Consider the following 49,906-nt stretch of genomic DNA (forward strand, 5'->3'; position numbering starts at 1 on the left):
GGGGGGGGGGGGGGGGGGGGGGGGGGGAGGGGGGGGGGGGGGGGGGGGGGGGGGGGGGGGGGGGGGGGGGGGGTGGGGGGCGCGCCGAGGCCGGGGTGGCCGGCGGCGGGGTCAGGGCCGAAGGCGCTGGCCGCGTCGGGGGTCGCGCCGGGATCGGCCACGGCGCAGCGGGGCCCCGGGAGGACGACGAGGGCGGGGGCGAGCGCTGCGGTGGCGGGGGGGAGAGTCACCCGGGGAGGTTACGCGGCGGGCGGGTCGAACGGAAGGGGAACCGGGGACCGGTAGCGACTCAAAGGCGAAGTTCGATTGGTCCGCTGGTCGGCGCCCTGCCTGGCACGACCAGAGGCGAACGTCTGGCGCGTTGGAGACGAGGCGATCTGCGCGCGATGCAGAATGTGCTTTAGCTGTGGCCGCATCGCTTGACTGCTACCTCTTCCGCTCCCCCAATCGAGCGGTCAGGCGGGGAGGGTCTATTGCCACGAAAGTGGGCTCGCGGGCGTACGGTGCGACTGGGCGCGGTGGTGCTCGGGGGGGTTGCTGCGGCGCTGGCCTCGACGGCGCATGCGGAGCTCACGACGGTCGACGAGCTCATTGTCACGGGCACGCGCCTCCCGCCGTCCGGCGCGACCGCCGGCGGGCCCGCAATCTCGGTCGACAGGGCCGACCTGGAGAGGACCGGCTCTGGAACGCTTGAAACCCACCTCAACACCTTGCCGCAGGTGTCTCCGACCTTTGGCGCCGCCGCCAACAACCCCAATGCCGACGGCGCGGCCTTTATCGACCTCCGCGGCCTAGGTGAATCCCGCAACCTCGTGCTGATCGATGGTCGTCGGGTGATCGGAGCCAATGCGGCCGGGGCCGTCGACCTGAACGCGATCCCTGCCGGCCTGGTGGACCGCGTCGAGCTAACCACGGGCGGCGCGTCGGCAGTCTACGGGGCCGACGCCGTGGCCGGTGTCGTCAACCTGATCCTGCGGCGCGGGCTGGATGGCGTGGAGTTGTCGGGCCGCACCGGGGTGACCGAGCGCGGCGACGGCCGCCAGCACCAGATCGACCTGGGGCTGGGGCGTTCGTTCGGGCCGCTGCGGCTCATGGCCGGCGGAAGCTGGCTCCGGCGCGATGAGGTCGGCAAGGGTGAGCGGGCGTTCTCTTCGCAGGCCGCGGGTCCGAGCGGCTTCTTCCCGACGGGCGCGTATGTCGTCGCCGGGCCCAATCAGCCGAGTCAGGCGGCCATCAACGCCGTGTTCGGCCGGTACGGCGTGGCGCCTGGCGCGGTCCCGCGCAACGGCGGCTTCGGCGGCTTCGGGTTCAACGACGACGGCACCCTGTTCTCGTCAGGCGTGCGCAATTCACCGATCGACGTCCAGAATTTCCGGGGCTCGCGCGACGATCAGACGCGCCTGTTCCCGGATGTCTATGCTTTCAACTTCGAGCCCTTCAACAAACTGATCCTTCCCCTCGAGCGCCGCACTGCCGCGCTTATCGGGGAGGCGGAAGTCAGTGAGCGGGTCGAGCTCTACGGACAGGCGCTCTTCGCCCACTACACGGCTCAGACGTCGCTGGCCCCGACGCCAGCGCCCACCGACACCAACCCGCTCTTCCCCCAGCTGGTGGTACCCTTGTTCGTGATCCCGGTGACTCATCCGCTGATCCCGAGCGACCTGGCCCAGCTGCTGGCCTCGCGCACCGGCGACACCCCACCGATCCCGGGCGCCGGCGCAACCGAGAGCTTCCTCTATCGCTTGAGGACCGCGGACTTCGGCGCGCGAACCCTCGATTACAAGGTCCAGACGCGGCACGTGGTGGGTGGCGTTCGCGCCGACCTGCCGGGCGACTGGCGGGCCGACGGCTACGTCTCGCTTGGCCGCTACGCCCGACGAGAGACCCAGGGCGGGCTGTTGGCCGTAGTGCGCCTGCAGCAGCTCCTCAGCTCGCCCACGGCCGGCCGCGACCTGTGCGATGGAGGGTTCAACCCGTTCGGGGTCGAACTGGGAGCGGCCTGCCTGGACTTCGTGCGGACCCAGGGCGTGAACCGCACCCGCATCATCCAGCAGAACGTCGTGGTCTCCGCATCGGGTCCGGTCTTCACCCTGCCCGCGGGCCAGGTCACCCTGGCGTTGGGCGCCGAGCAGCGGGAGACCCGTTTCCGGCTGACCCCGGACCCGGGCATCCGCGCTGCCGAGGTGGCCGGCTTCAACCCCGTTCTGCCGCTGTCAGGTCGATTGACATTCCGCGACGTCTTCGCCGAAGCCGCGCTGCCGCTCTGGCGGGGCGCGGAGGACAATCCGTTTGCCGATGCTGTGGTCGGTGCGCGGATCAGCGACGACGCCGACGGAGGGGTGGCCCGCTCCTACAAGGCCGAACTGAGTCTGCGGCCCGCGGCCGGCCTCAGACTGCGCGGCACATATCAGCGTGCGGTGCGCGCCCCGAACGTGGATGAGCGATATGCTCCTGTCGTGAACGGCTTCGCAACGGCGTCCGACCCCTGCTCGGCCGACAGTGCGCAGCGCACCACCCAGGTGCTGGCCCTCTGCCAAGCCCAGGCCGTCGCGCTGGGCCTGCCGGCCAGCTTCGCCACCGCGTTCCGACAATTCGGGCTGGACGTCGGCGCGGTGACAGGCGGCAACCCCAACCTGGACTCGGAGTTCGCTGACACGTTCACGCTGGGTTTCGTTTGGCGCCCGAAGCTGGTGGGCGGTTGGTTGCGGGATGTTCAGGTGACGGCCGACGGGTATGACATCAACCTGAGCGGCGCGATCGGATCCGGCGACCCGCAGGTGGCGCTCAACGCCTGTTACAACATCGGCGGCGGCAACCCCGGCTATGACCCGCAGCACCCAGCCTGTCGCGACCTGTCGCGCACGGCGGTGGACTTCAGCCTCTTCGGCCTGGACGCCCGGCAGGTGAACCAGGCCCGGATCCGCACCTCCGGGATCGACGTCACAGGCGGCGCCACCTTCGACCTGGCGGAGTGGTGGGCGCAGCCGGTCCTCGGACAGCTCGAGGCGCGGCTCCTGCTGAGCTGGCTGGGGCGGTTCGAGGAACAGGCCTCCGCCGCACGGCCCGCCTTGAAGACGCAGGGCACGGCCTCGGATTCTTCCACCGGCTACCAGAGCCTGCCGCGCTGGAAGGGTCGCGCCGACCTAGTCTGGCGTTCGGGAGACTTCGAGGCGGCCGTCGCGACCCGTTACACCAGCCGCATGTCCCATCGCGTGACCCGACTCGACCCAACGGCGGCGGTCACCGGACCGGGCGCTGCGGCCTACGTCGATCTGTCCCTGCGCTGGCGTCTCGACGCTCAGGCCGATCTGCGCGCCGGCGTGGTCAACGCCTTCGACCGTGGCCCCGAGCTGTACTTTCCGGCGGTGGATGCGAACACCGAGCCGTCGACCTTTGACGTGCTGGGCCGTCGCTTCTGGGTCAGCCTGACGGTGCGGCATTGAGAGGCGCGGCGGAACGGGTTGCGCCCTCCCGGACCGATCAACCGGGAGGGCGCGGCCCGCACCGTTGTGGGGCAACGGGACGGACGAGCTGTGAACGCTTTCGGCGTCTGCGGTCAGCGCGCCGCAGCCATCACGCGCACCGCGGAGTCGGCCAGCTGGCGGCCGTTGTAGATCTGGGCCAGCTGGGGCTGCACCCCAGTCCATGTTTCGGCGAGGCAGGTCCGATAGGCTTTGAAATTGCTGAGCTCCGACGGCATCGGACGGCGCGGGCACACGCGGTCGATCGCCTGACGGATGCGCTGCTCAAGGACCGCGCGGCCACCGGCGCGGCTGAGGTCCAGGTCGCCATAGCCGACCCGCACGGTCGGCGTGTCTTCGGTGATCGCCTGGGCCTGGGCGAGCGGGGCCGTGCAGAGCAGCGCGGCGACCGAGGCGAATGCGGCAAACGTCTTCATGATGTCTTCTCCATTTGCGTCTCGGCGCGGTCGTGTCCGCGTCGATGTCCCGATGGAGCAGCAAAGACCGCCGCGGCGCCGGACCATTTCCCGACCGGCGAGGGACTTCTGCCCGACCATTTCAGGACTTTTGCCCGATGAGCGCCGGACACGAGGCTGCGATGGGCGTCGACCTGGCCCTGGAGGCCGACTTCGTCCTCGGCTCGATCCAGGTGCGACCTTCGGCAGGCCGGATCCTGATCGCGGACCGCACGGTGCGTGTCGAGCCCAGGGTCATGCAGGTGCTGGTGCTGCTGGTGCGGGCGGCGGGCGGTACGGTCACCCGCGACACGCTGGTGGCGTTATGCTGGGGCGGGCGGATCGTCAGCGACGACGCTGTCAGTCGGATCATCGCCAAGGTGCGGGCACTGGCGCGCCTGACCGATCCGCCAGCGTTCGCGCTGGAAACGGTGCCCAAGGTCGGCTTCCAGTTGATCGTGGCCGATACGGCGGCGACAGCGGAGAACCAACCGTCCCGGCCGATTTGGCTCAGGCGGCCGCGCGCTTTGGCCGCCACGGTCGCGATCCTCGCTCTCGTCTGCGCCGGGCTGGTCTGGCGCATCGTCTCGCTGCCGATCCCACCGCACCAGAACGGACGGGTCGAGGTGGTGGCGTTTGAGGCCCTGCAGTCGGATGCCCAAACCCGCCGCCTCGCGTCGACGATGAGCGCAGGCATCGTGCGAGGGCTCGCCCGGGCGGGAATAGAGACGGCGCCGGCCGCAGTCCCGAAGGCAGACGGGCCCGCCGGCGGCGGCGCGGAATTCCGGATCACCGGCACGGTCGAACGTCCTGACGGTCGCGCGACCGCGAGCGTCCAGCTCTTGGACTCCCGCAGCGGGGTGGTGCTGTGGTCGATGCGGGATGAGCGTCCGGCGGGGGCCGTCGCGGGATTCGAAGATGCAACGGGCGAGCATGTGGCCAGCGTCCTGCAATGCATGCTGGAGGACCGCCGAGCCTACCCGACGGTCATGGACGCCGCGACGCTCGGCAACTATTTCAACGGCTGCGAGGCCATGCTGGTAGGCGCCTATCCGCGCGCTGTGGAGTTCGCGCGCCGGCTTGTGCGACAGCGCCCGGACCTGCCCGGACCTCACGCCGTCTACGCGATCGCGCTGAACCATATCGCCTGGTCGACGGACGATGAGGCTGAGGCTGAAGCCTTGCGTCGCGAAGCCCGAGCGTCGGCTCGCAAGGCGCTGGATATCCATCCCCGCTACGCGGAGGCGTACCAGGCGCTGGCCATCAGCCACCCCCATGGCAGGGACTGGGGGGCGCGCGAGGATTACGTGCAGAGGGCGCGAGCGCTGGACCCCAACTTCACGCCCGCGCACCTCTATTACATCTCGATCCTGCGCGAGACCGGCCGGGTGCGACGCGCCCGGGCGGTCGCGGCCGCCGCTGTCACGGGCGCCGACCCCCGGCTGGGCGGGGCCTTGTTCGAAGCCGTTCAACTGCGCGCCGAGATGGACGGGGCGGCGGCAGCGCTATCCGAGGTCAACCGCGTACGGGACCCGGGCATGGCCCGTGCGCTGCGCCGCCAGATCGCACTGTGGCACCTGCCCCCAAGCGAGGGCCGCGCGACGCTTTTGACGCTGTTCGAGCCGCACCACGCACCGCCGTACCGCGCCTGCCTCGACAAGCACCTTGCTGCAGTGGAGCGACCGCCAGTGCGGGGATTGCCGGCGGAATGCGCGCGCCTCCCCCGCGGCTGGCGCATCCGCATGCTTGCCCGCCAAGGCGACCTGGACGGCGCCTTCGTCGAGGCCAATCGCCCGGAGCCGGCGCCCAGCTACACGACCGTTCACTTCTTCCAGCCCGAGCTGAAGGCGTTCCGGGCGGACCCGCGCTTCATGCCGCTCGCAAACCGCCTGGGCTTGGTCGACTTCTGGCGGAGCACCGGTCGTTGGCCCGACTTCTGCTCCGAGCCGGACCTTCCGTACGACTGCCGCGCCGTCGCCGCTGGGTTCGCAACCGACGCTGCCCGGAAACCCGCCTCATGACCGCGGCGGAGCCTCTTGGACGCCGGGTCGACCTGGCCCACGAGCCTGACTTCAACTTGGGGGCCATGACGATTTCGCCCTCCGCGTGTCGCGTGCGGATGGGCTCGACCGAGAAGCGGCTCGAGCCCCGGATGATGCAGGTGCTCGTGGCGCTTGCACGAGCGCAGGGGGCGACGCTGTCGCGGGACGAGCTGGTCGAGGCGTGTTGGGAGGGACGGATCGTCAGCGACGACGCCGTCGCCCGGATCATCGCCAAGGTCCGCGCCCTGGCGCGTGGCGCCGAGCCGCCGCCGTTTACGCTGGAGACGATCCCGAAGACCGGCTTTCGGCTGACCGCCTGTCCCGGCGAGGCGACGACGCCAGGAAACGAAGCGGGCGGGGCCACGCCAGCGGCCGCGGGGTCGGTCTGGCGGCGCGCAGCGCTTGGGGCCCTCGGTGTCGTCGCTATCGCCGGAGGGCTGTTCGCCTGGATGTCGCGGAGCCCCCCGGCGCGGCCCGGCCCCCCGTCCCTTACGGAAGTCGTGGCCTTCCAGGCGCGGGGCGGCGACCCCGCAGTGCGGAGCCTGGCGGTTGGCGCCGGCGAGACACTGATAAGGGTCATGTCGGCGGCAGGGATGGAGGTCGCCCCGCAGTTGGGCCGTCCGGCCGACGGCGCCGGCGCCGATGCAGCCGTGTTCCGCGTCACAGGGTCCGTGGACCGCATCGGCGAGAATTATGTCGCCGACGCCCAGTTTCTGGATCGCGCCAGCGGACTGGTCCTGCTCTCCGTACGCTTCGAACAGCCCGCCACCGATGCGCTCGGCTTCGGGGAGAATGCGGCGCTCAACATCGCAGGGCCTATTCAGTGTGCTCTAGAAGACCGTCGGCGGTTCAAGCGCCCGATGGCCCCAACAGTCTTCGCTCTTTACCTGAACGTCTGCGACTCGATCGCGCGGGAGGACAGCCCCCAGAGGATGCTGGCGGCCGCCAGGCGGTTGGTGGACGCGGTACCTGACGAGCCGACGGCGCATGCAATGCTCGGAATCGCGCAGGCTCACGTCGCAGCGGGGATGGCGCCCACTGAGCCGCGGGAGGCGGAGAGACTTCGCGTCGCCGCGCGCACCTCGGCCGAACGCGCTCTTCGCCTCGACCCGCAAACACCCAAGGCATACGTCGCGCGCGCGCTGAGCTATCCCCCCGGCGTAGCCTGGGCCGCAAGGGAACGGGACTTCCGGAAGGTGCAGGAGATCGACCCCGCAATGGGACCCGGACGTGTGCCCCTTGCCTTGCTGCTGCGGCAGTTGGGACGGCTGGAGGAGGCCAAGGCAGTTGCTGAGCGAGCGGCCGAGCTTGCCGACCCGAGGACCGCACTCGGCATGCCGGCCTTCCGGGTGCTCCTGGCGGCGCAGACGGGCGATGTCGACGGCGCCCGCGCGCTGCTCAAGGAGATCCGGGCCCGGTACGGCGCGGAGGGAGCGTACGGCGTCGAGTACCCTGTGGGACTATGGTGGGAGCCGGACCAGGCGAAGGCGCGGGAGATCGTCGCTCGAACCGCCCGCCCCCGGGACCGAGCCTGCGCCGAGGCCCACCTTGCACGCGTCGCACGGGGGCCGCAGGCCGGGCGGAAGGGGCTCGCCCTGGCCTGTGCGCACCTCCAGCCCGACTGGCGAATACGCATGCTGGCGCGCGAAGGTGACATCGATGGAGCCTACGCGGAACTCGACGCGCGTTTCGAGGCTCTGCGCGGCAACACCATGTTCCTGTTCTATCCGGAGATGCGGGCCTTTCGCGCTGACCCGCGCTTCCCCCCGCTGGCGCGGCGCCTGGGCCTGACCGCGGCGTGGGTGGAGACCGGCCGCTGGCCCGACTTCTGCGCCGAGGCCGATCTGCCCTATGATTGCCGGGTCGCCATGCGGGCGCCCTGACTCAGCATTACACCGAGTGTGGATTACCCACATTCCGGCGTCGACCGACGAGATACTTTGAGATGACGTCGTCCTCTGGAGAAGCCGTCTGTACGCCCCCTGTTGAAGGTCGTGAGCAGATCTTGTCGGCATCGAAACGGTGGGCGTTACGGCGCTGCACGGGTTCTCTGCCTCCCGGCGGCAGCTGAGGCCTGCGACGGGTCGGCATGGGCTAGTACTCTTGTAAGGGTGCGCTCAGCTCCTCCTAAAGCATCCCCGCGAATGTCGCGTTTCCGCACTGCTTCCAAGTTCCGCACCTGGCGCATTGCTGACATTGTAGCGCCCAGCGGCCACACCGCGCCCTTCATCCCATGGACGGAGTTTGCCTGGGGGCTGAGCCGTCTCAAGGACGACGCCGTAGGCGTCGCCGCGGCGCGGTCGCGCTGGAGGCGCGATCCTTGACACGGCTCAGCCCCCAGGCTCGCAATCAACCATGGGATCGAAGGACGCTTCCCTGCCCTGTCGGGCAGCGGGGCGGGAGGAGAGCGCCCAATGATCGCTGAGCAAGTGAGGGATTTCATCGTCAAGCACCGTCCCAAGGCGGTTTGCGACGATTGCATCGCGGATGGCATCCCGCTCAAGCGGCGCCAGCAAGCTCATCGCTGCACAATGCCATTTGGACTGACGTCAGAGTTCGACCGACGTCGCGACCGCTGTTCAATCTGTGGCGACGACAAGCTGGTGATCAAGAAACTCTAGGTTCCTCCCTAGCGGAGCGGCGGGAGGGTCTGGTCGCCGAGAGCGGCTGTCGCAGGCTCGGAGCCTGAGGCTCGCCCCCTCCACCACCCGCTCTTCGGCCTGCGGCCTCGGCCGGTGGTCCCCCTCCCGCCGCTTCGCGGGGGAGGTGAGGGTCAGCTGGTGGCGCTGATCTGTTCCACCACGCTCCGATAGAACGCCGCCGCCTCGGCGCGCGCGGCGTCGGTCGGGTGCGGCCGGGCCGTCTCGAACGCCTGCCGCGCCAGGTCGAACTCGGTGTCGATGAAGGCGGCGACGGTGGGGCTTAGGGGGGCGGCGCCGAGTTCGTGGGTCTGGGCCTTGGCGGCCAGGAGGGCGTCGACTTCGGCGGTGAGGGCGGCGGGCGGGTCGCACTCCGCCATCAGGGTGGGGAAGTGCATGGGCGCCGCGGCCTGGTCGGGGCGCTGGCGCAGCCAGCGCAGGGCGGCGGCGGGGCGCAGGGCGTAGAAAATCTTCTTCTGGGCCACGCTGGTCCCGTCGCTGAAGTAGACGCGCCGCTGGCGTTCGCCCAGGTGGAGGTAGTGGCGGCCGACGGCCTCGCGGGTGGCGACGCGGCGGGCGAAGTCGGTGAAGGCGTCGCGGAAGTGGGGGTCGGCCCGGTAGATCACGGGCGAGGAGAGCCACTCCAGGATGACGGCGTTGCCCTTGAGCAGGAGGCGGATGGCCTTGGCGAGGTCCCAGCCGTTGACGTCGAGGATGGCTTCGGGAGGGAACTCGATGACATCGCGGACGGGCCAGGGCGTGAGGTGGGCGCCGGGCGGGCGGACGTAGACGAAGCGGCCGTCATAGTCGCTGTCGGGCGACGGGAAGCCCCAGGCGCGGCTGCCGCTCTCGACGGCCAGCGGGATGTGGACACCGTGGGTGGCGGTGATCTCGTCCAGCAGGGCGTCGATACGGGCGACGGCGGCCGGGTCCATGCCGGCGGGGATGGCGCGCAGGGTCATGAGAGGGCGCGGCGACCTCAGAACCCGAAGATCCAGCCCGGTGTGAGCGTGCTGAGCTGCACGTCCACCAGGATCATCTGACCGCCGCCGGTCATGCTGATCACCGTGTCGGCGCCGACCTGGGCCAGGGTGTACTGGGTGCCGGGGTCGAGCTGGACGCGGTCGCCCTGGACCAGGCTGAAGTCGGTGACGCGGTCGATGCCCGCTTCGCCGAAGCTGTGGAAGGTGTCGGCGCCGGCGTCGCCGGTCATGGTGTCGTCGCCGCGGTCGCCCGAGACGTAGTCGTCGCCGTCGCCGCCGCGGACCACATCGTTGTCCTGGCCGCCGCGGATGATGTCGTTCCCCTCGCCGCCGTCGCAGGTGTCGGCGCCGAGGTTGCCGTAGACGAGGTCATAGTCGGCGCCGCCGGAGAGGCTGTCATTGTCCTTGCCGCCGACGACCCAGTCGTGGCCCAGGCCGCCTTGGGCGGTGTCATTGCCCATGTTGCCGTTGATGTCGTCGAAATCGACGCCGCCCGAGATGAAATCGTCGCCGTCGTCGCCGCGGAGGTAGTTGGCGCCGCCGCCACTGTCGGTGATCCGGTCGGCGCCTGCGCCGCCGCTGACGGTGTCGGAACCCGCGCCGCCGTCGACATTGTCGTTGCCCGCCGCCGCCGTGATGGAGTCGTCGCCGCCATAGCCGCGGATGATGTCAGAGGCTTCCATAGCGATGATGGTGTCGGCCCCGCCCAGGATTTCGGCGCGCCACTGGCTGTCGGTGGGCAGGAGCTCGGTAAAGCGCGCGGCCGAGAAATTGAGGCCGGTGATCTCGAAGCCGCCGCCGCGGTCACTGAAGTCGACCAGGAGGCGGTTGATCGTCCCGCCGTTGGGGTGGCGGAACGCGTCGTAGGTGAGGCCCGTGCCGAAGACCCGGCCGAAGTCCGGCGTCACGAAAGCTATGTAGCCGGTCTCGAGCAGATCTGACGGGTCGCCGATCAGGAAGGTGCGGCCCGAAACCCGCTCCAACTGGGAAAAGAAGCTGCCCGGGTGATAGGTGACGACGGCCAACGCGGACTCCACTGGTAGCTGAGCTTCGCCATAGAACAGGCCATGCGCGTGCGCCAGGGGGCGGCGGCTGTGGGCAGGTCGGAGGGGCCCCCCTCCCCCATGCGGGGAGGGGTCGGGGGTGGGGGTGCGAACCTTCAGGCTCTGAGCTGACACCCCCACTCCCAACCCTCTCCCCGCAAGGGGGAGAGGGCTTTTGTTCATCTTTTGTTCTTGCATTTGCGCGCGAATTGGGGTAGGGTTCGGGCAGGGTTCGGTTTTGCGCCTTGGGGGCGGGCCGGGCCCTTTTTCGTGTCTCATCCTCCTCATCATCAACATCTCAAGGAGCGGCGCATGGCGGCGAAGGGCCAGGGCGTGATGTCGCGGCGGCTGGCGGGGCCGTCGGGGCGCAAGGTGTTCTATTCGGCGGCGGTGGCGCGGCGGGTGCTGGAGCGGGTGGAGTCGGGGGAGGCGCTGCGGTCGATCTGCGCCGACCCGTCCCTGCCCCACCGCTCGACGATCACGGCGTGGATCCAGCGGCTGCCGTTGTTCGCGGCGAAGCTGAACCGGGCGCGGACGGCGGCGGGCTGGCACATGCGCGGGGGGCGCAAGCCCCGGTGGGACGAGAGCCTGGCGGCCGAGATCTACTATCGGATGAGCGAGGGCGAGAGCCTGACCGCCATCTGTCGCGACCCGCAGATGCCGTCGTTCAACACCGTGTGGAAGTGGCGGCTGCAATATCCGGCGTTCGGCGAGGCGGTGGCGCTGGCGCAGCGGATGCAGGCCGAGCGGCTGTGCGACGAGGGCTGGGAGATCGCCTGCGCGGTGACGCCCGAGACGGCCCATGCGACGCGGGTGAAGCTGGGCCAGCTGCGCTGGACGGCGGCGGCGCTGGGGCCGCGGCGGTTCGGGCGGCTGAAGGCGATGGACTGGGAGGACGAGGGGCTGGAGGCCGCGGGGCGCGAGCCGACCGAGGTGGTGTTCCGCGCGCGGCGGTTCGAGACCGTGCGGGGGCCGGACGGGAAGGCCTATGTGCGCGAGATCCTGGACCAGCTGCCGCCCCGCCTGGCCGGGGACGGCGGCGGTGGCGGGGACGCATCCAGGGACGAGTCTGGGGACGACGGGGCGGCGGCGTGGGCGTAGCGGACATTTCTGCGCGCGCGGCCTCTTGCATGTTTGCGAACGCTTCCCAGATAGGGGGTGCGGGCCGGGCCCCTCTGGCGACCTGAATGAGCAGGTCGTGATGTCGGATCGCAGCAGGCGCGTCGTCGCCGGCTGATCGCGGCTCTCCCCCCTGTTCGCGATCACGGCGGCGGCGCGCCTCTCACGAGAGAGGCGATGCCATGAAACTGCACCCCAGCATGTCGCGCGAAGAGCGCGAACGCGTCATCGAACAGCAGATGGCCGTGGACCTGATGATGACCCCCTGGGTCTGGACCATGGCGCCCCTGTGGGCATGGTGGGCCGATCCGCCGGCGCCGCCGCGCTGGCCGACGCCGGGAGACCGGGCGGGCGACCGGATGGACGTCTCCGGGGACGCTCGCCGGTGAGCCGAGCCCCCACGACGCTGGACGCCGCGGTCGCCGATCTTCGCGCCCGCGGGGGCGCCGCGCATGTCGAGGCGCTGGCCTCGGCGTGCGCCATCGTGGCCTATGCCGACGGCTGGGTGACCGGCGCGGAGCGGCGGGCCATGCTGCTGAAGCTGCAGGGCTTCGCGCTGGGCGCGGGGCTGGACATGGCCGCCACGATGGACGCCTTCGACAAGGTGACCGGGGCCTTCGACCGCGACCCCGACGTGGCCGAGAGCGAAGGCCTGCGCCGGCTGCGGGCGGTGGCCGGGCGCGACGCGGCCTACCTCGTCGAGATCGCCTGCGCCATCGCCGACGCCGACGGCGGCTTCGACGCCGCCGAACGCGAGGCCGCCGCCCGGATCAGCCGGGCGCTGGGCCTGAAGCCGGCGCGGTTCGGGCTGGCCGAGGCGCGGTAGCGGCGGCGGCGGGGGGCGCTGAGGCGGGCATGTTCGATTTCATCCTGGGCGCCATCGTGGCGGGCGGGCTCGTCGGCGTTCTGCTGCTGATGTTCGCCGAGAACATCGTCCCGCCGATCCCGTCCGAGCTGATCATGCCGCTGGCGGGGTTCGCCGCGGCGCAGGGCCATCTGAGTTTTGCCGGCGTGGTGGCGGCGGGCACGGTGGGCGCCGTGGCGGGGGCCTATGTCTGGTACCTGGCGGGGCGGCGGATTCCCGAGGCCGCGTTCGCCCGCTGGATCGACCGGCACGGACGATGGCTGACGCTGGACACCGCCGACCTGGAGCGGTCGCGGGCGTTCTTCCAGCGGCGCGGGGCCGTGGCGGTCTTCGCCGGCCGGCTGATCCCAGGCGTGCGGACGCTGGTGTCGGTTCCGGCCGGGCTGATGCGCATGCCGGGCGGGATCTTCTTCATCGCCACGAGCCTCGGGACGGCGCTGTGGACGGCGCTGCTGGCGGTCGCCGGCTACGCCCTGGAGCACGAGTATCGCCGCGTCGAAGCCTGGCTGGATCCGGTCTCGACCGCGGTGGTCGCGCTGCTGGTCGGCGCCTACCTGTTTCGCGCGCTGCGACGGCGGCGGAGCTGACGCCGGGCGGGGGCGAGGTCGGCTGACCCGCAGGCCGCGCAGGGCGCGCCTTCAGGCTCTGTTCATGTGCGCTCGCGCGTGATCCGGTCAGGAAGGGCCGGATGGGGGCGACAGGCGATGAGTGACGCATATTTGGCGGGGTTGGCGGGAAATCCGCCGCCGGGAAACGGCTCCACCCGCGAGCACGCGGAGGGCCTCGCCGACCTGATCCGCATCCGGAGCGATGAGAAGAGAGCCGGCGACGCCCGCACCAAGGCGGACGCGGAGGCCGCCCGCGGCGCGCAGACGACGCAGACGACGCAGACCTGGACTTGGGAGCCGCCTCCGGTCGTCACGGGGCGCGGCGATGGGCAGACGACGACGCAAGCGGGATCAGGCAGCCTGGGGATGGTGCTCGCGGGCCTCGCCGTCCTGGCGTTCGGGATCGCGCTGATCAGCCAGATGATCCAGACGCGGAAGGCTGTGGCCCAGGCGCGGGCCGAACTGCACGCCAGCCTTGTCCAGGCGCGGACCACGCCGGAAGGCCGCCAAGTGCTGGGCGCTCCGCGGCCATGGTACGACCCGTTCAAGTGGAGCAAGCGCGGCCATACGCCCGATGGCGACTTCTTCGATGCGGTGAACCCCAAGCGGATCAATGACGAGCAGGCGCGTTACCTGTGCGGCTCATTGGCGTCGATCCAGAGCCTGCAGCTTGTCCGCCAGGGCGGCTTGCCGAAGGCGGAGGGGGGCGAACAGTTCATCGCCTATCTTCAGTTCAGCCTGGCGGCTCGGGCGTCGTGCATCGCGGGAGTGAGGGCAGGCTGATGGGCCATCGTCTGCGGTCGCCCGCAGCACGCGGTTCACCGCCGCTGCGAAGCTGCCGTTCGTATATGCGCTCTATGTCACGATCATCGTCCTCAGCCTGATCTCGATGCTGGTGCTGATCCTGTGGCCGCCTGGGTAAGCGCGCCGCGCTCACGGAAGCGGACCTTGCCGGAGCGCCCCGGGCCGCGTCTGATGGGATCGGACGGAGGAACGCCATGAGCGATATCGAGTACCGGGCCGTGCTGCCCGAGGGGTGGCCGCGGCCGCGGGGGTTTGCGCAGGCGGTGAGCTCGCGGGGCGCCACGACGATCCGGGTGTCTGGCCAGCTGGCGCAGGTGGGCGGCGCGGCGGTGGCCGAGGGGCTGTCGCTGGGCGAGCAGTGGCGGCGCGCGCTGGGCAACCTGGTGACCGTGGTGCGGGCGGCGGGGGCCGACATCCCCAACATCGTGCTGCTGCGGGCCTATGTGACCGACATGGCCGAGTTCAACGCCGGCGGCGCCGAGGTGGGCGCGGCGTGGGGCGAGACGCTGGGGCGGCACTTTCCGGCGATGACGCTGGTGGCGGTGAGCGGGCTGGTGGACCCGAACGCGCGGGTGGAGATCGAGGCCGAGGCCGTGCTGCCCTGAGGGTGTGGGCGCGCCGGACGGCGCGCCCTGCGCGGCCCTGCGTCAGGCCGCAGCCATCCGGCGGCGGCGGAGCGCCGCGCCGGCGAGGCCGAAGCCCGCGATCATCAGAGCCCACACGCCCGGCTCGGGCACGCCGCCCGTGGTGACGAGCGGCGCGTCGTAGACCAGGTTGTCGTAGCCCAGGCCGCCGGGATCAGTGGTGAAGACCGAGACGCCGGCGATGTCCTTGAGTCCGCCGGCGCGGGCGAACCCGAAATTGCCGAAGGGGGCGACCGTGATCCGCTGGATCAGGGCGCCGCTGGTGTTGAAGAAGTCGAGCGTGGTCTGGCCCGGACCGCTTCCATAGAGCTGCTGGAAGCCGAAGTACGAGACGGGCCCCGAGAACATCACCGCGAAGGCGCCCTCGCCGTAGCCGTTGGGGTGCGCGCAGCCGCGGGCGCCGCACGGGATGAGGTTGTGGGTGAGGCCGTCGTTGCCCACCGCCTGGTTCTGTGAGGCCGCGCCGGCCACCAGGGTGAGCGGGCCGGTGGGCGCGCCGGACAACACGTCGAGCAGGCCGTCGGGGGTAAAGGCGTCGGCAACGGTGGTGAGGGTCTGGCCCTGGAACCGCTCGCCGAACGTGGCGCCACGCGAGGTGAACAGCCCGTTGTAGACCGTGCCCGGATAGCCTGAGGCCGCCACGTCCTCGAAGTCGATCACCGTGTTACCGGCGCTCGTGTAGGCCACGATGTCGATGGCCGCGGCGCTGGCCCCGCCCGCCAGCCCGATGCCCGCCGCCAGCCCCAGCGCCGCAGCGAAACCCCTGATACGCATGCAATTCCCCATGATTGAACTCGGGGCGCACCAATCCCGGCCCCGTTTCGATCTACCGCCGCCGCGGCGCCGGCGCGTCCCCCGAATGGGGGTCTGGCGGACGCATAGCGGGGAGGCTCACCCTGGGTGAGATTGACCGGCGGTGCGGGGCGGCCTGAAGTGCCGGCCGTTTTCGAGGAAGGGCGCTGAATGTTCTCGCACATCATGGTCGGCACGAACGACCTGGACCGGGCCAAGACGTTTTATGACGCGGTGCTGGGGACGCTGGGCGTGCCGCCCGGCTTCGTGGACCGCCACCGGGTGTTCTGGCGCACGCCGACGGGGGTGTTCGCCGCCTCGCTGCCGATCGACGGGCAGCCGGCGACGTTCGGCAACGGCAGCACGATCGGCTTCGCCTGCGCCGACGCGGCCCAGGCCGACGCCTGGCATGCGGCGGGCGTGGCCAACGGCGGGACGACCTGCGAGGACCCGCCGGGCGTGCGCGAGGGCGCGAACGGCAAGCTGTACCTGGCCTATCTGCGCGATCCGGACGGCAACAAGCTGTGCGGCCTGGTGCGGATGTAGGGCCGTGACGGTGGCGACCGGACTGCTGATGGCGCTGTTGCTGGCGCAGGCGGCGGTTCCGGCCGCGGCCGGGCCGGCGACCGAGCCGGTCAAGCCCGCCAAGGCCGAGAAACCGAAGAAGATCTGCGTCGAGGAGGCCCAGATGGGCAGCCACTTCAAGACGCGGATCTGCGCCACTCCCGAGGAGTGGGAGCGCCGCCGCGAACGCGACGCGGCGGTGCTGCAGCGCGGGGCGAACACGCCGACGAAGTAGGACGCCGCCTCCCCCTAGTCGTCCGCCAGTTGTCGCCAGCCGACGGCGCGGACGCGGGCGGGGCCCAGGGCGCCGGCAAGCGGTGAGCGGACGAAGAGGCCGGCGAAGGCCCGGTCGCGGATGTTGAGGCCGCCGGCGTAGGCGCCGAAGGCCGGCAGGATCACGCGCTCGCCGTCGGTGACGAAGCAACGCCGGCGTACGCTGCCGCGGGCCGCGACCACGCGGGCGGCAGGATGCAGGTGGCCGGCGACCTCGCCGGGCCGTTGGCCGGGCTGCGGCTCGTGGCGGAAATCGAGACCCTCCAGCGCGATCTCGTCGGCGGTCTCGCCCGGCAGGCAGCGGGGGCCGTCGGCGTCGTGGTTGCCCACCACCCAGATCAGGCGGCGGCCGTCGGCCAGCCCAGCCAGACGCGCGGCGTGGTCAGGCGCCAGGCGGTCCTCGGACCGGCGGTCGTGGAAGGTGTCGCCCAGCAGCACGACGGCGGCCGGCGAGAGCGCGGCGACCTCGGCTTCCAGGCGGCGCAGGGTCTCGGCGGTGTCGTAGGGCGGCAGCAGCTGGCCGCGCGAGGCATAGGCCGAGCCCTTCTCCAGGTGGAGGTCGGCCACCACCAGCGTGCGGCTGGCGGCAAGCCACAGGGCGCCCGAGGGGCGGAAGACGACCGCGGTGTTGCGCACGCGCAGGCTCAGGCCGCCGCAGGGGCTGGCCTCGAAGCTGAAGCCCCCTCCACCGTGCTGCGCACGGTCCCCCTCCCCCAAAGGGGGAGGAATGGGCGCTTCGGTTACGCGGACGTCGTTCACTGGGTGGCCTCGGCGATGAGATCGGCTTCCGCGTCGGCCAGGATCATCTCGCGGGCGTCGCCGGGCGAGCGTTCCTTGCCGATCTCCAACAGGATCGGCACCGAGAACGGAGACAGGTGGTCGAGGGCCGCGTGGCGGATGCGGCCGGCGATACGGTGCAGCATGTCGCCCAGCCGCGCCACGTCGATGAGGCCGGTCGCCGCATCATCGCGCGCGCAGCGCAGCAGCAGGTGGTCGGGCTGGTGGCGGCGCAGCACGTCGTAGATCAGGTCGGTGGAGAAGGTGATCTGGCGGCCGGTCTTGGCCTCGGCGCCCGGGAAGCGCCGTTCGATCAGACCCGAGATGATCGCGCAGCCCTTGAAGGCGCGCTTCATCATGAAGCTCTCCTGCAGCCAGCTTTCGAGGTCGTCGCCCAGCATGTCCTGGTCGAACAGGGCGTCGAGGTCGACGCGGTCCATCGGCTCCAGCGCCCAGATGGCCATGGCGTAGTCGTTACAGACGAAGCCCAGCGGGCCGATGCCGAGGCGCTCCAGCCGGCGGGTGAGCAGCATGGCGAGCGTGGTGTGGGCCAGCCGACCCTCGAAGGGGTAGCAGACCAGGAAGTGGCGCTTCCTGTGCGGGAAGGTCTCGAGCAGCAGCTCGTCCTCGCCAACGATGAGGGACTTGTCCTTCTGGACCTCCAGCCACTCGCGCACGTCGTCGGGCAGGACGGCCCAGTGGCTCTGGTCGAACATCAGCTGGCGCACGCGCTTGGCCAGGTAGGTGGAGAGCGCGAACTTCGAGCCGCCCCAGGACGGCATCTTGGGGTCCTTGTTGGCGGCGGGACTGACCAGCACGTCGAGGTTGGTGATGCCCACCAGCGTCCAGACCTGGCCGGCGAAGACGAAGGTGTCGCCGGGATCGAGCATTTCCAGCATGCCCTCCTCGACTTCCCCGATCTTGCGCCCGCCCCTTCCTGCTCTGTTGGGGCCTCCCCGGGCGGCGATACGGACGGACAACATGGCCGGCGACACGATGGCTCCCACGTTCAGACGATGACGCTGGGCGATCTGCAGGTTGCGGACGCGCCACTTCCCGTCTTGTCCCTGCACGATGCGTCGGAATCGGTCGTAGGTTTTCAGTGCGTATCCGCCGGTCGAGACGAAATCGACGACCTGTTCGAAGTCCTCCCAGGGCAGGTCGCGGTAGGGCCCGGCTGAGCGGACCTCATCGTAGAGTTCCAAGAGGTCAAAGGGCTCGGAGACCGCGCAGCCCATGACGTGCTGGGCCAGGACGTCGAGGGCGCCGACGCGCGGCGGATCGCCGTCGAGGCGGTTCTCGGCGATGGCCTCGCGGGCGGCCTGGCACTCCAGCATCTCGAAGCGGTTGGCGGGGACGAAGAGCGCACGGCTGGGTTCGTCCAGCCGGTGGTTCGCACGGCCGATCCGCTGGACCATGCGGCTCGCGCCCTTGGGGCTGGCCAGCTGGATGACCAGGTCGACATCGCCCCAGTCGATCCCGAGGTCGAGGGTGGAAGTGCAGACCACCGCGCGCAGTTCGCCGCGGGCCATGGCGGCCTCGACCTTGCGGCGCTGTTCGGCCGCCAGGCTGCCGTGGTGGAGCGCGATCGGCAGGCCGTCGTCGTTGATCTTCCACAGCTCCTGGAAGGCGAACTCGGCCTGGAAGCGGGTGTTGACGAAGATCAGCGCGATCTTCGAGCGCCGGATGACGTCGTAGACCTCGGCCATGGCATGCTGGGCCGTGTGGCCGGCCCAGGGGACGCGGCCTTCCGAGAGCAGGACGTCGACGATGGGCTCGGCGCCGGGCGGGCCGCGGACCAGGGCGATGGACTGGGGGCCGTGGCGCACCAGCGCCCCCTCCACCCCTTCGGGGTCCCCCTCCCCCGTTGGCACGGGGGAGGAACTGGGAAGATGAGTTCCTCCCCCGCTTGCGGGGGAGGTGTCGGCGAAGCTGACGGAGGGGGCGTTGGGGCCGTGCGAGGCCATCCAGGTCTTGATGACCTCGGGATCGTCCACCGTCGCGCTCAGGCCCACGCGGCGCATGTGGGGCGCGAGCTGTTGCAGGCGGGCGAGGTCGAGGGCCAGGAGGTCGCCGCGCTTGGAGGCGTGCAGGGTGTGGATCTCGTCCAGGATCACGCAGCGCAGGTCTTCGAAGTAGAGGCGCGCGCCTTCCCAGGCACAGAGCAGCGCGAGCTGTTCGGGGGTGGTGAGCAGGATGTCGGGCGGTTTCACCCGCTGGCGCTGGCGGCGCGCGATGCCGGTGTCCCCGGTGCGGCTCTCGGCGACGATCGGCAGGCCCATTTCCAGGATCGGCGCATTCAGGTTGCGCTCGACGTCCACGGCCAGCGCCTTCAGGGGCGAGATGTAGAGGGTGTGCAGGCCGCGAGGACTGTTCGCGGGGGGCCGCTCGGCGATCTCGATCAGGCTGGGCAGGAAGCCGGCCAGGGTCTTTCCGCCGCCGGTGGGCGCGATCAGCAGGGCGTCCTGCCCGGTGCGGCCCTTGGCCACCATCTCGAGCTGATGCGCACGCGGCGCCCAGCCGCGGCCGGCGAACCAGGCCTGGAACTTGGGCGGCAGAAGATCGGCGGAAAGGCCCGCGGCGTCGGCCATGGGAGGCGCTATAGCATGTTCCCGTTTGGTTTCACCCCCGCTCAACGCGTAGCCCCTAGCGCCCGCGCGCGTTTTCGGCTGGAAAGGGATCGATGCGTTTCGGTCTCGTCACCCTCGTCGCAACATTGCTGATCGCCGCCTGTTCGTCGCAGGTGGAGGGCCCGGCTGCGCAGGCGGCGCCGGTGAAGCGGGACGCGGCCGGGTTCCCCATGCCGGACCGGCCGGTGGCGGGGATCGTGGCGGCCGAGTGGTCGAACGGGCCCGACCGGGACGCGGCCGACGAGTCCGGGCAGCTAATCCGGAAGCTGGAGATCAAGCCCGGGATGGCGGTGGCCGATATCGGGGCCGGGTCGGGCTATCACACGCTTCGCCTGTCTCCCGCGGTGGGCGACACGGGCGTGGTCTATGCCGAGGACATCGTCGAGGCCTACCTTTCCGGCCTGAAGCGCGAGGCCGAGCGGCGCAACCTGAAGAACGTGAAGATCGTGGTGGGCACGCCCGACGATCCCAAGCTGCCGGCGGGCGCGGTGGACCGGGCGGTTCTGGTCCACATGTACCACGAGATCGAGAGCCCCTACGCCCTGCTGTGGCGGCTGGGCGACGCGCTGAAGCCGGGCGGCCGCGTGGGCGTGATCGACCTGGACCGGCCGACCAACAGCCACGGCACGCCGCCCGCGTTGCTGAAGTGCGAGTTCGAGGCGGTGGGCTACAGGCAGCTGTCGAACACGCCGCTGGACGGCGGGATCGGCTACATCGCCATCTTCGAGGCGCCGGTGAAGCGGCCCAAGCCGGCCGACATCAAGCCCTGCAAGGCGCCGCCGGCGCCGCGGTCTTAAGGCCCGTGTGCGACACGCTTACCGCGCTGGCGGCGGCCACGCAGCGGGGCGCGGTGCTGTTCGCCAAGAACAGCGACCGGGAGCGGAACGAGGCGCAGAGGCTGGAGCTGTCGCCGGCGCGGGTGAACGCCGAGCCCACGGTGCTGAAGGCGACCTACATCACCCTGCCCGACGCGCCGCGGACCTATGCGTGCCTGCTCAGCCGCCCCTTCTGGATGTGGGGCGCCGAGATGGGGGTGAACGAGGCCGGGGTGGCGATCGGCAACGAGGCGCTGCACGCGAAGACGCCGGCCCAGCGGCGGCGCGCGCTGATCGGCATGGACCTGGTGCGGCTGGGGCTGGAGCGGGGCGGCACGGCGCGCGAGGCGCTAGACGTGATCGTCGGGCTGCTGGAGGCGTACGGCCAGGGCGGCGACTGCGGGCACCTGGGGCGGTTCTACTACAACAACGGCTTCATCATCGCCGACAGCGCGGAAGCCTATGTGCTGGAGACGGCGGGCCGGTCGTGGGTGTGGGAGCGGGTGCGGACAACGAGGGCGCTGTCGAACGCCTATTCGATCGGCGCGAGCTATGACGGGATCAGCGCCGACCTGGACCGGGGCGCCGCCTATGACGTGGCCGCCAGCCTGATCGACGAGGCGCGCGATGCGGTGAGCTTCGGCCGCGGGCGGTGCGCGCGGGGCCAGGCGCTGCTGGACCGGACGGCGCCCGCGCTGACGCCGGCGTCGATGATGGCGATCCTGCGCGACCACGGCGACGACGCAGACTGGAGCCCGGCCAATACGGCGCGGCGGACGATCTGCATGCACGCCTCGACGGGGGCCCGGCGCAGCCAGTCGGTGGGATCGATGGTGAGCGAGCTCAAGGGCGGGCGCAGCGTGCACTGGGTGACCGGGAGTTCGGCGCCCTGCATCAGCGTCTTCAAGCCGTTCGTGTTCAGCGCGGCGGCGCCCGACTTCGGACCGGCGCCGAGAGACCGGGCCGACGGCTCTCGCTGGTGGCGGCATGAGGCGCTGCACCGGGCCGCCCTGGGCGATTTCTGCGCGGCGCTGGCCGAGATCGCGCCCGAACGCGACGCGCTGGAGGCGCGGTTCCTGGCGCGGATCGATGCCGCGGGCGACGGCGATTTGGAGACCGCCGTCGCCCTGTGCTGGCGCGAGGCGGACGAGGCGGAGGACCGGTGGCTGGCCCGCCTGTCGGGACGCCAGCCCGTGGAGCCGCTGGCCCACCGCCGCAGCTGGGCGCGGCTCAATCACGTGGCCGGATTCGGCGCGGGCGGCGGCTGAAGCGTCGGCTCAGATGGGCCCGCCGACCCTTACCGGGAATTCACTTCGGAGCGCGGGCGCGGGCCACTAAGCCTGCGTCACGCAATCGCTTCGGGGTTACGCCGCCAATGTTTCGCACCGCCTGTTCCATCCTGGCGCTGAGCGCCGCGCTGATCGCCGCGCCGGCCCTGGCCCAGGCGCCGGCCGCCGCGGCGCCGGCGCCGGCCGCCGCGCAGTCCGAGGACGCTCGCCTGGCCGCCTTCTTCCAGGCCGCGTTCCTGGAGATGGCGCGGATGAGTCCCGAGACGCTGACGCAACTGGGCATCAAGCAGCGCTACAACGAACTGGGCGACTACACCTACGAGGGCCAGAAGAAGCAGGTGGACGCCGGCAACGCGCTGGTGGCGCGGATGAAGCGCGAGTTCGACCGCGCCAAGCTGTCGCCCGCCTCGCAGCTTTCGTACGACCTGTTCCAGAAGACGGCGGAGACCCAGACCGTCCAGCTCAAGTGGTACTGGCAGAGCTATGCCGTGAGCTCCACCGGCAGCGCGCTGGACAACCTGCCGGTGCTGCTGATCAACGCGCACAAGGTGGCCGACACCGCCGACGCCGAGGCCTACATCGCGCGCCTGAAGGCGTTTGAGCGCGTGGCGGGCGAGGTCTCGGACGACATCGACCAGCGCACGGCCAAGGGCTTCCTGCCGCCGGCGTTCGTGTTCGGCCGGGTGATCCCCGACGCCCAGAACCAGATCAAGGGCGCCCCGTTCGACGGCGGCGCGGACCATCCCGTGTGGGCCGACTTCAAGGCCAAGGTGGACGCGCTGTCGATCGACGCGGCGGCCAAGGCCAAGCTGAAGGCCGACGCCGAAGCGGCGCTGAAGGGCGAGTGGAAGCGCGGCTACGATCGCTACATCGCCGCACTGACCGCGATGTCGAAGAAGGCCACGAGTGTGACCGGCGTCTGGGCTCTGCCGCAGGGCGACGCGTTCTATGCCGACATGGTCGCCTTCTACACGACCACCCCGCTGACCCCGGACCAGATCCACGCCACCGGCCTGTCGGAGGTGGCGCGCATCCGCAAGGAGATGGACGCGATCCGCGTGAAGGTGGGCTTCAAGGGCGACCTGGACGCGTTCCTCACCGAGGTGCGGACAAACCCGAAGTTCAAGTACCCCAACACCGACGCCGGCAAGCAGCAGTACCTGACCGACGCCAAGAAGATCATCGCCGACTACATGGCGGTGGCGGACAAGCAGTTCTCCACCCTGCCCAAGCAGGCGCTGGAGGTGCGCGCCGTCGAGCCGTTCCGCGAGAAGACCGCCTCCACCGCCTTCTACAACCCGGGCGCCCCCGACGGATCACGGCCGGGGATCTTCTACGTGAACCTGTCCGACATGACCCAGGTGTCGAAGGTGCAGCTTCCGGCCATCGCCTATCACGAGGGCGCGCCGGGGCATCACTTCCAGATCGCGCGCGCCCAGGAGCAGGCCGACCTGCCGATGTTCCGCCGGTTCAGCTATCAGGGCGCCTACATCGAGGGCTGGGGCCTCTATGCCGAGAAGCTGGGCAAAGAAGCCGGCTTCTACCAGGACCCCTATGACGACTTCGGCCGCCTGAGCCTGGAGATCTGGCGGGCCGTGCGCCTGGTGCTGGACACCGGCATCCACCAGAAGCGTTGGACCCGCGATCAGGCGATCGCCTACATGCGCGCCAACACGCTGAGCTCGGACCTGGACATCGCCCGCGAGGTCGACCGCTACTTCACGACGCCGGGCCAGGCCACAAGCTACAAGATCGGCCAGCTGAAGATCCTGGAGCTGCGCGAGAAGGCGCGGAAGGCGATGGGTCCGAAGTTCGACCTCAAGGCCTTCCACGAGGTGATCCTGGCCGCGGGCCCGCTGCCGCTGGACGTCGTGGAAAGCCGGGTCGACGCGTTCATCGCCGGCGCAAAGTAAGCGTGGTCTGGCGAGCCTTCTCCCTTGCGGGAGAAGGTGTCGGCGGCGCGCCTAGTTCCGCTTGGGGATGATCACCGGGAGGGTTTCGTAGCCCTTCACGAAGGTGGAGAGCGAGCGCTTGGGCTCGGCGGTGACGACGACCTCCGGGAAGCGCTTGAGGATCTCCTCCCAGATGATCTGGAGCTGGAGTTCGGCCAGCCGGTTGCCGACGCAGCGGTGGATGCCGAAGCCGAACGAGATGTGCTGGCGTGGCCGTTCGCGGTCGATGATGTAGGCGTTGGGGTTGTCGATCACCGTCTCGTCGCGGTTGCCCGAGACGTACCACATGACGACCTTGTCGCCCTTGCGGATCGTCTTGCCCTGGAACTCGACGTCCTCGGTGGCGGTGCGGCGCATGTGGGCGAGCGGCGTCTGCCAGCGGATGGTTTCGGAGACCATCGAGGAGATCAGCTCGGGGTTCTCGCGCAGCTTCCTGTACTGGTCGGGGTTCTGGTTGAGCGCCAGGATCGAGCCCGAGATGGTGTTGCGGGTGGTGTCGTTGCCGCCCACCGTCAGCAGCACGACGTTCCCGAAGTACTCGCGCGGCTCCATGTTCCGGGTGGCCGGATTGTGGGCCAGCATCGAGATGAGGTCGCCGGCCGGGGGCGCGTTGACCTTCTGGTTCCAGAGGCCGGTGAAGTAGGCGTGGTATTCGCCGAAGATCGCCATCTTCTGCTCGAGGGACTCCACGATGCCGCCGGGCATCGGGGCGGCGGTGACCACGTCGGACCAGTAGGTGATCTTGCGGCGGTCGGCCTGGGGCGCGTCGAACAGGGTGGCCAGGGTCATGGCCGTGAGTTCCTTCGAAACCAGGTCGACCCAGTCGAACTCCTCGCCGATGGGCAGGCTGTCCAGGATGGCGGCGGCCCGCTCGCGGATCTGCGGGGCCATGGCATGGAGGGCCGGCGGGGCCACGCCCGGCGAGACCACCTTGCGCTGGATGTCGTGCTTGGGCGGGTCCATGGCGATGAACATCGGCAGCGGGTCCATGTTGGACTGGCCGCCGGCGATGGTGATGCCGCCCTTCATGAAGTCTGACGAGAACCGATGGTGGTCGGTGTCGATCGCCATGATGTCGTTGTACTTGGTGATCGACCAGTAGGGCCCGAACTCGTGCTCCTCGGTGTAGTGGACCGGGTCCTCCTTCCGCAGGCGCTCGAAGATCGGCCACATGGCGTCGGCCTGGAACAGCTCGGGTTGGGCCGGATTCAGCTTCTCGATCGGCAGCGACCAGGCCTCGGCCTTCGCCTGTTCCTTCGTGATCTGCGCCACGTGTCCGTCGGCCATCGAATAGTTCCTCCCGGGATTTCCGATAGTGAACGCCGATCAGGAACGTTTGACCAGGGGAAAGGCGCGGGTTTGTTCTCACTCATCTGCAAATCCGCAGAGGCCTGCGGCGAACTCGCGGATGGCGCCGCGGGTGCAGGAAGCGCAACCTTGGCGGCCATGACCGAGCGCCTCCACCACATGGCCTTCCGATGCCGCTGCTCCGGCCTGACCTCATGAAGCGAACCCCCGAACGCCGCGCCGCCTTCGCGCGGGAAGCCGCCCTCGCCCGTCTGGCCTATGTGGACGGCGACCTGGACGAGGCGTTCCGCCTGCTGGAGCGCGCCCATGTGCTGGGCCAGCCCTGGGCCGGCGCGCACAGCTGGACCCATTGGATGATGCTGAGGATCGGGTGGCGTCGCCGCGACGGCCGCGAGGTGGCAGGCCAGTTGCTGCGGCTGGCGGCGGGCGGACTCCTGTCGATCCTGGGCCGCCTGCCACACGGCAACACGGGCGGCGCCAACGTGCCGGCCACGCGCCCGATGCCCCCGCCGCCGGACCTGTCGCCGCTGGTCTGAGACGCCCGTCCCGACCTTGCACGCCCGCCACCCGCGTGGAGCGCGAGAAGGCGGGCTGACCCGCACTGCGGCTTCCAACCTCGCCGCCACGGGCCTAGCCTGAGCCCAACCGGTCGAACATATCGGACGGGGGGAAGCGATGAAGCGTGCTGCACTGACGATACTGGCGGCGTGGCTGGCCGGAGCCGCGGGCGGGGCCGCGGCGGCGGAGACGCCGTACCGCGCCGAGGTGTTCCGGACGGCCTATGGCGCGCCACATGTGGTGGCCCGCGACTATGGGAGCCTGGGCTACGGCGCGGGGTATGCGGCGGCCCAGGACAACTACTGCGACTTCGCCGAGCGGATCATGACGGTGCGCGGCGAACGCGCGCGCTACCTGGGTCCCGGCGAAAAGGACGCCAACGTCGTCAGCGACATCTATCACCGTGGCCTGATCCAGTCGGGACGGCTGGAGAAACTGCTGGCGGGCGACGTCCCGGGCGGCCACAAGCCATCGGCCGATGCGCGGAGCCTGGCCAGGGGCTTCATGGCCGGCTTCAATCGCTATGTGGCCGACGTGGGCGCCGACAAGATCCCGGACGCCCGCTGCCGTGGCGCGGCCTGGATCCGACCCTTCGACGAGACCGACTACTGGCGCACCGTGATGGCCGGGCAGCAGCCGACCCTGATGGCCGGCGTGGCGGGCGCCGCCCCGCCCGGGGTTCCCGACCTGGCGGCGCCCCAGGGGCCCGCCCCGCGCTCGCCGGTTCCGGAGGGCCAGGGCAGCAACGCCTTCGCGCTGGGCCGCGAGGTGACGAAGTCCGGCCGCGGCGTCCTGCTGGGCAATCCGCATTATCCGTGGGATGGCATCAACCGCTTCGTGCGGATGCACTTCATCATCCCGGGCAAGCTCAACTTCGTGGGCGCCGGGCTCCAGAACAGCCCGTCCATCGGCATCGGCCACAACGCTCATGTGGCATGGACCCACACCGTTTCGACCGCGCGCCGGTTCGGCCTGTTCGAACTCACGCTCGATCCCAAGGACCCCACAGCCTACCTCTTCGAAGGCCAGGCGGTCCCCATGGATCGGATGGACGTGACCATCCAGGTGAAGACGCCCGAGGGGCTGAAGCCGGTCACGCGGACGGCCTATGCGACGCGCTTCGGCCCTGTGGTGGAGACGCCCACCAACCCCTGGACGAAAGAGCGGGCCTTCGCGGTGCGAGATGCGCCTGTCGACCTGCGGGGGCTCGATCAATACATGGTCATGTGGCGAGCCCGGAACGTGCGCGAACTGCAGGGGGCGCTCAGCCGCTTCCAGGCCGCCGGCTTCAACACGACCGCAGTGGATGCGAAGGGCAAGGCGTTCTACGGCGATATCGGGCCCCTGCCCTTCGTGACCGACGCCAAGGCCGAGACCTGCGCGATCTCGGAGACGGCGCGGACATCCTGGAAGACGATGCGTATCCCGATCCTGGACGGATCGAAGGCCGCCTGCGACTGGGACAGCGACCCCAAGGCGGCGACGGCGGGGATCTACCCGCCGCAGGCGCTGCCGCAGATCTTCCGCGACGACTTCACCTCGAACTCGAACGACAGCTACTGGCTCACCAATCCGAAGCAGCCGCTGGAGGGCTTCGGACGCATCTTCGGCGAGGAAAGGACGGAGCGCTCGCTGCGGACCCGCCTGTCGCTGAAGCTCATCGAGGATCGCGTGGCCGGCGTCGATGGCCTGGGCGCGCCGAAGTTCGACCTGAAAACCGTGCAGGGCGTCCTGTTCAACAACCGCAACCTGGGCGCCGAGCTGACCCGTGACTCCCTCGTGGGCCTGTGCCGGCGCGCCGCGGCGGGCGCGAACCCGGAGCTGGCCGACGCCTGCGCCGCGCTCGCGGGCTGGGATCTCAAGCTCGACCTGGACAGCCGCGGGGCGCACGTCTTCCGCCTGTTCGCCGAGAAGGGCGGCCTACGCTTCAAGGTCCCGTTCGACCCGAAGGACCCGGTGAACACACCGCACACCCTGGACGTGGACGACCCGCGGGTGCTGAAGGCCCTTGTGGACGCGGTCGCGCAACTCCGCGCGCTGAACATCCCGATGGATGCGCCGCTGCGGGCCGTGCAGACCGAGCCGCGCGCGAACGGCGAGCGCATCCCGATCCACGGCGGGCCGGGCCCGGAGGGCATCTTCAACGTCATCACGCCGGTGAACCTGGTGGCCGAGAAGGGATGGACCAAGATCCGCCACGGCTCCAGCTGGATCATGACCGTCGAGTTCACGCCCAAGGGTCCCGTCAGCCAGGGCGTGCTGTCGTATTCCCAGTCCAGCAATCCGGACTCGCCGCACGCGGCGGACCAGACGCGCCTCTATTCGCAGAAGGGTTGGGACGACCTGCGTTTCACCGAGGCGGCCGTACGCCGGGACGCGGTCTCGAAGACGGTGCTCGTGGGTCGCTGAACGGGGCCGTTGACGTGGGGTGACGGATTACGTCGCCGTCGCCCGGGGCTATCGTCGTCCCAACGAAAGACAGGGAAGAGCGTCATGAAGGATTTCGCCGGGAAGTTCGCGGTGGTCACGGGCGGCGGCACGGGCATGGGCCGCGAGTTGGCGCGCCAGTTGATCGCCGAGGGCTGCAGCGTCGCCATGTGCGACGTGTCGGACCGCGCAATGCAGGAGACCATCGCGCTGTGCCAGGCCGACGGCGTCCCGCAGGGCGCCCGGATCACGGCCCACATCGCCGACGTGTCCGACGAGCAGGCGCTGATCCGCTTCCGCGACGAGGCGGCCAAGCTGCACGACACCGAGAAGCTGCACCTGCTGTTCAACAACGCCGGGATCGGCGGCGGCGGCTCGATCGTGAACGACGACCGGGCCGAGTGGGAGCGGACGTTCAACGTGTGCTGGGGCGGCGTCTACTATGGCGTGCGCACCTTCCTGCCGATGATGCTGAACGCCGACGAGGCGCACATCGTGAACACCAGCTCGGTGAACGGCTTCTGGGCCAGCCTGGGCCCCAGCGTCTCGCACACGGCCTATGCGGCGGCGAAGTTCGCGGTGAAGGGCTTCACCGAGGCGCTGATCACCGACCTGCGGCTGAATGCGCCCCACATCAAGTGCTCGGTGGTGATGCCGGGGCACATCGGGACGATGATCGCGGGCAACTCGCGCCGCGTGATCCGCGGCGTCGACGACAGCACGCTGAGCGCCGAGGAGATCGCCCGGGCGCGGACGCGCATGGCCCGGGCCGGGGTCGACGTCAGCCAGGTTCCGGACGCCGCCATCCAGGCCATGGCGGACGAGCAGGCGCGACGGTTCCTGGAGAATGCGCCCACCACGGCGGCCGAGGCCTCGAAGATCATCCTGGACGGGGTGAAGGCCGAGCGCTGGCGGATCCTGGTGGGCGACGACGCGCACAAGATGGACGCGCTGGTGCGGGCCGATCCCGAGCAGGCCTACGAGCCCGCCTTCTTCGAGGTGCTGGCCAAGGAAGTGGGCTGGCAGCTGAACGGCATCGTGTCGAACAGGGCTGACTAGTCGCAGTTCGCGACGCAACGGCGTCACCGCATCTTAGGGTTTATGAGGTCTGATCCCCGCGGAATTTGATCACGGGGATCGGACATGACCGACCTTCATCGCCGCAAGCTGATCCTGGCGCTGGGCGCCGGCCTGGTCGCCGCGCCGGCCTATGCGCTGGCCGAAGGGGGCGTCGAGCACGCCGCCGAGGCGCCCAAGCCGCGTCCCAAGCGCAAGCCTGCGCCGAAGAAGCCTGCGGCCCCTGCCCCCGCCGCAGACCCGCACGCCGCGGCGGGACACGCCGCCGAGCCGTCCATCCCGCCCGAAGAGGCGATGAACCGCCTGATGGCCGGCAACGCGCGCTATTGCGCCGGGCTGTCGGCGCACCCGAACGCCAACGCCGTGCGCCGAATCGAGGTGGCCGCCGGCCAGCGCCCCTTCGCGGTGATCCTGGCCTGCGCCGACAGCCGGGTCCCGCCCGAGCTGATCTTCGACCAGGGCCTGGGCGATCTGTTCGTCGTGCGCGTGGCGGGCAATGTGGTGGACGACGCGACGCTCGCCTCCATCGAGTATGCCGTGATCCACCTGGGTTCGACCCTGATCATGGCCCTGGGCCACGAACGCTGCGGGGCGGTCAAGGCCACCGCGGAGGCCCTGGCGGGCCGCGGATCACCCGATGACAAGGACACGCGCATCGGCGCGCTGGCCGCCCTGATCAGCCCTGCCGTCCGCGCCGTGCCGGCCGGCGCCGCCGACCCGCTGGATGCGGCGGTGTCGCTGAACGCCGCCCACGCCGCGGCCGAGATCTTCGCGGGCTCGCGCCCGCTGCGCACGCGGGTGCTGGCGGGACAGCTCAAGATCGTCGCCGCCCGCTACGACCTGGACGACGGCCGGGTGACGCCGACGAAGTCGCAGCCGGTCTGATCGACAGCGAGATGAGCGACCCTCCCCTCGGAGGGTCTCCCGTCAGGCGTAAGCGAGGCGGCGACGCGTGCGCAGCATGGCGCCCGCTGCGCCGAAGCCCAGGATCATCATCGTCCAGGTGGCCGGCTCAGGCACCGCGGCCTGGATGCCGCCGATCCGGATCTGGCGGATGTCGCCGATCGTACCGTTCGCGGCGATGCTGAAGAAGTCGATCATCTGGCCGTCCAGCGTGCCGGCGTTGAAGAACCCGTTGGCTGGGATCCCGAAGGTTTCCTGGAAGACCTCGCCCTGTGTGTCGACGAAAGTCAGCGTCACCTCGGTCGCCGTTCCGCCGAAGAGACGGAACTCGGTCTCGTTGAAAGCGAGCGCAGGATCGGAGAGGTCGAAACCCGCGAGTTGGCCGGCAAATCCGCGGAACGTGAACGTGCTGCTGAGGAAGCCATCGGCGGCGTCCAGCCGCGCCTGACCGCCTGACGGCGCAAGCGTCTCACCGCCTTCAATGGTCACGAGCGTGCTCGTCTGGTTGGTCTGGCCCTCAATCGCGAGACCCGCAGGCGGGTTGTTGTTGAAGAGCAGGTTCTCGTCGGGCTGAAGTACGCCGGCGCCTACGTTGATGACGATCGAGGCCGCGGCGGGCCAGGCGCCGGCCAAAGACAGAAAGGCGGTGATCGCCGCCACGGAACGAAGACGCGGATTCATGGAAAACTCCCCAGGCCCATCGCCTGCGACCGCTGCAACCGACGGGGGGCGCGTCTTGTTCCAGATTGAATCGAGCAATCGCGAACTCTCGATGTCGTGCGCCGCGCGGCGCGGGCACGCAAAGCGCGCCCGCCGGCGCAACCCCTGGCCCCCATGGCGATTAAGCAGCTGAGGGACCGCTCGCGAGGACTACGACATGGCGTCAGACGACGATGCGCGCCCGTCCGGGGGATTCCATAGCTATGCCGACGATACGCCACGGGACGAACCGGCCGACCACGCGCCCATAGCCGCCGGCTGGTCGGACACTCCGGCGTGGCGGCGCAGCGAAGCATCGCCCGAACCGCGGCTCTGGCGTTCGCCGCTGGTCGCCAGTTGCGCCGCCGCCGCCCTGATCGCCGCCGGCGTGGGCTGGGCCACCCTCAGCGACGGCGATCCGGCCCGAGGTTCGGCGGCTCCGACGGCCGGCCCCCAGGCGCCGGCCCAGGCGCCGCTGCGGGTGGTGGTCGCCGAACCCCCATCGCCCGCCCCGATGGCTCCGGCCGCCGAACGCCTGCAGGTCCTGCCGCCGCCACAGACTGACGCCTTGACTATGGTGACGCCGCCTTCGCCGATCGTGATCCCCTCGCCGATCGCGATCCCCGCGGCGCCGTCGGCGCGCGTCGCACCCCGGCCGCCCCCCGCGCCGCCGATGCCTCGCGAAACGCCGAGCGCGGCCGAGACGGCGCAGGCGGCGGTCGGGCGCACCTCGCCTGAGCCTCGTCGCTTCGACGCCTGCCGCGACGCGCCGACGCCGGCCTACGAGATGGTCTGCAACGACCGATGGCTGGCGCAGGCGGACCAGCGGATGAAGCGCGCCTATTCCGCGGCGCTGGCGGCCGGCGTGCCGCCCGACGCGTTGCGGCGGGACCAGGAAGACTGGCTGGCCGTGCGCGAGGACGCGGCGCAGATCTCGCGCCAGGCCGTGGCCGACATCTACCGCCAGCGGACCCGCGAGCTGTTCGCCATGGCCGACGGGGGCCCGCCGTGAGGAAAGCGGGGTCGAACGCGCGGATCGGGCCGAACGGCGCCTAAGCGCTCATCGCCTTTTCGAGCGCCAGGGCCAGCGAGACGCAAGCGGCGGCGGTGACCGCGGTGGACAGCACCGGATAGCGCGAAGGGGTGTCGGGGGTCTGGTGGTCGAACAGCCACTGGACGAGGAACGCCGTCATGAACCCGCCGATGATCCAGGTGTCGGGGGCCGAACCGCGCGCCAGCAGGATCACCCACGCCGCCACGGCGCACAGCGCCGAGAACGCCTGGCGCATCCAGCGCGGTTCCGGCTCGCGGGTTTCGAGCCCCCATCGCACGCCGCCCAGGAACGAGAGCACCGCTGTGGACCAAGCCAGGAGGCTGGTCAGGGACGCACCCGCGAGCTTGGGGGGGCCAAAGCTGAAGAGCAGCGACGTGACCGGGAAGGGCGACAGCGCCAACAGCGCGATGGCCCAAAGCGCTACGGAAGGGGACTCCGCCCTGGAGGCGGGCCGCACGTCATCCATGAGCAATCAGTCTCTCCGGAATGCCGCCGAGGCCGCCCAACCGGCCGCCAGCGCGAACGCCATGGCTGCCAGACCATATGACCATGGCCTTGAATGGGCCCAGACGTAAAGAGCCCGTTCGACGCCGACCTTCTCAACCGTGAGCGTCCGCGAGCGCCGCGAGACCGGCTTGCCGTCCTGGAAGAGCAGGATGTCGGCCCTGTAGACGCCCGTCGGCGCGCCCGTGGGCAGGGCGATCTCGGCGCGGAACAGACCCCGGTCGACGAACCGAACGCCGCGCCCGTCCTCATGGTAGAGGCCGGCGTTGGTCTTCAGCCGGACGACGGCGCGGCGCCAGTCGTAGTAGTCGGCCCCCAGGCGGCTGACGACCATGTCGCGCACGCCATAGCGAGTATCGACGCGCTGCTCTTCGGGAGCGTTGATGGTCAGGTGATCCAGGCCTGCGCCCAGGCGGCGCAGCACGCCGAAGTTGGCGATGTCCTCCAGCGGCCGGTTCGAGGCGGCGCGGTAGAAGCCCGGGGCGCCGCGGAACACCACCGGGCGGCTGTTGAGCCATACGCCGGCCACCTTCTGCTTGCGCGTGAGCCGGACGGGCTGATCGGGGCCGCGGACCAGCACGACCACGTCGGCCGGCCGCGTCCCGGTGTCGAACACTGCGCCATAGAGAACGATGCGCGCGCCGCGGAAATCGGACTTCACCTGGACGTTGGTGGTGGTGAGCGCCGCCGAGATCGCGGCGGGCGCGACCGCGGGCGGTGGGGCGGGCGGGGGAGCGTCGATCGCCATCAGCCCCCCATCCCCGACAGCAGGACAAAGGGCTCTTCCGGCGCGAAGAAGAGGCCAAGCCCCATCCGCAGGCCCACGGCCAGCACGATGAGGGCCAGGATCGCGCGCAGCTCCTCCGCCCGGAAGCGGGACGAGGCGCGGGCGCCGAACTGGGCGCCGACGATGCCGCCCACGATCAGCAGAAGGGCCAGCACGATGTCGACCGTCTGGTTGCGGCCGGCCTGCAGAACCCCCGTGAGCGACGAGGTGACGATGATCTGCAGCAGACTGGTGCCCACCACCATGCCGGCGGGCATCCGCAGGATGTAGACCATGGCCGGCACCAGGATGAAGCCGCCGCCCACGCCCATGATCGCCGACAGGATGCCGACGAAGGCGCCCAGGCCCAGCGGCGGGATCACGCTGATGTAGAGCCGCGAGCGAGGGAACCGCATCTTGAGCGGCAGGCCGTAGAGCCACACGGGCCGGCGGTCGCGGCGCGGCGGCGCGGGATCGCCTCGCCGGCGGCGCAGGATCGCGCCCACGCTTTCACGCAGCATCAGCGCGCCGATGACGCCCAGGAACAGAAGGTAAGAGATCGAGACCACCAGGTCGGCCTGGCCCAGCAGGCGCAGCCAGCGGAACAGCTCGACGCCTGCGATGGAGCCCACGACACCACCCGCCGCCAGCACCGCGCCCATCCGCAGGTCGACGGCGCGCCGCCGGCTGTAGGCGATGACGCTGGACATGGACGAAGCGGCCACGTGATTGGCCATCGAGGAGACGGCCACCGGCGCCGGAATCCCGAGAAACACCAGCATCGGGGTCATCAGGAACCCGCCCCCGATCCCGAACATCCCAGAAATGAAGCCCACCAGGGCGCCCAGCGCCACGATGAGCGGGGCGTTCACCGCGACCTCGGCGATGGGAAGGTAGATGTCCACCCTGAGCGCCCTAGGCTGGCGCGAGGGGCAGCGTCAATGCTGTCCCAGGTCGCGCTGGTACGCCGCCAGGGCGATCCGGTAGGCCTCGCTGGGCAGACCATCCGTCGGACCATCGTAATAGCCCTGGCGCGCGAGCACGAGTTGGGTCTGGCGCACGTTGAGCGAGGCGGCCGGCCGGGGCGCGGGCGCCGGGGCGCGCGCAGCGGCCGGCGCGGCGGGCGCGGGCTTCAGCTGATCCAGCGCCTTGCGGGCCTCGGCGTCGCCGCGGGCGGCGGCCAGCCGGAACCAGTAGCGGGCCTGGCTGTCGTCGCGGGGCACGCCGCTGCCCGACTGGTAGAGGAGCCCAAGGTTGAACTGGCTCTCCACGACGCCGGCCGCGGCGGCCTTGCGGAACCATTTGGCGGCGCCGGGCAGGTCCTGCGCCCCGCCCTCGCCCCGGAACAGATACACCCCCAGGTTATGCATCGCCTTCACGTCGCCCTGCTCGGCGGCGAGCGTGGTGAGGCGGCGAGCCTCGACCGGGTCTTTGGGCAGGCCCGCTTCCCCGCCGTCGTAGAGCTGGGCGAGGTAGATCTGAGCCTGAACGTGGCCGCCGTCGGCCAAGGCCTTCAGCTTGGCCAGCGAGCCGGGGAGTCCCGCCTCGATCTCGGCGCGAACCTCGGCGAACACCGGGCCGGAAGGCGTCGCGGTCGTGCTGTCGGTGACCAGGCCCGGGCCCAGCACCATGGCGGCGCGCGGGTTTCCCGGCAGCGGCGGCGCGGCCGCGGTCTGCGGCGCCTGGGGAGCCTGGGGGGCGCCCGGCAACTGCATCAGGGTGAGCCCGGCGGCGCCCACGCTGAGGAACGCGGCCCCGCCCGCCACCATCAGCGCGGTCTGCAGCGCCGAGTTCGGCGCCCGGCGGGGCTTCATGTTGAAGCCCTGGAAAAGCCGGCCGGTGGCGCGGGCGCCCAGCTGAGCCCGAACCTCGGCGGCGCGCGCCTTGGCGGCGCCAGGGTCGATGGCATCGGCCTGGCGGGCGGCGTCCTGGGCGGCGCGGGCGGCGGCGCGGGCGCGGTCGATCACCTCGCGGGTGGAGAGCTGCGGCGTGGGCTCGGGCGGCTCGGCCTCGAACAGGTCGTCGTCGGCCAGCGGCGCGAAGGCTTCCGGCGGCTCGGCGTCGGGCACATCCAGGTCGAGGCGGCGCCACGGCGGGTCGATGACCTCGACCTGGTCATCCTGCAGCGGCTCGGCGCGCGAGAACAGTTCGGCGCCGAAGGCGACGGTGGGGGTCTCGGGTTCGGGTTCCGGCGGCGGGCCCAGGGCGGCCACCAGATCGGACAGGCTGGTCAGCGCGCTTTCGGGCTCGGGCTCGGGCTCGGGCTCGGGGGGCTGACCCAGGACGGACGGCGCCTCAAAGGCCTCGGCCACGGCGGCAGGGGCGGACTCGAAAGCCGGCTCGGGTTCAGGCTCCGGCGCGCTGGCGACGGCCGGGCGAGCGGCCAGCGAGTCGCTGACCCGCGCGAAGTCCGCCGAGAGCTTCTCGAAGCTCTCGGCCTGGGTCTGCTCGGCGCGGGCCAAGCGCAGTTCGACGGCTCCGGCGATGCGCGCCACCTCGGTCCCGACCTGGTCGATGGCCTCGGCGCTGCGGTTGTCGACGTCGGTCAGCTTGCGGCCGACGGCCTCGGCCATCGCCAGGACCTGGCGACCGATGTCCTCGACCGCCTGGGCCGAGCGGCGCTCGGCGGCCTGGACCTGCTGAGCCAGGGCGGCGAAGCGCGCCTCGACCGCGCCGCCGGTGGCCGAAGCCAGCGCGTCGGCCACCTCGGCGCGGACGGCGTCCACGCGCTGGGTCAGGGTGTGCGCCAGCGTCTCGAAGCGCTGATCGATCGCCTGCCCGCCGCCGCGCTCCACGGCGCCGACACGGCGGTCCAGGCCCGCGAGCGAGCCCTTCAGGTCTTCCAGCGCCGCGGCGGTGCGGGCCTCGGCCATCGCCAGCCGGTCGCTCAGCCGCTCCAGCACCGTCTCGACCAGATGCTCGGGCTCGCCGTCGGCAAGCCGCGTCTCCATCATCCGGATCGCTTCGGCGGAACGCGGCCCGGCGGGTTCCGCCTCGAAGCGGCGGCGCCACTCGCTGTTGTCCCGGACCTCGGCCTGGGTTTCGGCCAGCAGCCCCTCAAGTCGGACGGCGGCGGCGTTCTGGTCGCGTTCGGCGGTCTCGATGCGGGCCAGCGCCTGGCGGACAGAGTGTTCGACGCCGTTGATGGCCAACCCGGTGCGGGTCTCGGAGGCCTCGATCCGCGCGGTCAGGCGATCAAGAGCGGATGCGACGCGCGCGAGATCCGGAACCGTTGGCGGCGACGGCGGCGAGATGGCCCGCAGACGCGGCGCCTCCGCGCGGAACGCACGGTCGGCGAACTGGGCCTCGGCGGTGACCTCCTCGGGAACGTCGTCCTCAAGGATGACCCGGTTCAGCCACTCGCCCAAGGTCATGCCCGAGCGCCGGGCAAGGTCCTTCGCGACCTCGCGGGCCTTCGGGTCGATCCCCTTGACACTCCAGGGCGCCCCCGCGCTCATCCGAATCGCTAGCTCCGTGCAGCCTTTAGGCTAGAGACCGATTCCTGGGGTGTAAACGAAACCCTAACGCTACATATGGTGTGCGATGTCTGTTCCTGTGGATGGCGCGCCCGCCTGGGGGCCCGGCCATCGGCGCGGTGTCCGGATCGACCTCGGACCGCCAGATGGCCTCTCCTCAAAGGGCTTGAGCATTCACCGGTTCAAGCGAACCGGCGAATGCTCTAGGGCTCGGCCATGACCGCAGGCCTGCTCTTCGCCATCGCTCTCGGGCTCTTCGCCATGGCCGGATTCGCGGGCTGGCGCGGCGCACGTCCGCCCAACCCGATGAAGGGTCCCCGAATGATCCCGTGGCGGCCGATCATGGTGCTGTGCGCCACGGCCGCCATCCTCTGCGTGGCCACCGCCGAGCGGATGGCCGGGATCGTGCCGCCGGGGCGTTAGGGCCTACTCGTCGTTCTTCTTGGGGCGCTTGGCGAGACCCGCCACGCCGCCCGACGAGAGCAGCCCGGCGTCGGCCATCAGGCGCGGGATGGCCCATTTGCGCGGGGCGGCCACGAAGCGCGGCTGCCAGGTCGGGTCGTACTTGGACTTGTAGTGGCGCACGCCCTGGAAATTGTAGATCTCCTCGCCGCGGTCGAAGATCAGGCGGCCCACACGGCTGAGGGCCGGCGCCAGGGGGCGGTCGTCTAGGCCCGACAGCGGGGCCATCCCGAAGTCGAAGGCGCCATAGCCCTGGGCGCGGCCCCAGTTGATGAGTTCGACGAACAGGAAGTCCATGATCCGTGGCGGCCCCTCGGGCACGAACCGCATCAGATCGATGGAGAAGGCGGCGCGGTTGGCCACCGGCCAGATATTGGCGAAGGCGATGATCCGGCCCTCCCAGCGCACGACCGCCAGCGGGAACTCCTGGATGTAGCGGTCGTGGAAGCCGCCGAGGGAGAAGCTCTTGTCCCCGCCGGCATGCGTCTCCAGCCAGGCGTCGGAAATGCGCCGCAGGTCGGGCATGAGGGGCGCGATGTCGGGGGGCTGAACGACCTCGAAGGTCGCTCCCTCCTCGCCGGCGCGGCGCCAGGCGCGGCGCAGATTGCCCCGCTTGGTGCCCTCGATGGTGAAACTGTCGAGAGGAGAGACCGCCCCCTCCCCCATCTTCTGGATGGCGAAGCCCAGCTCGACGATGTCGGGCAGATCGTCGGCGTCGATGTTGTAGAACCCGGGCCGCGCGGCGTGGGCGTCGGCAAGTTCGCGGAACCGCCAGAGCAGTTCCAGCCGCTCGTCCCTTCGGCCCACCGTCGAACCCAGGGCGATCCAGCTGCGGCCGCGCACGCCGAACATCAGGAAGCTCTCGCCCGAGTTCGAGAACAGGAACCGCTTGTCGCCAAGCAGCGCCAGATTGGAGGTGGGGCGGGCTACCTCGGCCTTGGCCAGGATCGCCCGGACACGGTCGAAGTCGGGATCCTCTTCGCCGACGATCGGCGGCGTGGCGGCCGAACCCAGCAGGCGCCAGACGCCGAACGCGAAAAGGGCGATGGCCGCGCCGCCCCAGGCGCGCAGCGAGCGGGCCGCATCGGCGTCCGCCATCACCTGCCACCACGGCAGGTCGCCATAGTCGGCGTTCTGGAACGACCACAGGCCGATCATGCCGGCGCCCACCACGAAGGCGGCGGCCGAGAACAGCCAGGCGGGCGTGACCTCCATCCGGTTCAGCGCGGCCTTGCGCGGAAAGGCGAAGTGGAAAGGCGCCAGCGCCAGCGCAAGGCCCAGCAGCAGCGCCGTCTCCTCCCAGACGAAGCCCTTCACCAGGCTGAGCGGGGCGGCGATCAGCAGGGTCACCAGGGTGGCGGCCCAGGCCGCGTCGAGCCGGGCCCGCAGGCCGAACGCCAGCATGACCAGAACCAGGCCCAGCACGCTGGACATGAAGTGGCTGATCTCGATCAGGATCGCCGGCTCGAACTCCATCAGCCGGATGAAGCGGCTGGGGATCGACGGAGTGGCCGCGGAGGCAAGCAGCAGCACGCCCGCCGCGAGGGTCAGCAGGGCTGCAGTCCAGGGCGCCGCGGCGGCGACGGCGGGATGGCGAAGGAGTCGCATCGAATCCATTCTATAGGCGACGTACCGTCAGGTCCGCTCAAACAGACGTTTAATCTGGCTTTGCCCTGCCGCGGGCGGACGCTAAGCTCGGTGCCTCACAACACGACTTTGGGAGATCGGTATGGCCGACTTCGGCGCCACGGACCTCGACGCCTTCGCCAAGGGGGTGCGTGCGGAACTGGAGGCGATGTATCCGGCCGAGCTGCGCGACCCCAAGGTCAAGACCGACCCCGAGGCGGTCTGGGGCGGGCGGGCGTTTGAAGGATCGGACGACCCGCAGTCGGTCTGGATGCGGCGGATGGCGGCCAAGGGCTGGACGACGCCCACCTGGCCCAAGGAATACGGCGGCGGCGGACTCTCGGCCGCCGAGGCGCGGGTGCTCGAGCGCGAGATGGCGGCGGGCAAGTACCGGCCGCCGGTGCTGGCGTTCGGGATCTGGATGCTGGGCCCGGTGCTGCTGGAATACGCCACCGAAGAGCAGAAGCAGATCCACCTGCGCCGCATCGTCAACGGCGAGGTGCGCTGGTGCCAGGGCTACTCCGAGCCGGGCGCCGGCTCGGACCTCGCGAGCCTGGCCACCAAGTGCGAGGACAAGGGCGACCACTGGCTGATCAACGGCTCGAAGATCTGGACGAGCTATGCCGATAAGGCCGACTGGTGCTTCTGCCTGGTGCGGACGGACACGTCTAAGAAGCATGAGGGGATCAGCTTCGTGCTGATCGATATGGCCTCGCCGGGCGTCGAGACAAGGCCGATTCCGCTGATCAGCGGCGAGAGCCCATTCTGCGAGACGTTCTTCACTGACGTGAAGATCCCCAAGGAGAACCTGGTCGGGCGGGTGAACGGCGGGTGGGAGATCGCCAAGCGGCTGCTGCAGTACGAGCGCCAGAACATCTCGGCCGGGTTCGGCGAGGGCGGGTCGGCGGGCGGCGCATCGGGCGACCTGGCCAGCATCGCCCGGCAGTACGGGGCCGACGGCGACGTCGACCTGCGCCGGCGCATCACCGAGAACAAGATGAACTTCGCCGCCCTGCGCCACACGATCGCGCGGTCGGCCGCTGAGAGCCGGGCCGGCAACGGACCGTCGGCGGCGACGTCGATCATCAAGTACGCCGCGGCCGAGTTCGCCAAGGAGCGGTCCGAACTGATGATCGAGGCGCTAGGCCATCAGGGCCTGGGCTGGGAGGGCGAGAGTTTCCAGACGCCGGAGATCGTGGCCACCCGCGGCTGGCTGCGGACCAAGGCCAACTCGATCGAGGGCGGGACCTCGGAAGTGAACCTCAACGTGATCGCCAAGCGGGTCCTGGGCCTGCCGGATCCCAAGTAAGGAGCTAGCGTGATGGCCGACTTCGGCGGGCACGACCTGGAGGGCTTCCGGGCCGAGGTGAAGGACTGGCTCGAAGCCAACTTCCCCAAGTCGCTGGCGCACGACGCCGCCGCGCAGCTGGCGAAGCTGCAGGCGCGCCCCGAGAGCGAGGACGCCCTGAAGTGGCGCCGCGCCCTGGGCGCCAAGGGCTGGGGCACGCCGACGTGGCCGGCGAAGTACGGCGGCGGCGGGCTCTCCCGCGAGCAGGCGCGCGTGCTGGCCGAGGAAATGGGCAAGATCGGCGCCCGCAACCCGATCGGCGGCATGGGCGTGTCGATGTTCGGCCCGACCCTGCTGGAATACGGCAGCGAGGAGCTGAAGCACGAGCACTTCCCGGGCATCGTCTCGGGCGACGTCTGGTGGTGCCAGGGCTATTCCGAGCCGGGCGCAGGTTCCGATCTTGCAAGTTTGCAGACGCGGGCCGAGGACAAGGGTGACCACTTCCTAGTAAATGGTTCAAAAATATGGACTTCTGGAGCCCAATACGCCGATCGATGCTACTGTCTTGTACGTACCGATACCTCAAAGAAGCATGAGGGGATCAGCTTCCTGCTGATCGACATGAAGGCGCCCGGCGTCGAGGTGCGGCCGATCCTGCTGATCAACGGGACGTCGCCGTTCTGCGAGACGTTCTTCACGGACGTGAAGGTGCCGAAGAGCCAGCTGTTCGGGCCGCTGAACGGCGGCTGGACGATCGCCAAGCGGCTGCTGCAGCACGAGCGGGACGGAATCGGGGCCAGCCTGGGCGCCGGCAACATCGGCGGCGCCGTGAGCGTGCCGACCGTGATCGAGGCGGCCAAGGCGAACGTGGGCCTGGACGACAGCGGCCGGCTGGCCGACCCCGACCTGCGCCGCCGGATCACCGAGCACCTGATGGAGAACCGGGCCTTTCAGCTGACGGTGCGCCGCCAGCAGGACGACGCGCGGGCCGGCAACGGGCCGTCGAACCTGGCCGCGGCCATGAAGTACGCCGGCGCCAAGATCGCCCAGGAGCGCAACGAGCTGGTGCTGGAAGGGCTGGGCCACCAGGGCCTGGGCTGGAGCGGCGAAGGCTTCTCCGAGGGCGAGCTGGCGGCGGTGCGCAGCATGCTTCGGTCCAAGGCCAACTCGATCGAGGGCGGCAGCTCCGAGATCAATTTGAACGTCGTCTCAAAAAGAGTGCTTGGCCTTCCCGATCCGAAGTCGTGAAATATGCCTGATTAGAAAGAGCGGTATTTAGCCGACTAGATTTCAGGGAGGATCCGATGGCCGATTCCGGCGGCAGCGCACTCGACGCCTTCCGCGCCGAGGCGCGCGAATGGCTCGAGGCCAACTATCCCCAGTCGCTCCGCGACGATCCCCGCGCCGGTGAGCGCGCGATGGTGGGCGGCTTCAAGCCCGAGGGCGACCACCTGCTGTGGAAGCAGCGGATGGCCGAGAAGGGCTGGGGCACGCCGACGTGGCCGAAGAAGTATGGCGCGGGCGGCCTCTCCCCCGCCGAAGCCCGCGTGCTGCAGCAGGAAATGGACCGCATCGGCGCCTACAACCCGATGGTGGGCATGGGCCTCTCGATGTTCGGCCCGACGCTGCTGGAATACGGCACCGAAGAGCAGAAGCAGCGCCACATCCCGCCGATCGTACGGGGCGAAATTCGCTGGTGCCAAGGGTATTCGGAGCCGGGCGCAGGTAGTGACCTCGCCTCTTTGACAACAAAGTGCGAGGACGCCGGAGATCACTGGAAGATTAACGGCCAGAAAATCTGGACGAGCGGTGCGCAATACGCTGACTGGTGCTTCTGTCTTGTTCGCACAGACACGTCGAAGAAGCATGAAGGCATCAGCTTTGTTCTGATCAACATGCATCAACCTGGTGTCGAGACGCGGCCGATCAAGCTGATCGCCGGCTCTTCGCCCTTCTGCGAGACGTTCTTCACCGACGCGCGCGCCGAGAAGGACGACATGGTCGGGCCGCTGAACGGCGGCTGGACGGTGGGCAAGCGCCTGCTGCAGCACGAGCGTTCGGGCCAGGGCGGCGGCCGGATGACCGGCGGGGCCAAGGTCTCGGCGATCGCCAAGAAGTACGTCGGCGTCGACGAGCAGGGCCGGATCGCCGACAGCGACCTGCGCATGCGCATCGCCCAGAACGAGATGGACGCCCGGGCGCACGCGCTCACCATCGAGCGCGCCCGTGAGGAGTCGAAGGGCAATGTGAACCCCTCGGCCGCCACGTCGATCATGAAGAACTCGGGCACCTGGATCGGTCAGACCCGCGCCGAACTGCTGCTCGAGGTGATGGGCCATCAGGGCCTGGGCTGGAGCGGCGACGACTTCAGCCGCGAGGAGATCGAGGCGGTGCGCGGCTGGCTGTCGGGCAAGGCCTGGACGATCTTCGGCGGTTCCCAGGAGGTGCAGTCGAACATCGTCAGCAAGCGGATCCTGGGGCTGCCCGACACGACGCAGAGCTCGTAACGCACGCTTGAAACACGTCATGGCCGGGCCTGTCCCGGCCACCCAGAAGCGCCGCCGCCCAAGGATTGCCTGCAGCGCTCGCGTTTCTGGGTCCCCGGGACAAGCCCGGGGATGACGATCAATATCTTATGGTGGGGACTTCCGATGGCCGATTTCGGTGGACCTGATCTGACGACCTTCCGCACCGAAGTGCGCGCCTGGATCGCGGCGAACTTTCCGGCGTCGCTGAAGGGCAAGGCGGCGCCCGAGGGGCGCGAGCTGACGCCCGACCAGGACGCCTGGCGCAAGGCGATGGGCGACAAGGGCTGGGGCACGCCCACCTGGCCGACGGCGTACGGCGGCGGCGGGCTGGGCAAGGCCGAGGCCCGGGTCATCGCCGAGGAGCTGGTCGCGGCCGGGGCCTACAACCCCATCGGCGGCATGGGCGTGATGATGTTCGGCCCGACGCTGCTGGAATACGGCAACGAGGAGCAGAAGCAGCGCCACATTCCGCCGATCGTGAAGGGCGAACTGCGCTGGTGCCAGGGGTTCTCGGAACCCAACGCGGGATCGGACCTCGCCAGCCTGCAGACCAAGGCCGTGGACGCGGGCGACCACTATGTCGTCGACGGCGGGAAGGTGTGGACCAGCGGCGCGCACACCGCCGACTGGTGCTTCTGCCTGGTGCGGACCGACAACACCAAGAAGCACGAGGGCATCAGCTTCCTGCTGATCGACATGAAGAGCCCGGGCGTCGAGCCCCGGCCGATCCTGCTGATCAACGGCACGACGCCCTTCTGCGAGACCTTCTTCACCAACGTGAAGGTGCCGAAGGAGAACCTGGTGGGGCCGCTGAACGGCGGCTGGACCATCGCCAAGCGGCTGCTGCAGCACGAGCGGCAGGGGATCTCCGGGGCCAACAACGCGGGCGCGCCGGGGGTGCTGCCGGGGCCGGGCGTGATCGCCTGGGCCAAGCAGCATGTGGGCGTCGAGGACGACGGACGGCTGGCCGATCCCGACCTGCGCCGCCGCCTGACCGAACACCTGATGGAGGAGCGCGCGTTCCAGCTGACGGGGCGCCGCGCGGCCGACGAGGCGCGGTCGAACTCGGGGCCGTCGGCGGCGACGTCGGTGCTGAAGAACGTCGGTTCGAAGGTGCGTCAGGACAAGGCCGAACTGGCCGTCGAGCTGCTGGGCAGCCAGGGGCTGGGCTGGGAGGGCGACGCGTTCGACCCGGCCGCGCTGGGTGCGACACGGGCGTGGCTGCGCGGGAAAAGCGGCACCATCGCGGGCGGGTCGTGGGAAGTGCAGCTGAACATCATCTCGAAGCGGATTCTGGGGCTGCCCGAGGCGACGCAGTCGAGGTAGTCTCCCGCCCCTTGAAACGCGTCATGGCCGGGCCTGTCCCGGCCACCCAGATACGCCGGCGTTCGGGAATTACCTGAGGCGCCGGCGCTTCTGGGTCTCCGGGACAAGCCCGGGGATGACGATCGAAATATTGAACACGAAGGAATTTTGAGAATGGCCGATTTTGGCGGCACGGATCTGGAGGGCTTCCGCACGGAGGTCCGGAGCTGGGTCGAGGCGAATTTCCCCGCTTCGCTCAAGGGCAAGCCCAACCCGATGGCGCGCGAAGAGCGCCACGACCCGACCCCGGACCAGGAAGCCTGGCGCAAGGCGGTGGGCGAGAAGGGCTGGGGCACCCCCACCTGGCCCAAGGCCTATGGCGGCGGCGGCCTGTCGAGCGCCGAGGCGCGCATCGTGCAGGGCGAATTCGCCCGGGCCGGCGCCTACAACCCGATCGGCGGCATGGGCGTGATGATGTTCGGCCCGACGCTGCTGGAATACGGCACCGAGGCGCAGAAGCTGGAGCACATTCCGCCGATCTGCCGCGGCGAGATCGCATGGTGCCAGGGCTTCTCGGAACCGGGCGCGGGCTCGGACCTGGCAAGTCTTCAGACCAAGGCCGAAGATAAAGGTGACCATTTCGTCATCAACGGTCAGAAAATCTGGACGAGCGGCGCGCAATGGGCCGACTGGTGCTTCTGTCTTGTTCGCACGGATACTTCGAAGAAGCACGAGGGCATCTCTTTCGTGCTGTTCACGATGCATCAGCCGGGCGTGGAAGTGCGGCCGATTCCTCTGATCGCCGGCTCCTCACCTTTCTGCGAGACCTTCTTTACCGACGCCATCGCGCACAAGAAGGATCTGGTCGGCCCGCTGAACGGCGGCTGGACCATCGCCAAGCGCCTGCTGCAGCATGAACGTTCGGGCCTCACGGGCGCCGGCGGCGGGCTGGGCTCGGGCGGCAAGCCGCTGGAGCAGCTGGCCAAGGAATACGTCGGCCTGGACGAGCAGGGCCGCCTGGACGACCAGGACCTGCGCACGCGGCTGGTGACCAACGCCATGAACTGGCGCGCCTTCCAGCAGACCGCCGTGCGCGCGATGATGGAGGCCAAGGGCAACTCGGGCCCCTCGTCGGCGACGTCGATCATGAAGAACGCCGGCACCCAGCTGATCCAGGAGCGTCACGAGATGGCGCTCGAGATCATGGGCCACCAGGGCCTGGGCTGGGAAGGCGACGCCTTCAAGCGCGAGGAGCTGGAAGCCGTGCGCGGCTGGCTGTTCGGCAAGGCGTTCACGATCTTCGGCGGCAGCCAGGAAGTTCAGTCGAACATCGTGTCGAAGCGCATCCTGGGCTTGCCTGACCTTACGCAAGCGAACTGAGAGTAACGCGGAAAACACGCGCGCTTTAAACGTCATGGCCGGGCCTGTCCCGGCTACCCAGAAGCGCCGCCCTCGGGGATTAGCCTGAGCGGCCGGCGCATCTGGATCCCCGGCACAAGCCCGGGGATGACGAGCAACAATTCGAATTGAAACGCAGGGCCTCAGGCCCGCACGGATTAGACGAGAGGAAGAATTACAGATGGCCGTTCTTACCGAAGAACAGAGCATGCTGCGCGACGCGGCCAAGAGCTGGGTGCAGGAGAAGTCCCCGGTCACGGCGTTCCGGAAGATGCGCGATAGCGGAGTCGAGATCGGCTACGACGTCGCCGCCTGGAACGAGATGGCCGAGATGGGCTGGGCCGGGGTGATCATCCCCGAGGAATACGGCGGCTCGAACTTCGGCTACCTGAGCCTGGGCCTCGTGCTCGAGGAGCTGGGCCGCACGCTGACCGCCTCGCCGCTGATCGCCTCGGGCCTGGGCGCCGCCTCGGCGCTGATCCTGGGCGGTTCCGAGAGCCAGAAGGGCGAGTGGCTGCCGAAGATCGCCGACGGCTCGGTGGTGGCGGCGCTGGCCGTCGACGAAGGCCCGCACCACAAGCCCGAGAAGGTCGAGGCCACCGTCTCCGGCGGCAAGCTGACCGGCAAGAAGGTGTTCGTGCTGGAAGGCATGGCGGCCAACGTGTTCGTCGTGTCGGCCAAGGAAGGCGGCAAGATCGAGCTCTACCTCGTGAAGGCCGACGACGCCGGCGTGAAGCGCACCAAGCTGAGCCTGGCCGACAGCCGCGGCGCGGCGAACGTCGAGTTCAACGGCGCGGCGGCCGACAAGCTGACCGGCGGCGCCGAGCTGCTGGAAAAGGTGCTGGACCGCGCGCGGGCCGGCATCGCCGCCGAGATGCTGGGCGCGGCCACCCAGGCGTTCGAGGTCACCCTCGACTACCTGAAGACCCGCGTGCAGTTCGGCCAGGTGATCGGCTCGTTCCAGGCGCTGCAGCACCGGGCGGCCAAGATGTTCACCGAGCTGGAACTGGCCCGCTCGGCCGTCGAAGCCGCGCTGACCGCGATCGACAACGACAGCCCCGACGTGCCGGAACTAGTCAGCCTGTCGAAGGCCAAGATGGGCGACACGTTCCACCTGATCTCGAACGAGATGGTCCAGATGCACGGCGGCATCGGCATGACCGACGCGCACGACGCCGGCTTCTACCTGAAGCGGGCGCGGGCGGCGGAAGCGGCGTTCGGGAACCAGGCGTATCACCGGGATCGGTACGCGAAGATCCAAGGGTATTGAGGCGCCTGCCCGCGTTAGTGGGCTGAGGTGTTGAGGTTATGGAGCCCCGTCGGTCGTGAGACCGGCGGGGTTTTCGTTTGGGGGTAAACGCCCTGCCGGCCGCCCGCCCCCTCCACCATCGGCTCTTCGGCCGATGGTCCCCCTCCCGCCGCTTTGCGGGGGAGGTAAGGCGCGGGAGGGGTGTCTTTACCTCCCCCGCGAAGCGGTGGGAGGGGGACCGCTCGCCGAGCCCGGCCTTGGGCCGGGCGTAGAGCGAGGGGTGGAGGGGGCGGGCCGCATCCGCTGACGTTCCGCTGCGCGGCGGAGGATGCCGTCCACGACGTTATCGAGGTCGTGATAAACGCTCGACGCCGGGATGCGGAGGACCTCGACGCCCTGTTGCTTCAGCCAGGCGTCGCGGGCGTTGTCCTTGGCCTGGGCTTCGTCGTGCCAATGGGTTCTGCCGTCGATCTCGACCGCGAGCGCGGCGGACGGACAGTAGAAGTCGAGGATGATATTACCGAAGGGGTGCTGACGGCGAAACGTGGGCTTGTCGTCGCTCCGGCCGCGCAGGCGGGTCCAGAGGATCACCTCGGGCTCCGTCATCGCCTTGCGCATCGTTCGGGCGCGGGTGGTGATCAGTCTGCGTCGCATGTCGTGCCGGCCGCTCGCCCCCTCCACCATCCGCTCTACAGCCCGCTGGCGCCGGCTTCGGCGGACGGTCCCCCTCCCGCCGCTTTGCGGGGGAGGTATGGAACATATTGGGAACACGTGAGGGTTGGTCAAGCGCCCACTCTGGGCCCTGAAACCCATGGACGGAGTTTGCCTGCCGGGTCAGGCGTCTCAAGGACGAGCGCGCAGCGCTCGCCGCGGGGCGGCGCGCCGGAGGCGCGTCCTTGACACGCCTGGCCCGGCAGGCTCGCAATCAACCATGGGATTTAAGGGCGGGAGGCGCCCTGAAAGGGTGCGTAAGCTAGGAGCTTAAACATGGCGGAGTTTCCATTGGCGCCGGAGGGCGACTTCGACCCCCGGCCGATCCTTCGAAAATTCCTGATCGCCTTCCAGACCCTTCTTGAAGAGGTCATCGCGCTAGAGCCAGGCGACCTGATCGAGGCCGACCTTCATCCGTTCGTCGTCAGGGCTTTCCCATCCATCCCTCCCCAACTCAACCTGATGCACAGCACACTTGAGGCTTGGTGGGTGCCTCAGCAACTGACTGTGCATGGTCTCGACGGCACTCAACTGGCGCTGAAGCTAGCGCTAGTTGGTGCACGCAATCGCGAGTTCAACGCGGTGCGCGGCCCACGACTGACGGCGGCTCCTGCCCCGCGGGGAGCCGGACGAGGGATCTTTCGGCGTGTGCTAGAGGCAATAGACATTCCGTTCGAAAGCCTCGCGGCCGCTCTCGGGGTTGGCGACGCCGTGGCCGAGTTCAAAAAGGTGCTTGAGAAAGCGATTCCGTCTGACTTCGCTGAAAACCGATGATCTCCTGAACCTTTCCTGCGTCCGCATCTGACGCAGCGCCCTGCCACCCTTCCCGCATGCCCGACCGCTTCCCCTTGCACTCGCCCGCCCGTGAATGGCCGATCCCGCCGATGGACAAGGCGGCGGGGTGGAAGGCGAGCGCGTTCACCTGGGAGATGGGGGAGTTGATCCTGCAGCGGATCGCCGAGGGGGAGAGCGTGCGGGCGATCACGGCGCATCCGGCGATGCCGGCGTACTGCACGGTGTTTCGCTGGATGCAGTTCGTGCCCGAGTTCGGGGCGGCGGTGGCGGAGGTGCGGGGGCATCTGGCGCAGCAGCGGCAGGCGCTGGCCGACGCCTGGCGGCATGCGCGGGGGCGGCGGCGGAACGGGGCGGGTCGGCGCGAGCAGGTGTCGGCGCAGGCGCTGGGGCGGCTGCTGGACGCGGTGCGGGACGGGGCGTCGGTGAGCGCGGCGGTGGCCGAGCCCGGGGCGCCGTCGTTCAAGGCGCTCTATTCACGGGTGCGGAAGTGTCCGGCGTTTCGCGCGGCGTTCGTGGACGCGTGCGAGTGGCGCGACATCGGGCTGGAGGCCGCGCGGGAGGAGGCCCTGGACGGGGTGTTCGTCACCGGCATCCCGGCGGCGAACGCGGCGCTGCGGGCGATCGACGGGCGGCGCGGGCGGCTGCGGCCGAAGCTGTACCGGCGGCTGCGGTCGGGGCCTTCCCGTACCGGCGATATGCTCTAGCCTGAAGCCGGGGCGCCGGTCGGCGGGCCGGCGGGGGGTGAGATCGTGAGACATGACGTCGGGATCGCTGCGGCCGCCGCCGCTCTGGCGCTGGCGCTCGCCGGGGCCGGGGCCGCGCGCGCCGCGCCGCCGCCGCCCGACCTGAGCGGGCTGTGGAGCAACGGGTCGCTGACCACGCTGGAGCGGCCAAAGGACCTGAAGGCGCTGGTGCTGACCGAGGCCGAGGCGGCGGCCTATGAGGCGAAGCGGCGCGGCAAGCCGCCCGAGATCGAGGACGACGTGGGCGGCGCCGACTCCGAATGGTGGGAGCTGGACCACGGGCTGGGGCGGGTGCGCGGACAGGCGCGGACCTCGTGGATCGTCTCGCCGGCCGACGGCAAGCTGCCGTTCAACGCCGCGGCCAAGGCGGTGAACACGGCGCGGATGGCCGGGCGAAAGGGGCCGACGAACAACCCCGAGGAGCGGGGCCGGACCGACCGCTGCCTGCCGGGGACGGCGGCGGGGCCGCCGATGCTGAACGGGGTGTACAACAACAACTACACGTTCGTGCAGACGCGCGAGGCGCTGGTGATCCACGCGGAGTACTTCAGCGACCTGCGGATCGTGCGGCTGGAGCCCGGGGCCAAGCACCCGCCGCCGGCCGTGCGCCGCTGGCTGGGCGACTCCATCGGGCGGTGGGAGGGCGCGACGCTGGTGATCGAGACCACCAACTTCACGCCGCTGGAGGTGGACGCGCCGCCGGGCGGCGACCCGGCGGCCGACATGGTGGTGACCGAGCGCCTGACGCGGCTGGGCCCGACCCGGCTCCACTATGCGTTCACGGTGCGCAACCCGGCGCGGTTCGTCATGCCGTGGCAGGGCGAGATGGTGATGCAGACGGCGGCGGGGCCGATGTTCGAGTACGCCTGCCACGAGGGGAACTACTCGATGACCAGCATGCTGGCGGCGGCGCGGCAGGCGGAGGCGGCGGCGAAGGCGGCGGGGGCGACCTCCGAGGGAACGCCTGGCCCTTCGGCGCGTTGAGCGTACGGGGCCACGGCGCGAGCATTTGCGGCGGGCGGCTCAGTACGTGGAAATACGGGGAAGAGAACCAATGCGCATTGCTATTCTGGCGGCCTGCGGGGCCGCGGCGCTTTCGATGAGCGCCTGCCAGCAGAAGGTCGAGGCTCCGGCCGCCGACGCCGCCGCCACCACCGCGGCCCAGGACGCCGCCGCCAGCGCCAACGCCGCCGCCGCCAACGCCGCGACCGCGGCCGGCGCCGCGGCCGACGCGACCACGGATGCGGCGGGGGCTGCGGCCAACACCGCGGCCG

General features: G+C 70.1%; 45 protein-coding genes. 31 read left to right on the forward strand and 14 right to left on the reverse strand.

Annotated elements, in window-relative coordinates; translation table 11 throughout:
- The first annotated feature begins 473 nt into the window (after positions 1-473).
- Entirely contained in the window at positions 474-3,443 is a 2,970-nt protein-coding gene (locus EPN98_RS06570; RefSeq protein WP_293361766.1) for a TonB-dependent receptor, read from the forward strand.
- Positions 3,444-3,556: 113 nt separating this feature from the next.
- On the opposite strand, the gene EPN98_RS06575 is transcribed toward EPN98_RS06570, so the two are convergent.
- Positions 3,557-3,898, reverse strand: a complete 342-nt coding sequence (locus tag EPN98_RS06575) for a UrcA family protein (protein WP_293361767.1) — start codon at positions 3,896-3,898, stop codon at positions 3,557-3,559.
- Positions 3,899-4,059: 161 nt separating this feature from the next.
- Here EPN98_RS06575 and EPN98_RS06580 point away from each other — a divergent pair, with 161 nt between their 5' ends.
- The 3 genes from EPN98_RS06580 to EPN98_RS06590 all read left to right on the forward strand — a co-directional run bounded on the left by EPN98_RS06580 (position 4,060) and on the right by EPN98_RS06590 (position 8,579).
- Entirely contained in the window at positions 4,060-5,937 is a 1,878-nt protein-coding gene (locus EPN98_RS06580) for a winged helix-turn-helix domain-containing protein (RefSeq protein WP_293361768.1), read from the forward strand.
- Positions 5,934-7,841, forward strand: coding sequence for a winged helix-turn-helix domain-containing protein (locus EPN98_RS06585; RefSeq protein WP_293361769.1), 1,908 nt, complete (start codon positions 5,934-5,936; stop codon positions 7,839-7,841). The genes EPN98_RS06580 and EPN98_RS06585 overlap by 4 nt, the downstream gene beginning before the upstream one ends.
- 531 nt (positions 7,842-8,372) lie before the next feature.
- A complete protein-coding gene (locus EPN98_RS06590; RefSeq protein WP_293361770.1) occupies positions 8,373-8,579 on the forward strand; it encodes a hypothetical protein in 207 nt (68 codons plus the stop codon).
- Between the two features lie 152 nt (positions 8,580-8,731).
- On the opposite strand, the gene EPN98_RS06595 is transcribed toward EPN98_RS06590, so the two are convergent.
- Together EPN98_RS06595 and EPN98_RS06600 are read right to left on the reverse strand one after the other, a co-directional pair.
- Complete coding sequence (locus EPN98_RS06595) at positions 8,732-9,559, reverse strand: nucleotidyltransferase domain-containing protein (RefSeq protein ID WP_293361771.1); 828 nt, start codon at positions 9,557-9,559, stop codon at positions 8,732-8,734.
- Between the two features lie 17 nt (positions 9,560-9,576).
- Positions 9,577-10,605: a calcium-binding protein gene (locus EPN98_RS06600; RefSeq protein ID WP_293361772.1), complete on the reverse strand. Its 1,029-nt coding sequence runs from the start codon at positions 10,603-10,605 to the stop codon at positions 9,577-9,579.
- A 330-nt stretch (positions 10,606-10,935) separates the two neighbouring features.
- On the opposite strand from EPN98_RS06600, the gene EPN98_RS06605 reads away from it, so the two are divergent.
- The 6 genes from EPN98_RS06605 (at position 10,936) to EPN98_RS06630 (ending at position 14,624) form a co-directional block, all read left to right on the forward strand.
- Entirely contained in the window at positions 10,936-11,724 is a 789-nt protein-coding gene (locus tag EPN98_RS06605) for a hypothetical protein (RefSeq protein WP_293361773.1), read from the forward strand.
- Positions 11,725-11,924: 200 nt separating this feature from the next.
- Entirely contained in the window at positions 11,925-12,131 is a 207-nt protein-coding gene (locus EPN98_RS06610; RefSeq protein ID WP_293361774.1) for a hypothetical protein, read from the forward strand.
- Positions 12,128-12,568: a TerB family tellurite resistance protein gene (locus EPN98_RS06615; protein ID WP_293361775.1), complete on the forward strand. Its 441-nt coding sequence runs from the start codon at positions 12,128-12,130 to the stop codon at positions 12,566-12,568. The genes EPN98_RS06610 and EPN98_RS06615 overlap by 4 nt, the downstream gene beginning before the upstream one ends.
- A gap of 29 nt (positions 12,569-12,597) precedes the next feature.
- Positions 12,598-13,194 (forward strand): DedA family protein, encoded by a 597-nt coding sequence (locus EPN98_RS06620; protein ID WP_293361776.1) that lies wholly within the window; start codon positions 12,598-12,600, stop codon positions 13,192-13,194.
- Between the two features lie 117 nt (positions 13,195-13,311).
- Complete coding sequence (locus EPN98_RS06625; RefSeq protein ID WP_293361777.1) at positions 13,312-13,998, forward strand: hypothetical protein; 687 nt, start codon at positions 13,312-13,314, stop codon at positions 13,996-13,998.
- A gap of 215 nt (positions 13,999-14,213) precedes the next feature.
- Positions 14,214-14,624 (forward strand): RidA family protein, encoded by a 411-nt coding sequence (locus EPN98_RS06630; RefSeq protein WP_293361778.1) that lies wholly within the window; start codon positions 14,214-14,216, stop codon positions 14,622-14,624.
- A gap of 42 nt (positions 14,625-14,666) precedes the next feature.
- On the opposite strand, the gene EPN98_RS06635 is transcribed toward EPN98_RS06630, so the two are convergent.
- Positions 14,667-15,437: a PEPxxWA-CTERM sorting domain-containing protein gene (locus EPN98_RS06635; protein ID WP_293361779.1), complete on the reverse strand. Its 771-nt coding sequence runs from the start codon at positions 15,435-15,437 to the stop codon at positions 14,667-14,669.
- 189 nt (positions 15,438-15,626) lie between these two features.
- Here EPN98_RS06635 and EPN98_RS06640 point away from each other — a divergent pair, with 189 nt between their 5' ends.
- A complete protein-coding gene (locus EPN98_RS06640) occupies positions 15,627-16,001 on the forward strand; it encodes a VOC family protein (protein ID WP_293361780.1) in 375 nt (124 codons plus the stop codon).
- Between the two features lie 4 nt (positions 16,002-16,005).
- Positions 16,006-16,254, forward strand: coding sequence for a hypothetical protein (locus tag EPN98_RS06645; protein ID WP_293361781.1), 249 nt, complete (start codon positions 16,006-16,008; stop codon positions 16,252-16,254).
- Positions 16,255-16,268: 14 nt separating this feature from the next.
- Here EPN98_RS06645 and pdeM read toward each other — a convergent pair whose 3' ends face one another.
- A complete protein-coding gene (gene pdeM, locus EPN98_RS06650) occupies positions 16,269-16,928 on the reverse strand; it encodes a ligase-associated DNA damage response endonuclease PdeM (RefSeq protein WP_293361782.1) in 660 nt (219 codons plus the stop codon).
- Positions 16,929-17,047: 119 nt separating this feature from the next.
- Positions 17,048-19,660, reverse strand: a complete 2,613-nt coding sequence (locus EPN98_RS06655; RefSeq protein WP_293361783.1) for a ligase-associated DNA damage response DEXH box helicase — start codon at positions 19,658-19,660, stop codon at positions 17,048-17,050.
- A 92-nt stretch (positions 19,661-19,752) separates the two neighbouring features.
- On the opposite strand from EPN98_RS06655, the gene EPN98_RS06660 reads away from it, so the two are divergent.
- The 3 genes from EPN98_RS06660 to EPN98_RS06670 all read left to right on the forward strand — a co-directional run bounded on the left by EPN98_RS06660 (position 19,753) and on the right by EPN98_RS06670 (position 23,716).
- Positions 19,753-20,496, forward strand: a complete 744-nt coding sequence (locus EPN98_RS06660) for a methyltransferase domain-containing protein (protein ID WP_293361784.1) — start codon at positions 19,753-19,755, stop codon at positions 20,494-20,496.
- Between the two features lie 5 nt (positions 20,497-20,501).
- Entirely contained in the window at positions 20,502-21,782 is a 1,281-nt protein-coding gene (locus EPN98_RS06665; protein ID WP_293361785.1) for a C69 family dipeptidase, read from the forward strand.
- Between the two features lie 107 nt (positions 21,783-21,889).
- Positions 21,890-23,716 (forward strand): DUF885 family protein, encoded by a 1,827-nt coding sequence (locus tag EPN98_RS06670; protein WP_293361786.1) that lies wholly within the window; start codon positions 21,890-21,892, stop codon positions 23,714-23,716.
- A gap of 51 nt (positions 23,717-23,767) precedes the next feature.
- On the opposite strand, the gene EPN98_RS06675 is transcribed toward EPN98_RS06670, so the two are convergent.
- Positions 23,768-25,042 (reverse strand): cytochrome P450, encoded by a 1,275-nt coding sequence (locus EPN98_RS06675; RefSeq protein WP_293361787.1) that lies wholly within the window; start codon positions 25,040-25,042, stop codon positions 23,768-23,770.
- A 215-nt stretch (positions 25,043-25,257) separates the two neighbouring features.
- On the opposite strand from EPN98_RS06675, the gene EPN98_RS06680 reads away from it, so the two are divergent.
- The 4 genes from EPN98_RS06680 to EPN98_RS06695 all read left to right on the forward strand — a co-directional run bounded on the left by EPN98_RS06680 (position 25,258) and on the right by EPN98_RS06695 (position 30,010).
- Positions 25,258-25,599, forward strand: a complete 342-nt coding sequence (locus tag EPN98_RS06680) for a DUF3703 domain-containing protein (protein WP_293361788.1) — start codon at positions 25,258-25,260, stop codon at positions 25,597-25,599.
- Positions 25,600-25,738: 139 nt separating this feature from the next.
- On the forward strand, positions 25,739-28,030 hold the full coding sequence (locus tag EPN98_RS06685; RefSeq protein WP_293361789.1) for a penicillin acylase family protein: 2,292 nt from the start codon (positions 25,739-25,741) through the stop codon (positions 28,028-28,030).
- A gap of 84 nt (positions 28,031-28,114) precedes the next feature.
- Positions 28,115-29,107: an SDR family NAD(P)-dependent oxidoreductase gene (locus EPN98_RS06690; protein WP_293361791.1), complete on the forward strand. Its 993-nt coding sequence runs from the start codon at positions 28,115-28,117 to the stop codon at positions 29,105-29,107.
- 84 nt (positions 29,108-29,191) lie between these two features.
- Positions 29,192-30,010 (forward strand): carbonic anhydrase, encoded by an 819-nt coding sequence (locus EPN98_RS06695; RefSeq protein ID WP_293361793.1) that lies wholly within the window; start codon positions 29,192-29,194, stop codon positions 30,008-30,010.
- 42 nt (positions 30,011-30,052) lie between these two features.
- On the opposite strand, the gene EPN98_RS06700 is transcribed toward EPN98_RS06695, so the two are convergent.
- Positions 30,053-30,850, reverse strand: coding sequence for a PEPxxWA-CTERM sorting domain-containing protein (locus tag EPN98_RS06700; protein ID WP_293361795.1), 798 nt, complete (start codon positions 30,848-30,850; stop codon positions 30,053-30,055).
- 55 nt (positions 30,851-30,905) lie between these two features.
- On the opposite strand from EPN98_RS06700, the gene EPN98_RS06705 reads away from it, so the two are divergent.
- Positions 30,906-31,739 carry a hypothetical protein gene (locus EPN98_RS06705; RefSeq protein WP_293361797.1) on the forward strand — a complete coding sequence of 278 codons (834 nt, stop codon included), beginning with the start codon at positions 30,906-30,908 and terminating at the stop codon, positions 31,737-31,739.
- 40 nt (positions 31,740-31,779) lie between these two features.
- Here EPN98_RS06705 and EPN98_RS06710 read toward each other — a convergent pair whose 3' ends face one another.
- The 4 genes from EPN98_RS06710 to EPN98_RS06725 are packed head-to-tail and all read right to left on the reverse strand — an operon-like array spanning position 31,780 to position 36,509.
- Positions 31,780-32,247, reverse strand: coding sequence for a DUF3429 domain-containing protein (locus tag EPN98_RS06710; protein ID WP_293361831.1), 468 nt, complete (start codon positions 32,245-32,247; stop codon positions 31,780-31,782).
- Positions 32,248-32,253: 6 nt separating this feature from the next.
- Positions 32,254-33,033, reverse strand: coding sequence for a TIGR02186 family protein (locus tag EPN98_RS06715; RefSeq protein WP_293361799.1), 780 nt, complete (start codon positions 33,031-33,033; stop codon positions 32,254-32,256).
- Entirely contained in the window at positions 33,033-33,956 is a 924-nt protein-coding gene (locus EPN98_RS06720; RefSeq protein ID WP_293361801.1) for a sulfite exporter TauE/SafE family protein, read from the reverse strand. The genes EPN98_RS06715 and EPN98_RS06720 overlap by 1 nt, the downstream gene beginning before the upstream one ends.
- A gap of 33 nt (positions 33,957-33,989) precedes the next feature.
- Entirely contained in the window at positions 33,990-36,509 is a 2,520-nt protein-coding gene (locus EPN98_RS06725; protein WP_293361803.1) for a tetratricopeptide repeat protein, read from the reverse strand.
- Between the two features lie 234 nt (positions 36,510-36,743).
- Between EPN98_RS06725 and EPN98_RS06730 the strand changes: the two genes are divergently transcribed.
- Positions 36,744-36,950 (forward strand): hypothetical protein, encoded by a 207-nt coding sequence (locus EPN98_RS06730; protein WP_293361805.1) that lies wholly within the window; start codon positions 36,744-36,746, stop codon positions 36,948-36,950.
- A 3-nt stretch (positions 36,951-36,953) separates the two neighbouring features.
- On the opposite strand, the gene EPN98_RS06735 is transcribed toward EPN98_RS06730, so the two are convergent.
- The gene (locus EPN98_RS06735) at positions 36,954-38,597 is read right to left on the reverse strand and encodes a phosphatidylglycerol lysyltransferase domain-containing protein (protein ID WP_293361807.1); all 1,644 of its coding nucleotides are present in this window, start codon (positions 38,595-38,597) and stop codon (positions 36,954-36,956) included.
- A 121-nt stretch (positions 38,598-38,718) separates the two neighbouring features.
- Here EPN98_RS06735 and EPN98_RS06740 point away from each other — a divergent pair, with 121 nt between their 5' ends.
- The 6 genes from EPN98_RS06740 to EPN98_RS06765 all read left to right on the forward strand — a co-directional run bounded on the left by EPN98_RS06740 (position 38,719) and on the right by EPN98_RS06765 (position 46,404).
- Positions 38,719-39,924, forward strand: a complete 1,206-nt coding sequence (locus EPN98_RS06740) for an acyl-CoA dehydrogenase family protein (protein ID WP_293361809.1) — start codon at positions 38,719-38,721, stop codon at positions 39,922-39,924.
- A gap of 12 nt (positions 39,925-39,936) precedes the next feature.
- A complete protein-coding gene (locus EPN98_RS06745; protein ID WP_293361811.1) occupies positions 39,937-41,151 on the forward strand; it encodes an acyl-CoA dehydrogenase family protein in 1,215 nt (404 codons plus the stop codon).
- A gap of 56 nt (positions 41,152-41,207) precedes the next feature.
- Positions 41,208-42,410 carry an acyl-CoA dehydrogenase family protein gene (locus tag EPN98_RS06750; protein ID WP_293361813.1) on the forward strand — a complete coding sequence of 401 codons (1,203 nt, stop codon included), beginning with the start codon at positions 41,208-41,210 and terminating at the stop codon, positions 42,408-42,410.
- 144 nt (positions 42,411-42,554) lie between these two features.
- The gene (locus EPN98_RS06755) at positions 42,555-43,757 is read left to right on the forward strand and encodes an acyl-CoA dehydrogenase family protein (protein WP_293361815.1); all 1,203 of its coding nucleotides are present in this window, start codon (positions 42,555-42,557) and stop codon (positions 43,755-43,757) included.
- A 153-nt stretch (positions 43,758-43,910) separates the two neighbouring features.
- A complete protein-coding gene (locus EPN98_RS06760) occupies positions 43,911-45,116 on the forward strand; it encodes an acyl-CoA dehydrogenase family protein (protein ID WP_293361817.1) in 1,206 nt (401 codons plus the stop codon).
- 199 nt (positions 45,117-45,315) lie between these two features.
- The gene (locus EPN98_RS06765; RefSeq protein ID WP_293361819.1) at positions 45,316-46,404 is read left to right on the forward strand and encodes an acyl-CoA dehydrogenase family protein; all 1,089 of its coding nucleotides are present in this window, start codon (positions 45,316-45,318) and stop codon (positions 46,402-46,404) included.
- Positions 46,405-46,590: 186 nt separating this feature from the next.
- Here the strand turns inward: EPN98_RS06765 and EPN98_RS06770 are convergent, their stop codons facing one another.
- The gene (locus EPN98_RS06770; RefSeq protein ID WP_293361821.1) at positions 46,591-47,037 is read right to left on the reverse strand and encodes an endonuclease domain-containing protein; all 447 of its coding nucleotides are present in this window, start codon (positions 47,035-47,037) and stop codon (positions 46,591-46,593) included.
- A gap of 333 nt (positions 47,038-47,370) precedes the next feature.
- On the opposite strand from EPN98_RS06770, the gene EPN98_RS06775 reads away from it, so the two are divergent.
- The 4 genes from EPN98_RS06775 to EPN98_RS06790 all read left to right on the forward strand — a co-directional run.
- Positions 47,371-47,868, forward strand: coding sequence for a hypothetical protein (locus EPN98_RS06775; protein ID WP_293361823.1), 498 nt, complete (start codon positions 47,371-47,373; stop codon positions 47,866-47,868).
- A gap of 56 nt (positions 47,869-47,924) precedes the next feature.
- Positions 47,925-48,593, forward strand: coding sequence for a hypothetical protein (locus tag EPN98_RS06780; protein WP_293361825.1), 669 nt, complete (start codon positions 47,925-47,927; stop codon positions 48,591-48,593).
- Between the two features lie 45 nt (positions 48,594-48,638).
- Positions 48,639-49,616: a hypothetical protein gene (locus EPN98_RS06785; RefSeq protein ID WP_293361827.1), complete on the forward strand. Its 978-nt coding sequence runs from the start codon at positions 48,639-48,641 to the stop codon at positions 49,614-49,616.
- Positions 49,617-49,686: 70 nt separating this feature from the next.
- Positions 49,687-49,906, forward strand: a 220-nt coding sequence (locus tag EPN98_RS06790; RefSeq protein WP_293361829.1) for a hypothetical protein, incomplete at its 3' end; no start/stop codon positions are given.

The organism is Phenylobacterium sp. (assembly GCF_004299445.1).
In the GTDB taxonomy this organism is placed as follows: Bacteria; Pseudomonadota; Alphaproteobacteria; order Caulobacterales; family Caulobacteraceae; genus Phenylobacterium.

Bases quoted from the DNA above. Each gene is read 5' to 3' on its own strand.
- EPN98_RS06575 (WP_293361767.1), bottom strand. From the start codon at position 3,898: ATGAAGACGTTTGCCGCATTCGCCTCGGTCGCCGCGCTGCTCTGCACG.
- EPN98_RS06580 (WP_293361768.1), top strand. From the start codon at position 4,060: ATGGGCGTCGACCTGGCCCTGGAGGCCGACTTCGTCCTCGGCTCGATC.
- EPN98_RS06585 (WP_293361769.1), top strand. From the start codon at position 5,934: ATGACCGCGGCGGAGCCTCTTGGACGCCGGGTCGACCTGGCCCACGAG.
- EPN98_RS06590 (WP_293361770.1), top strand. From the start codon at position 8,373: ATGATCGCTGAGCAAGTGAGGGATTTCATCGTCAAGCACCGTCCCAAG.
- EPN98_RS06595 (WP_293361771.1), bottom strand. From the start codon at position 9,559: ATGACCCTGCGCGCCATCCCCGCCGGCATGGACCCGGCCGCCGTCGCC.
- EPN98_RS06605 (WP_293361773.1), top strand. From the start codon at position 10,936: ATGGCGGCGAAGGGCCAGGGCGTGATGTCGCGGCGGCTGGCGGGGCCG.
- EPN98_RS06610 (WP_293361774.1), top strand. From the start codon at position 11,925: ATGAAACTGCACCCCAGCATGTCGCGCGAAGAGCGCGAACGCGTCATC.
- EPN98_RS06620 (WP_293361776.1), top strand. From the start codon at position 12,598: ATGTTCGATTTCATCCTGGGCGCCATCGTGGCGGGCGGGCTCGTCGGC.
- EPN98_RS06625 (WP_293361777.1), top strand. From the start codon at position 13,312: ATGAGTGACGCATATTTGGCGGGGTTGGCGGGAAATCCGCCGCCGGGA.
- EPN98_RS06630 (WP_293361778.1), top strand. From the start codon at position 14,214: ATGAGCGATATCGAGTACCGGGCCGTGCTGCCCGAGGGGTGGCCGCGG.
- EPN98_RS06635 (WP_293361779.1), bottom strand. From the start codon at position 15,437: ATGCGTATCAGGGGTTTCGCTGCGGCGCTGGGGCTGGCGGCGGGCATC.
- EPN98_RS06640 (WP_293361780.1), top strand. From the start codon at position 15,627: ATGTTCTCGCACATCATGGTCGGCACGAACGACCTGGACCGGGCCAAG.
- EPN98_RS06655 (WP_293361783.1), bottom strand. From the start codon at position 19,660: ATGGCCGACGCCGCGGGCCTTTCCGCCGATCTTCTGCCGCCCAAGTTC.
- EPN98_RS06660 (WP_293361784.1), top strand. From the start codon at position 19,753: ATGCGTTTCGGTCTCGTCACCCTCGTCGCAACATTGCTGATCGCCGCC.
- EPN98_RS06670 (WP_293361786.1), top strand. From the start codon at position 21,890: ATGTTTCGCACCGCCTGTTCCATCCTGGCGCTGAGCGCCGCGCTGATC.
- EPN98_RS06675 (WP_293361787.1), bottom strand. From the start codon at position 25,042: ATGGCCGACGGACACGTGGCGCAGATCACGAAGGAACAGGCGAAGGCC.
- EPN98_RS06680 (WP_293361788.1), top strand. From the start codon at position 25,258: ATGAAGCGAACCCCCGAACGCCGCGCCGCCTTCGCGCGGGAAGCCGCC.
- EPN98_RS06685 (WP_293361789.1), top strand. From the start codon at position 25,739: ATGAAGCGTGCTGCACTGACGATACTGGCGGCGTGGCTGGCCGGAGCC.
- EPN98_RS06690 (WP_293361791.1), top strand. From the start codon at position 28,115: ATGAAGGATTTCGCCGGGAAGTTCGCGGTGGTCACGGGCGGCGGCACG.
- EPN98_RS06695 (WP_293361793.1), top strand. From the start codon at position 29,192: ATGACCGACCTTCATCGCCGCAAGCTGATCCTGGCGCTGGGCGCCGGC.
- EPN98_RS06705 (WP_293361797.1), top strand. From the start codon at position 30,906: ATGGCGTCAGACGACGATGCGCGCCCGTCCGGGGGATTCCATAGCTAT.
- EPN98_RS06710 (WP_293361831.1), bottom strand. From the start codon at position 32,247: ATGGATGACGTGCGGCCCGCCTCCAGGGCGGAGTCCCCTTCCGTAGCG.
- EPN98_RS06715 (WP_293361799.1), bottom strand. From the start codon at position 33,033: ATGGCGATCGACGCTCCCCCGCCCGCCCCACCGCCCGCGGTCGCGCCC.
- EPN98_RS06725 (WP_293361803.1), bottom strand. From the start codon at position 36,509: ATGAGCGCGGGGGCGCCCTGGAGTGTCAAGGGGATCGACCCGAAGGCC.
- EPN98_RS06730 (WP_293361805.1), top strand. From the start codon at position 36,744: ATGACCGCAGGCCTGCTCTTCGCCATCGCTCTCGGGCTCTTCGCCATG.
- EPN98_RS06735 (WP_293361807.1), bottom strand. From the start codon at position 38,597: ATGCGACTCCTTCGCCATCCCGCCGTCGCCGCCGCGGCGCCCTGGACT.
- EPN98_RS06740 (WP_293361809.1), top strand. From the start codon at position 38,719: ATGGCCGACTTCGGCGCCACGGACCTCGACGCCTTCGCCAAGGGGGTG.
- EPN98_RS06745 (WP_293361811.1), top strand. From the start codon at position 39,937: ATGGCCGACTTCGGCGGGCACGACCTGGAGGGCTTCCGGGCCGAGGTG.
- EPN98_RS06750 (WP_293361813.1), top strand. From the start codon at position 41,208: ATGGCCGATTCCGGCGGCAGCGCACTCGACGCCTTCCGCGCCGAGGCG.
- EPN98_RS06755 (WP_293361815.1), top strand. From the start codon at position 42,555: ATGGCCGATTTCGGTGGACCTGATCTGACGACCTTCCGCACCGAAGTG.
- EPN98_RS06760 (WP_293361817.1), top strand. From the start codon at position 43,911: ATGGCCGATTTTGGCGGCACGGATCTGGAGGGCTTCCGCACGGAGGTC.
- EPN98_RS06765 (WP_293361819.1), top strand. From the start codon at position 45,316: ATGGCCGTTCTTACCGAAGAACAGAGCATGCTGCGCGACGCGGCCAAG.
- EPN98_RS06770 (WP_293361821.1), bottom strand. From the start codon at position 47,037: ATGCGACGCAGACTGATCACCACCCGCGCCCGAACGATGCGCAAGGCG.
- EPN98_RS06775 (WP_293361823.1), top strand. From the start codon at position 47,371: ATGGCGGAGTTTCCATTGGCGCCGGAGGGCGACTTCGACCCCCGGCCG.
- EPN98_RS06780 (WP_293361825.1), top strand. From the start codon at position 47,925: ATGCCCGACCGCTTCCCCTTGCACTCGCCCGCCCGTGAATGGCCGATC.